This window comes from Eisenbergiella massiliensis, assembly GCF_003435485.1.
Genome location: NZ_QVLV01000006.1, coordinates 230,685 through 288,355, shown reverse-complemented (window position 1 = coordinate 288,355; position 57,671 = coordinate 230,685). Strand labels below are relative to the sequence as shown.

The window sequence follows — 57,671 nt, the reverse complement described above, 5'->3', positions numbered from 1 at the left end:
TCAATAAGTTTGCCAAGTGTTAAATTAGATGTATATGATGATTAAATGATGTATGATGATTTATCTAACTTCATACTACACCCATACAGTTAAAAAAGCAAGTATATTTTTAAATTTTATTACTTTATGTAACTATTTAATAATTGTGAAGTGACAGAACAGCTGCACTTTTTATTGCGGCTCCGGAAATTACAGCCCCGGACCCGGCTCATGCCTGCCGGCGTCCGGGTCCGCGCCTGTTTTCCCGGCGGCTTCATCTGTTTCATTTCATCTGTCTGGCTTCATCTGTTTCACTTCATCTATCTTTATCTGTCTTACTTCTCTTACTTCATCTGCCTGACTTCATCAACCACGCCATGCACGACAAACCGCCCCGTGCCGCCGGCTTTTCCGTGGCAGGTGGACAGCGTAACCATATCCGGCCTTCCCTGCGTGGACGCTTCCTGATATCCTTTAAAAAGCGATTTCCGAAGTATCATATCCAGATAGCTGTCATAATCCTCGTCCGTATAAACGGACTGATAGGTATCGCTGCCGCTTACCGTCGTATAATAGGAAATAATCCGGTATCTGACCGCTTTATCTTCCGTATAGAGATAAAACCAGGGATTCCCGTCGGCCATCCCCTCTTCCTGGATAAACTTCTTCAGGGATCCGAACATGGTGCGGTTCTTCATGTTATGCCCGTAAATCACCGTATTCCTGTCCGACAGATCCGGCGAATTGCCGGCATCCATAAATATGCAGCCTGCGCTGTTCTTCTCACCCTCAAAGGTCTTATAAAGATACGCCTCATTATCCGCCCCCTGGACCACCGGATAATTCAGTTCCAGGGCCGGGATATATAGCCAGTATCTGAAGTCCTGATTTTTATCCTTCAGCGCTTCAAAATCTATCTCCGGCATAAAAAAATCATCCTCAGGCGCATCCGTCACCGTTTCCGCAGCGGCCGCCGCATCCGTATTCACATATTCCTGTAGCTCCTTATATTCCGCCGCTCCCTTGCTGTATTCCACAAAAATACCGCCCAGATTTACGCAGGCCACGATAAGGACAACAACTGCGCACAGGGGAACCAGAATTCTAATCCATTTTTTCATATGTGCCTCTTTCTTTCAGTGCATATTTAAAAATTCATCCCACAGACAAAAGTACCAGCTCAGGTAACCGTGAAAGAACCGAACGGTTACCCTGTTTGACTTTATTATATACCCTGCCGAAATCCTGATCAATGAATTTTCAGCACACCAGCTGCTCCCGCATGCGCAGCAATATTTTTTTCTCCAGCCTGCTCACCTGTACCTGGCTGATTCCCAGGACCCCGGCCACCTCAGTCTGGGTCTTGTCCTGGAAATAGCGCATCTCAATCAGCTCACGCTCCGTCTCGCTCAGGCTGTCCAGCAGCTGGTTGAGAAGCATATGATCCAGAAGCTTTTCCTTTTCTTCGTCCAGGCAGCCTGACTGGCAGTCTCCCGCCGCCACCTTGTCCAGAAGCTGTACCTCATTGCCGTCAGACTGGTAAATGGTCTTATAAATAGATTCCACCTCCACATTGGCCTCCATAGCCATGACGATATCCTCCTTGGCAATGCCCGTTTCCCCTGAAATTTCCTCCAGTGTGGCGTCCCTGCCGTACTGATGGCCCAGCCGCTCCGCGGCCTGCTTTATCTTCCAACCGTTTTCCTTCAGGGTACGGCTCACCTTAACAAGACCGTCATCCCGCAGAAACCGTTTGATTTCACCGCTTATCATGGGGACCGCATAGGTGGAAAAACGGACGTCAAAGGACAGATCAAACTTATCTATTGCCTTGATCAGCCCTATGGTCCCAATCTGGAACAGATCCTCCATATCGTATCCCCGGCCTGAGAAGCGTTTCACGATGTGATGAACGAGTCCCAGGTTTTTCTCTATCAGTACTTCTCTGGCCGAATTATCCCCGGCCTGCGCCTGTGCAATCAGTACTGATATTTCCTCCATGCACTACTCCTCATCTTCCGACCAGGAAAGAGTTCCCAGCTTCTTTTCCATTTTTACAAGAGTTCCTCTTCCCGGCTCGCTTGTCACATCCAAATCGTCCATAAAGGCCTCCATGAAGGCAAAACCCATACCGGAACGGTCCATATCCGGCCTGGTGGTAAACAGCGGCTCCATGGCCTGCTCCACATCCGCAATCCCTCTGCCCTTATCTTCGATTTCGATATGTAAAACATCTCCCCGCAGGCAGCATCTGACCTCCACCTTGCCCGGCTCATCCCCGGACCAGCCCGCATAGCCGTGGATAATGGCGTTAGTGACCGCTTCGGACACTGCGGTTTTTATGTCCGCCACCTCCTCCAGTGTAGGATCAAGCGGTGTGATGAAGGCGGCTACGGCCACTCTGGCAAACCCCTCATTTTCCGAAACCGCGTCAAATTCCAATTTCATTTCGTTGTTCATTTCTCCTCCATTCTGCCGTCTGGCGGCATCTGCAAAATGTAATCCCAAAGCAGCTGCAAAATGCAGGGCAGCCGCCGTTGATTGAATGTTTCATTCCATGATTTCCACAATTCTGTCCAGCCCGGCAAGCTGGAGCATACGCCGGATCTGCCTGCCCGCATGAAGCACAAAAACCTTTCCTCCGAAGCAGGAAATGAGCTTGTATCTTCCAATGAGAATGCCGATTCCTGAGCTGTCCATAAAATGGGTGTCCTCAAAATCAAAGACCACATTGCCCACCTGGGATTCCAGGATATAGTGGTCCGCATTTTTACAGATTTCATCGGAACGGTGGTGATCCACCTCCTCCGGCATCCGGATGCACAGATAGTTATCAATAATTTGATAATCGCCCGCCATCCTTGCAGCGTCCGCCACCTCGGCCTGGCTGGTCACCTTCAGCTGTTCATTCTCCCTGCTATTCATTGACTTAAAATCCTCCTCCATATGTTTCTCCTTTCTCACAGTTACTGCCAGAACCCCGTCTGACCGGCGTTAAAAAAAGAGAACCTCATGCATACGCATCCGGCCAGTGGCCGTGCGTCCATGAAAGTTCTCTTTTGTAAGTGATATTTAATTGGATATCTATTTTTTCATCCTGGAGTTCGGCATCCGCCGTTTCAAAAACGGCTCAGGATTCCAGCTCCTTCAGATAGTCCTTGGCCCGGCGGGCCTTTTCCGTATTCGGGAATTGCTCAATTACCTGGTTGTATATTTTGGCGGCGTTCTTGCTGTCGCCTTTTTTCTTATAGGCGTTGCCCAGGATAAAAAGGGCGTCCCCATTGGTTTCATCGTAGGAAAATGCCTTTTCCAAATCCAGGATGGCGTTCTCGTAATCTCCCGCCTTGTAGGATTTATTCCCGCTGTTCGTGTAAGCCTCGCTAATCTTGGGGCCCACAGTCTCCAGCAGCTTGGCATACAGATTCTTATATGCCTCGGAAATCGTATCGGACTGCATGGCTTCCTTATCGATTCCTTCCAGCGCCTGGGATATCTTCTCCATATCCTCCGGCGTATCCAGGTAGGTATATGCCGCATTCAGCAGATCCTCAACAGTCTGCAGCGTACCGTCCTTACCTGCATAGACCTCCAGCTCCGAATTCAGTTCATCATTCTTTGCAGTCAGGGTATCCAGCTGCTTCTGCATATCCGTAAGCTCTGCATTTTTCTTATCCAGCTGCTCGCCGATACTTCTGCTTTCTTCGTTCAGCTGGGCCTTCAGGCTCTGGAGCCTGCCGGGAAGAATCAGGGTCAGGGAAACAGCCAGGCCGATTGCCACACCGCCAAGCAGATAAAGAAGTCCGGTATAGTTCTTTTTCGGTTCCTTTACGGCAAGAGGCTGGATGATGGTTTCGTTTCCGCTCTGATATTTGATAACATCCTCAGTTTTCGCGGCCTTGTGGACATTTTTCACGCCTTCGTCCACATTCAGGGCGGCGTTGACCTCCTTCATGTAACGAAGCGTCATGGTGTTGCCCACATCAATCCTGCTGCACTTCACAAGCTCCCTTTTCGCCTTGTCCCAATCCTCATTATGCATATGAAGAAGGGCCAGAAGCTGATGGGCGCGCAGGAATTTGGAATTGATGGAGAGCACCTTGCGAAGCTGGATCAACGCCAGATCCAGGCTCCCCTGCCTGCAGTACACCAGGGCCTGGTTGTATTTCTTAATCGCCTGGTTCAGGTTTTCCAGCTGGCTGGGGCTGTTCTGCACAGCTTCGATATAGGCGTCGGCAATGTTCTTCTCCGGCTGGAGATTCTTGCTGATGACCCATTCGCTGAGGGCATCCACGGTTTCACCCATCTCAAAATATACGAGTCCCAGAAGGTTCCTCGCTTCAATATTCATCTTATTCAGTTTCAGACATTCCGTCAGGCTTACAACTGCGCCTGAAAGATCCCGTACGTTCGCTTTCTCCAGACCATCATTATAGTAAAAATTGGATACGCTGACGACCTTCTTATACCGCGCCACATCGGCGCCGCAGTTCGTACAGAAATCGTGTTCCGTAAGCTCTGCGCCACAATTATAACAATTCATAACGGCAATCCTCTATTCCTCTGTGCTCTTTGCTGGTTTCCTGTTCTTTTCGATTTCCACCAGCAGGTCTGTCAGGTCCGTTAAATCATGGTTATATATGGCTTCCTCCACCTCGTCTACTTCAAGGCTGGGATGAAATTTCTTCAGTTCTTCCTCAAAATCTATCATCATAAAAACACCTCATTCTGCCGGCGCATCCGCACCGGATATGGAAAGCTGCTGCAGCCGTGCGCTTTCTTACAGCTGCTGCTTCTGTTTTCTTTTCTCAAGGTATGCTTTCAACTGGCCGGCCAGATACAGGCTCCCTGCGGCATAGACCTCGTCCTCAGGCCGCTTCTTTTCCAGCAGCGCCTCCATGGCCTGCTCCGGGCTGTGATAGAGCCTTACCTGGTTCCTTCCGCTCCAGAGCGAATCCAGCTGTTCCTCCGTCAGGCTTCTTGCGCTGTCCAGCCTTGCAATGGCCACATCCTCAAAAAGCCCGCTGTCCACAATACGCTGTGCCATCGGCTCCACCCGCTTGTCCGCCACAGCGGAAAACAGCAGATGCCTTTTCCCACGGCAGCCGTCCTCCCGGACGCTTTCCAGAAAAGCCTGCATACCATCTTCATTATGGGCGCCGTCAATGAATACACCAGGCAGGACTTCTTCCATCCGGCCTTCCCATTTTGCCTGCGACAGCCCGTTTTCAACCTGCTGCCTGGTAATCGGGCAGCTTCGTGAGAGCACCTCCAGAGCGCAAACGGCCAGCGCGGCGTTCTCCTTCTGGTAAACTGCCCTGGTTGACAGGCTGGCCCTAATATATTCATAATACCCAGAGCGCATGGAAAAATCAACGCTTTTATTCTTAAATTTAAATAAAACAACTTGTTTTTCTGACACAGGAATCACTTCCGCCGACATTTCACGGGCCTTTTTGACAATAACCTCGTTTACCTCTTCTTCCTGCTCCCAAAATACGACAGGGACGCCTTTTTTAATAATTCCGGCCTTTTCCGCGGCGATTTCGGCCTTCGTATTTCCCAGATATTCCGTATGATCAAGGCCGATGCGGGTGATGACCGTAACCAGCGGTTTCTCGATAACATTGGTAGCGTCCAGGCGTCCGCCCATTCCCGTTTCCAGTATAATATAGTCTGCCCGTTTTTCCTGAAACCAAAGCATGGATATGAAAAACAGCATTTCAAAAAAAGTGGGATGGTATTCCTCATGATTTTTTTCACAAAAGGCCTTTACGCTGTCCATCACCTGATTAAAACAGCGGGCAAATTCCTCTTTGGAGATCATTTCCCCGTCGAGCCGGAAGCGCTCCCTCACATCCACCAGATGCGGGGAGGTGAAAAGGCCGGTCCTCCGGCCCGCGCCGCTTAAAACAGCATTAATATAGGAACATACTGATCCTTTTCCGTTTGTTCCCGCCACATGGATCAGGCCCGACCGTTCGCCCGGCCTTCCCAGATATTCATAAAACCTTCGGGTGTCCTCAGGTGTATTTTTCTTCGTAAATTTGGGGATCTGCAGGGCATAAACCACTGCCTCCTCGTAGGTATAGCTCTTTTTTTCCATCATTATCTTCTGCCTCGTGTATTTCTTTAGGACGGCCCGTACTCCGAAACCGCAGCGCCCACACTGCACAGGGCCGCCTGTGCGGCTTCAAGCAAGGGGGCGGAAAACAGCCCTGCGCACTATGCGCACCCTGCTTCCGCCCTGTAAATCCATGATACCCTGCACGGTACCGTCTGCCGCTTATTTTTTCAGGGCGCCCAGACGTTCTTTTACCTGTGCCATCATCTGTGTGTATTTTTCCAGCTTTTCCTTTTCCTCAGCGATTTTGCTTTCCGGCGCCTTGGACAGGAATTTTTCATTGCTCAGCATGCCGTTGACACGCGCCAGCTCACCCTGCAGCTTCTTTTCCTCTTTTTCCAGTCTTTCGATTTCCTGGGCGATATCCACCAGCTCCGCAAAGGGGATGTAGCAGGTGGCCCCTGCGATCACAACGGAAACCGCATCGTCCGCAATGCCTGTCCGGTCCACCTGGACGGTTACCTGGGAGGCATAGGCAAGGGAAGCGAAGAACAGCTTTCCTTCGGTAAATGCCCGGGTGATATCCTCCTTGTCGCTTACTACATAAACATGCGCCTTTTTGCTGGGCGGCACGTTCATATTGCTTCTCACGTTACGGATGCCCCTTACGGCCTCCTTGATGATTTCAATATCCTTCTCCTGCGCCGCATAATTCCAGTCCGCGCGGTATTCGGGCCATTTTGAAATCATGATGGATTCTTCCTCGTCCTGGAGCGTGCAGAAAATCTCTTCCGTCACGAAGGGCATGAAGGGATGCAGCAGCTTCAGCGCGTTAAGAAGCACATTTTTCAGCGTCCACAGGGCCGCTCCCTGGCTGTCCGCATCGTCTGTGTCATACAGCCTGGGCTTCACCATTTCAATATACCAGTCGCAGAACTCATCCCAGATGAAGTCATATACCTTCTGGACAGCGATGCCCAGCTCGAAGTTCTCCATGTTGTCGGTAACTTCCTTCACCACATTGTTCAGCTTGGAAAGTATCCATTTATCCACCGGCTGCAGATGCCTGTCCGCATCCTGAGGGATGGTCTTGCCGTCCATATTCATCATGATGAAACGGGAAGCATTCCATACCTTATTGGCAAAATTACGGCTGGCCTCCACTCTCTCATAGTAGAAGCGCATATCGTTTCCGGGCGCATTTCCCGTAATCAGGGTAAGGCGCAGCGCATCCGCGCCGTACTGGTCGATGATCTCCAGCGGATCGATGCCGTTGCCCAGGGACTTGGACATCTTCCTGCCCTGGGAATCCCTGACAAGGCCGTGGAACAGGACGGTGGAAAAGGGTTTTTCACCCATCTGCTCATAGCCGGAGAAGATCATGCGGATAACCCAGAAGAAAATGATATCGTAGCCGGTAACCAGCACGTCCGTAGGATAAAAATAATCCAGATCCTCCGTTTTATCCGGCCAGCCCAGCGTAGAGAAGGGCCACAGCGCGGAGGAGAACCAGGTATCCAGCGTATCCGGATCCTGGGTCAGGTGGGTGCAGCCGCACTTCGGGCAAACCGAAGGCGCTTCCTTAGCCACCACGATTTCACCGCATTCGTCACAGTAATAAGCCGGTATACGGTGTCCCCACCAGAGCTGTCTGGAAATACACCAGTCGCGGATGTTATCGGTCCAGTTATAATAGGTTTTGTCCATGCGTTCCGGAATCAGCCGGATATCGCCGTTTTTCACGCCCTCCACAGCGGGCTTGATCAGCTCGTCCATTTTTACGAACCACTGCTTTTTAATCAGCGGCTCCACCGTGGTCTTGCAGCGGTCATGGGTGCCTACATTATGGGAATAGTCTTCGATTCCCACCAGGAGTCCCATTTCGTCAAGCTCCTTCACGATGGCGGCTCTCGCTTCATAACGATCCATGCCCGCGAATTTGCCTCCGTTTTCATTGATGGTGGCATCATCGTTCAAAATATTGATTTCAGGCAGGTTATGGCGCTTTCCTACTTCAAAGTCGTTAGGGTCATGAGCCGGGGTGATCTTAACCACGCCGGTACCGAATTCCATATCCACATAGGAATCCGCCACGATGGGGATTTCCCGGTTCATCAGGGGCAGCAGCACCTTCCTGCCGATGAGGGACGTATATCTTTCATCCTCAGGATTGACCGCCACAGCAGTATCACCCAGCATGGTTTCCGGACGGGTGGTTGCGAACTCCAGGAACTCCGTAGTGCTGGGCGCGCCGTTTTCATCTATGAGCGGGTATTTGATGTGCCAGAAGTGGCCCGCCTGCTCCTCGTAAACCACCTCCGCATCGGAAATGGAGGTATTGCATACCGGGCACCAGTTTACGATACGGCTGCCTTTATAGATCCAGCCCTTTTCATGCATTTTGCAGAACACTTCGGTTACGGCTTTATTGCAGCCTTCGTCCATGGTGAAGCGCTCTCTGTCCCAGTCACAGGAGGAGCCAAGCTTACGGAGCTGGCTTGTGATCCTGCCGCCGTATTCCTTTTTCCATTCCCAGGCGCGCTCCAGGAATTTTTCCCTTCCCAGGTCGTGCTTGTCAATGCCTTCTTCCTTTAATTTTTCAATGATCTTCACTTCCGTTGCGATGCTGGCATGATCCGTTCCCGGCTGCCACAGCGCATTATAGCCCTGCATCCTCTTAAAACGGATCAGGATATCCTGCATGGTATTGTCCAAGGCGTGTCCCATATGCAGCTGTCCCGTGATATTCGGGGGCGGCATTACAATGGTAAAGGGCTTTTTGCTTCTGTCCACCTCTGCATGGAAATATTTCTTTGCTATCCACTTTTCATAAAGTCTGTCCTCAATGCCATGAGGATCGTAGGTTTTCGCCAGTTCCTTACTCATAATTACTCCTATCCGCCCGCTCCTGCGGGCCTTTATTTTGTGTGGGGGGACGGGCTTTCCCGCAGTCCTGCCCGGCGTCCTGGTTTCCTGCGGGGTGCGGGCGGGGGGTGCGTGTTCGCTTTCAAAAATGGGGTATTTCTAACCGTTTCCTTTTCCCATTCTGCTCCCAACATGGCGCAGAACTCCTCACCCAGGGCAACTTTCGCTGCAGGCAGCTTCAGTTGTCTGGGTTCGTCAGACAGCGCCATTAGGGGCGGGATCAGAATGGGAAAAGGAAGCGGTAAGAAATAACTCCATTTTTTCAAAGCTCACAGGCACTCCCCCGTCCGCACCCCGCAGGGAACCAGGACACCGGGCAGGACTGCGGGAAAGCCCTAGGGTAGTGGCCGCGGAGGTTAAGGGCAGAATCGTGTGAATATGCCTTAAGGTACATAAAAAAGCCCTCTGCCGGGTTAGTTCGGCAAAGGGCGTTGTTAACGCGGTACCACCTTTGTTCACCGGGAAACTTGGGGCGTCTGGTGTAGGGAATGAGACGCTCAGGGGGGCAGGGGGATTTTTGCTGTTGCGGTAAAAATCCTGGGTTCCGGCCTGCGTTTGGTTTCCTGGCCTTTGGCATCTTTTAACGGGGATGAGGCGGGAGGCCTTAATGGGCAGAATTTATGGGGTCTGCTTTTGGGGGTCCGATTCCAAAGCTACCTTCGGCATTCCTTTCTTCTGAACGTCTTCCAGCCTGGCTTGGATTTTGTATGTCGTTGATTAATATTTAATCAGCGGGGATTGCGCCAGGACGTTCTTCTCTGTGAAGGGGGGATGCTTACTCCTCTTTTTCATTATCTTTGATATTATGGCGGCTGAACCCTGTAATTTCGGGGTGGCCAATTTATTTTTTACTATAATGAATGAATGGGCTTTTGTCAAGTCCATACCCGTATTGTTTTATGGGTTATGTGAGCGTTCTTAAAGGAGTCTGGGGGCGCACATTTATAAATTCGGCCTGTCGGCAGGGGCTCGTACTTTATATTGGGCAGGAGATTTCTGTAAAGTTCTTCATAGGTGTCATAGATTCTGTTCATCGCGCCGGTATGTTCTGCCACCAGGTATTGGTGGGGCTGGATTTCTTTCAGAATAAAGCCATCCGGTAAGCTGGATTTCCTGTCCAATGACTGAAAATGCTTCCAGTTCACGTATTTCATATTTCATTTTATGCCTCTTTTTTCCGCAGGCAGGCCTGCAATACCGCTTCCTTAAGCCGTTGAACGGGCTTTATATCGTGAGCAGGCAGGATAAACGCATCAACGCAGGCAACGTCCTTCCCGCCGTCCGGGCTGCGGCTGCCGGCCTTCTTTTTTCCGGGCAGGATGGGGGTGTGGGCCGAGCCATAAGAAAAAACGGCGGATATTTCTTACTGTCCCGGGAGGCCGGAATTTTGCCGTCCCTAGCGGCCTGTCTGACGAACGCAGCAGACGCTAGTCGCTGCGTGAGGAGTTCCGGCCGCGTTGGCAGAATTCTGGTTTCCCGGAACAGTTAGAAATACCCCGTTTTTGAAACTGACTCAGACCACACCCCCATCCTGCCGGGAAAAAAGAAGGCCGGCAGCCGCAGCCCGGACGGCGGGAAGGACGTTGCCTGCGCTGATGCGTTTATCCTGCCTGTTCAGGCCGTTTCTTTCACTGCAATCCAAATCTCGACAAGGCCGTCCTTTCCATAGTATTCGATATCCGGCGCTCCTGATTTCATTCTGCCTGTAAGGTAGCCTTTATTTAAGGGCCGGTATTTGGATTTGGGCAGCCATTTTGTGATTGCCATGGCTTCCGTTTTTCCGATGGTTTCCAGCGTGCAGGGGAAAATTGCCCATGTCATGGCCGGTATGGCGTATTCTGTGATATCGTTTCGCGTATCTTTGTCACTTGATACTGCGATCAGATACTCAAATTTACGGGGATCTGTTTCGTCCGTATTATAAATATTTATTCCGAGCAGGCCCTGCTGCTTTTGATTTGACAGCGCCTGTAACGGTTTGTCAAGGTTTTCTGTTTTAAACCAGGTCCAGAGGGCCGGGATGGCTTTTCTCCCTTCGCCTCTCCTGTTCGTTGTCTGAATTTTGTAACCTACGGTGCGGAAGCTTTCTTTTTTCTCAATCCGAAAAGGTAAATCCATTGTAACCCTCCTGTTTAGCTATTTGCTTTTTTCTTTCGGGTCCGGGCAGCCGCCGTGGCGGAACGGATGTTTTCTTCAGCGGCCCCTTTGCCTGTGCATCCATAATTGTACTTTAAATCAGGCGGCGCTTCCTCTCTTTTACAGTACCAAATAGATAAGTATCCGTCATATTCAGGCTACGGGATTTACTGCGGCGCCAATAAAGTCAGGGCAGCCGCATTTACTCCGCCTGACGGTATTGTTCCGCCAGCTCCCCGGTAATGGGCATCAACCGGCCGCCTTCAATGGAATATACCTGATCGCACAGCTGTTCAATGTCTTTATAGCGGTGGGACGTGAGGAAAATCGTTTTGCCCTCCGCTTTCAGCATACGGATAATTGTCCTGACATCCTCATACGTCTTATAGTCCAGGGCATTAAACGGTTCATCCAGGATCAAAATATCCTGTCCCTCCATAATGGCCTGTGCCAGTCCCAGTTTCTGTTTCATGCCAAGGGAATAGTGATCAACCTTTGTCTTATCCGATGGATCAAGCCCCACCTTGTCCATGGCTTCTGCAATTTCCTCTTCGCCTATCCTGCCCTGAATATCAGCCAGGAATTTCAGGTTCTGGAAACCGCTGTAAATGCCGATAAAACCGGGCGAGTTAATGAATACCCCCATATTGTCCGGGAAATCCCGGCCATTCTTTCCAAGCTGCCTGCCGCGCACATAGATGTCTCCCTTATCCGGTTTTTCGAAGCCGCACAATATTTTGAACAGCACTGATTTTCCGCTGCCGTTGGCGCCCACAAAGCCAACCGTTTTTCCGCGCTCCACAGCCAACGATACCTCCCGGAGAATCCTCCTGTGTCCGAAGCTTTTTGATACCTTCCTTAATTCAATATATGAGCTCATAACGGTTCCTCCTAAACCAATATTTTCTTACTGCCGAATGTCAAGAGCCACCCAAGCGTCAGCATGATAACAATAGCCTCCGTCCCCAGTGCCGCTGCGGCAGGGAGCCCGGCACCGGAATTTAATTCCGCAATCCGTGTCAGGCCTGAAAGGCCGAAGGGCAGATAAGATACCCATTGTCCGGGCACAACACAGAGCAGATTTCCCGCAGCCAAAACCAGAAAACCGATTGTAACCTGTCTTGAAACGGCATAAACACACATCATGACAAGATACTGTCCCATAGTATCAAGGAATTTCATAATAACAGCATACAGCAGCATTTTCCACGCCGTAATCCCGTCTGCATATCCAAAGAAAAATATTCCAAAAAGCCCCGCAGCAAACCAAAGAAGCGCATAGGCAACGAGAAAACCTGTGCCGGCCCACAGAATTCCACTCAGCAGCTTCCTTCGGCTTTCCGCCCGGACGGAAATAAAATAGGACTGGCCGCTTGCCGTCCATTCCAGGAATGCCGCCAGAAGATACAGCGGCGCACCGTTTACAATCAGCATTTCAAGGAATGGGAACACCCGGAAACAGCCTGTCCCATGCCCGGCAAACAGAGAATATACCCATTCCTGCCCGGATTGTAACCGAAAGCCTGCCCCGGCCTTGTACAGCGTTATTACCAGGACAACCGCAAAAAGAGCCAGTAACTTCTGCCGCGCCGCCAATTCGCGGAGATAACAGGCTGTCATGCCTGATATCCGCGGCCGCGGGAGGGATATACGCCCCCGCCATCCAAACCGCACCGTTACAGTAATGATGATGGCAAACAGCAATAATGTAATTCCTGTGACAGCAAAACGGTGATGCGTCCCCAAATTATGGTGCAGTATCAGCAAATGATTAAAGCCCGTCAGCGGCAGGCTGCGGACAGCCGGAATCTTCATCCACAGAACCGAGAGAATGTAAAGGGCAAGAATCACCCTGACTGACCATTTCCGCCCCCCGAAATGCCCAATCCACATGCAAAACCCGATTATCATCCAGCCTCCGAAAAACTGACAGGCAGAGAATGCCGCAAATGCCTGGACCGGGGTGGAAAAATACTGCCGCAGCACAAAAAACAGCTCTGCACCCGCCGCTCCTTCGGGTAATTCCCACCCATTTCCCCCGGGAAGCCCCATGCCGGATAAAAGAACCGCCGCGCTTTGGACAGCGATCAGCAAAAGGACAATCCCCCCTGTTCCCAGCCATTTTCTATAAAAATAGGAATGATAGCTTTGAAAACGCAAAATCACATTTTCCCCGTCATCCTCCAAAAAGGAAAAACAGCTTAACAGTAAAACCGGAAGCAAAAAACAGGTCAAATAATAGTGATCGGATACCGCCGATAAAATATGCTGTTCAAAATAAATCCCTTCGTTTAACCGGCCGCTGACGGAAAAGAGCAGGCATCCGGCAAACAACACAAACACCTTCCCATATCCCCACAGGCGGAAATTCTTTTTGCTAAGCGCCGCCATAACAAGCCCCCTAAACGTTCACCACAGTATTTTTCCTGATTTTTGCAAGGAAAAACGCTGTAAAACCGATGACACAAAGCAGCAGAACCGGTCCCGTGAAAAACGAAAGCCACGTCACCGCATGGAAACTGATACACGTTGGGTCAAAAGCGACAACTAACCGGTATTTCTCCAAACTCAGAATTGCCATAATAAAATTCTCAAGTATGGAATAGATAAACGGCCCGGTGAGTATTACAAAAATATTTTTACAATACATGGCGAGTACAAAACCAAAGGTCATGGCTAAAATACCTATCACACCTCTCCAGCAGGAAAAAGCAGCCGCATAAAGCAAAGGCTTTTCTACAAATGCTGTTTGGAAAACATGCGAAAAGGTATTGGTTTCAGGCGGAACCACCGGCGCTTTAATATCAATGGCATATACTGCAGACAACAGATAAGGGACCGCCATAATGCAAAATGCTCCCAGTGCATAGGCTGTCCATTTTGCCGTCAGGTATTTTTTAACCGGGACGCGCGGGGCGATATACAGGAGAAAATTATTTTTACGCTCATAATACAGATTCCAGCAGAGCGGAATCACAACAAACAGCGGATAAAGCAGGGAAAACCCTCCTGTTCCCACCTCCCACGCCTCCAAATCATAATGCAGTGTATAGCTTAAATAGAGCTTTTCAATCAGCACACACATGATAATTGTCAAAGCGGCAGTTGTTAAAAGCACCGGCAGAAACATTTTTTTACATTCGTTTTTTATCAATTGGGGCATATCTTCCATTCCTTTCCGTTTTTCATAACTGTTCAATTTCCTTCACAGTTACTCTTTTTCTTCAATATATCGGAGTATCCTGCGCACTTCAACCTCCCGGAACCAAACGAGGGTTTTAAGGGAACAAAATAATTTTCATTCCTTTAAAACCCTCGTTCATACCCGTTAATTATGGAAGAAGGACGCCAAATACAACATAATTTTCTTCCGAAACGGCTTCGTTGCGCGTAACAATCTTTCCATGATACCGTTCAGTAATACGCAGTATGTTATACAAGCCGTAGCCGCGCCCCTCACTGCTGCTTTTTGTTGTAAACCCTTTCCTGAACAGCCCCATGAACTCCGTATTCGACATGGCCGGGGCCGGATTGGAAACAAGCAGCTCCAGATACGTCCCTTTTTTCCTGACGGCAATATAAACCGTGCTTCCTTTCGGGGAGGCCTCGATTGCATTATCCAGCAAAATCCCGATTGCTTCAATCCACTCTGTTTCCGGTACCGCAGACTTTTTAAAAAGCCCATGCAGCTGCAATTCCATATGAATCCCCGCCGCCTCCGCCTGTTTTATTTTTCCAAACAACATTCCTGCAATGACCTTGCTGTCACAGGAGAGCAATTCCCGGTCGTTGGAATTAATGACAATGCCGCCTGTCAGCGCCGCCACCTCTCTTTGCGCCTCCTCCAAAGTGCCGGCAGAAGCCACGGCCGCCTCAATTGCCAGCATACGGTTCTGAAATTCATGCTGCCTTGCCCTCACCTGGGAAATCAGCTCCTCCACAATGGGCACATACTGTTCAATCATATGGATTCGCTTTTGCTCCTGCAGCCTGCGCCGATGAAAAAACAGCAGGATGCTGTTAAACAAAAGGACCGCCAGCACCAGTACCGTAAGAAGCCCTGAATAAGAAAGGAACCTCTCCGCCTGGAAAGAAACTACAGTAAGCTCCACCATCAGCAAAACCGCAATATCCGACGACACAATCCAGACCGCAATCCCTCCCGTCAGCACCAACTGCTGGAGCACGCCATAAAACGGCGTACAAAACAGCAATGAAACAAGGAGCAGCGTCAATACACGGCCGCCAAAAAGCAGCCAGCCTCCCCAAGCCCCGAAAGCGGCCAATACAGCGACACAAACACACCTGACAAGCAGATACAACGAAAACACCGCCATTGTCCCACTAAGAACGTCACCGTTATTTTCCCATTTGAAATAAATACTGTGAAGCAGCAGCACAGAAAAAACCAGAAACAGCCATCCCGCAATACTGTTAACCGGCACAATCTCATATCCGTATGCGGAAAGCGCGGCGCGCACCCCTTCATTCGCTACAAAATTCACCCGCGGGACAACACACAAAACAAGCAAAACAGGAAAAAGCAGAATATCCTTCCCCCTTGCCTCCGACCTTTTCTGAAAAACACCTTCACAGCAAACTGCCAATGCGCCCGCATCCAGCCCTGACTGCGCCAAAATACACAAAACATTCATGCTTCCCCCCACAGCCCGGCCTGATACTTATTGCCCACAGGCACCACCTCCGTAAACCCCTTTAAATAAATTTTCCGCCCGGCCTTATCAATCCTGTCAATATAATCCCTATTCACAATATAACTCTTATGACACTGTACAAAAGGACCGCCCTCCAGCAGCGCCAGCATTCCGGCTAACGTATACCCGGAAACAGTATCCTCTTTTCTCCCGGACAAACGGTTATCCGTATGAATAACCAGTTTCTTCCCAAAGGCCTCAATATACACAATATCCTCCGCCGCATACTCCAGAATAAACTGCTTTTGCTCAAGCTGGATTCTACTCCGCTCCCGCCTGATCTGCCCGGAAAGTCCCAACGCATCGCGAAACGCCTCAGCAAATTCCTTCTCCCCAAACGGTTTTACAAGGAAACTGTAACACTTCACGTCACGATAAGCCGAAAGCTCCTCCCCCGCCAGCCCCGTTTCAAATATAATCGGCGTATACCTATACTCCGGCAGCCCGCGCAATTGCTTCGCCAAATCAGTCCCCTTATAATCCTCCAACTGAATATCAATAATAAAAAGCGCAATCTCATTCTCCCTTGCATACCGCAGCGCCTCCCCCGCCCCGGCAAAAGAAATCACTTCCAGCTCTCCTGATATTTTCCCAATATACTCAACAATCCGCCTTACCGCGCCCCGATTGTCCTCCGCCAATAAGATTTTACCTTTACCCATCATTATGCCACCTCATCCTGCGCCTGTTTTTCAGCCATATTTTCAATCCTGTTACCTTCCAGCATATTATAATTCTTCCACACAGACAATACAACTTTCAAAGAAAAAGGCCTGCCTGCCCAACAGTTACAATTATTTGTATCCGCTTCTTTACAAAACTTACATATAGCGTTATTATATATCTATTAGATATATTTAAATGGAGGATTTATGTTAGAATCTATTATTTTAGGCATGGTATCAGACAATGATTTCACCGGCTACGACATCAAAAAGCTGATAGAAAACGGCATCGGAGTTTTTTATAAAGCGAGCTATGGAAGCCTGTATCCGGCCTTAAAACGATTAACAGACAAAGGCTGCTTAACAACCTACGAAAAACCCCAGGGCGGCAGGAAAAAAATTTTCTACCACATCACAGAAGAGGGACAAAAACAGTTTTTCGACTGGCTGGTTTCACCCACTGATATAACCGAAGGCACGAATACCCATCTGGCAAAAATTTATTTCTTTGATAACCTGTCCCCCGAAATCCGTGAGCAACAGCTATTGGAATATGAAATTAACAACAGAAATTATCTGAGAAAACTGAATGATTTAGAAAATAAGTATAATAAAATGGAAAACAAAGAATGTTTTTACTATAAGCTATCAACCCTTTACTACGGCATCTGCATTACCCAAAAAACAATTCAATGGTGCCAGCACATCCGCATGCAAAAACCACTCTCCGACTTAATACAGGATAAAAAATCATAAACCAGCGAAAGGATGGCTTTATCAACAGCCAAAGGTAAAAATTATGATAACAAAATCCCCCAGCGGCGCCCTCAGCCCATACTACTACAAAGGCGGCTATTTCCATGGAATCCATTATGGCAGCTACTTTGACGATTCAGACGCATTACTTTCCATGATGAAAAAAGAAGAAGAGTTCATTCTAAAATCACCGGAAAAACGCAGAATCCTAATTGATCTCTACGAAACGACTCTAACCAAAACACTTACCGAAAAAATTACAGAACATATCAACCACCTGCGCCCCAACATCGTAAAACTAGCAATCACCGCCACCCCCAAAAACCTTCACAAACTCCACAAAGCCCTTACCAGAAAAACCTCACTCCCACAATCACAACTATATTTTTCCACCGACATGGAAGAAGCCAAAACATGGCTTGTAAGCGACACATGCCATACGCACATCTATTCAAAATAAATATTGCCACTTCCAAATTCCAGAATATCAGCTAAAATGATAACACACTACTCTACCCTAATTTTATTATCACGCACCATTATTCTATCCTAAGTATTCAATACTCCAACACATTTATATATTTTCACTACTATTCCTCTTTATCTACCTGTTTGCCAAGGCCAGGAGAACCGCATCCGCCCCCCCCCTAGCGCGCACTGAAATTTTTCATTTGTTTATAGAGTTCCCCCGCCGAAACCGGCTTGCTGATATGTGCATTCATTCCCGCCCTGCGGCTTTTCTCCACATCCTCCGCAAAGGCATTGGCAGTCATTGCAAAAACAGGAACCGTCCCGGCGTCACTGCGGTCCAGAGATCTGATTTTCTTCGTGGCCTCGTAACCATCCATTTCCGGCATGAGAATATCCATCAGAATATAATCATAGAAGCCCTCCGGGGAAGCGGCAAATTTCTCCACGGCAATTTTTCCGTTCTCAGCCATATCTGTCCATGCGCCGGCTGCCTGAACTATTTCGGCGGTAATTTCCCGGTTCAGTTCGTTATCTTCCACGATCAGGACGCGTTTACCTGCAAACTGCTTCTGTTCCAGGCAGATTTCTTCGTTTTCTTCATTTTCAGGCTGTCCGCCACAATCGGCTGAATCCGCTTCGCCGGCCCCGTCGGCTTCGGGAAAAGGAATATCCAGAAGAAATAAACTGCCTCTGCCAGGCTCACTTCTGACGGCTATGCTGCCGCCCATCAGCTCAACGAAGCGCCTGGTAATCGCAAGGCCAAGGCCTGTCCCGCCATACTTGCGGGCCACATTGCTGCCCTCCTGCTCAAAGGGGCTGAAAATTTTATCTAGGTTTTCCGGCGCGATGCCGCAGCCGGTATCCTCCACTTCAAAATGCAGCCAGTGTCTGCCGTCCTGCACTTTTTCTTCCCGGATCCGGAACCAGACCTGTCCGCCCGCTTCCGTGAATTTAAAGGCATTGGAAAAAAGATTGCTGATAATCTGGCTGATACGCAGCGAATCACCCAGCACAACAAGGCTGTCGTCAACGGATGACTCCACATGAAATGCGATATTCTTATCCGCGGCCTGGGAGGAAGCTATGACCATCATCTGCTCCAGTATCATTTTCATGCTTATTTTTTCCGGGCACAGCTCAATTTTGCCGCTTTCCACCTTTGACATATCCAGCACGTCATTGAGCAGGGCAAGAAGATGCCTGGAAGACATGTCGATCTTATTCAGGCAGTCGGATACCCGCTCCGGATCCTCCAGATGATGCATGGCGATATGGTTCATCCCAATAATGCCATTAAGCGGCGTGCGAATTTCATGGGACATACGGGAGAGGAATTCACTTTTCGCCATGCTGGCGCTTTCTGCCAGCTTCAGAGCCTGTTCCGTTGATTCTTTTTCCCGGGCCAGGAGACGGTTCTTCTGCCAGATGACCATGGAATACAGAAGCGCTATCCCAAGAATACTTACCGCAGTGAGCAGTATAACCGTCATGGCAACCCTTGTCATGCTGCTACTCAGTTCCCCTATCCTTTCATCCAGCTTACCATAAGGCATACTCACGCAGATGTACCAGTCATTGACGGACAGCGGTATATAATAAAGATATTTATGGATACCCTCCAGCGTAAATGCAGTGACGCCTGTTCCGCCCTGTCCCACATTGTCCCGCAGCATCGAAGAAGCATATCCTTCATCAAATTCCGCCTGTTCCTCCAGGTAATCGAACAGGTTCCTGCCCACTGCACCATCATCCCCGTCATGTCTGATGATATAATTCCCGTTTGTGTCAATAATGTTCCCATAAGCGTTGGCGCCTTCTCTGTAAAGCGACAGCCTTTCCCCCAGATACGAAGGAGTCATTCCCACCACTGCCGCAATCAGACGGTGCTCACCAAACATGACAGAAGGAATTTCCGAGGACAGCAAAATCATCGTATTTCCAGTGAGCACACTGTTTACCTCAAGATATTTATCCTGTCCTTCAAGCAACGCCTTTGCGCCTTCTATACGTCCATCTGCAGAAAAATGCCCTTCCGACGTATAATAATCCCCATTATCCTCCAGAAAAGCTACAAAGGCATAAGCGTTCTTCACAGTCCTGTCCCGGATAAAAGCCTGAAGCATTTCCATGCTTTCCAGATCCGCCTCCGTTATGTTCGCCGTAATGCTGCTGACCCGGATAAACTGGCTGTTCATTGTAGTATCAAAATGTCCCGCCATCTGATCTGCCATCTCCGCCAGATAAATGTCGCTGATATCCAGAATCGTTCGCCTTGTTTCCTGTCTGTCCGCCCGTACCATCCAGACCAGAAGCGAAAAAATGAGCAGTCCCAACACTGCCGCCGCTGCCATCACACTGGTCTGCTTTTTATTCGAAAATGAAAACTTGCCTTCCTTCATTACCGGTTCCGCCTGATTATATTTTATCGTCCAGCCGTAAAGCTTTATTTTTTATCATCATAGCATCCCGAAGAATGAAAAACAAGACTTTATTACAGTGTTTTCGGATCCGGTTTTTCCGGGTTATATATTACGGTTCAGCCTGGTCTGAACCGCCGCTTCCCAGACCTGCCCGGACTGTAACGGTTATGTTCCAATGTCCCCGGTAATCCTGTATTTTCCCGGCGGCAGTCCCTTTTTCTGCCGGAATATGTTGGCAAAATAGTGCTCATCCGAAAACTGCAGCCGGTAAGCAACCTCCTTCACTGTCATCCCCGTGTTTCTCAAAAGCAGGCAGGCCGTGTCTATTTTCCGGGACAGCACATATTCATAGGGTGTCTGGCCATATGCCTTCCGGAAAACCCGTGTCAGCTGGGAAGGGGAAAGGCTGGCTTCCTTTGCCAGCTGTTCAATACTCAGGCGTTCATAAATATGCTCATCCACATATTTCCTAACTGCAACTGCAGTCTCCGGAAGCCGTATTTCCGGCTCCGCTCCCGCCGCCGCATGGGCGGCCAGCTGAAGAAGGATTTCATGGAAAAGGAGGGAGGTCCTGCGGGCCACCTCGGTTCCGCTGCCCTCCTTTTTTTCACAGACATGAAGGAACTCCCGGAATAAAGGATAGACCGGGCAGTCCCGGAAAAGAACCGTCTCCCCCAGGCCGAAGCCTTCCACCAGGGTGTCGCACAGGCTTCCTTTTACATTCATCCATATTTTTTTCCATGGATTGGCCGCATCGGCCTGGTAAAAATGGCTTTTTCCCCGGGGAAGCAGATAAACGTCCCCCTTGGCCGGACGGTAGGTTTCCTCCCCGATCCTAAGCAGGCCTTCCCCTTCCATAATATACTCAAGGATATAGATGGAGGAATTCTCCCTTTCTATATGATAATGGCTGTCAGGATAGGTAATTCCCGTCATCTCAATCTGAAAAACCGGCTCTCCCGGGAGCTGGCCCGGGAGGAATGTAATGATTTGTTCCATAATGCGTGTTTTCCTCAATATTTTGCGTGTAATTTCCATTTATCAACCTATATTATAGCTGTATACTTCAAGTAACGCAAGATGAGCCGGGGCATCCGGCAGAATGGAGGAAATTATGGGGAATATACCTAGACCGGAACATCCTTTTCCGCAGTTTGTGCGCGAGGACTGGGTGAACCTGAACGGAACATGGGATTTTGAACTTGATTTGAACAACAGCGGGCTGGAAAGAGGCTTTGGAAAAAGGACGGATTTTAAGGACAAGATCCTGGTGCCCTTCTGCCCTGAAAGTGAATTGAGCGGCGTGGGTTACACGGACTTTATCGCAGCCGTATGGTATCACCGCACCGTTACCATCAGCGCAGAACAGCTGCAGGGAAAGGTTTACCTGCATTTCGGCGCCGTGGATTATGACTGCCGTGTATTTGTTAATGGCACGGAGGCGGGAAGGCACAAGGGAGGCTATGTGTCCTTTGCCCTGGAAATTTCCGCGCTTCTGAAGGAAGGGGAGAATCATCTGGTGGTATGTGCACAGGATGATACCAGAAGCCCTATGCAGCCCATCGGCAAGCAGAGCGACCGCTTCTATTCACATGACTGCTCCTATACCAGAACGACAGGTATCTGGCAGACCGTATGGATGGAATTCACGCCTGCCGCACATATCTGCAGCGTCCAGTATTATCCGAATGTAGCGGAAGGCTCCGTAACCATCAAGGCAGTAGTGGAAGGGGAAGGCATCTTCAGCGCCGCCGCTTCTTATGAGGGAACCGCCTGCGGAAGCGCATCCGCCAGGACGGATTCCGGCAACGTAATCGTCACCATCCCCCTGAGCGAAATCCATCTCTGGGAAGCAGGGGCAGGACGCCTTTATGATCTGCAGCTTTCCTTCGGCGATGACAAGGTGAGCAGCTACTTCGGCCTCCGTGAAGTGAAGCTGGACGGCTACCGCTTCCTGATTAACGGCAAGTCCGTATTCCAGCGTCTGATCCTGGATCAGGGATTCTATCCCGACGGCATTTATACGGCGCCCTCCGATGAGGCTCTGGTAAATGATATCCGCCTTTCCATGGCGGCAGGCTTCAACGGAGCCAGGCTGCACCAGAAGGTATTTGAACCCCGCTTCCTCTATCACTGCGACAGGCTGGGTTATCTGGCCTGGGGCGAAATGGCAAACTGGGGCTTTGATCATTCCTCCTATTCCGGCTATGAGGCATTTATCCCGGAATGGATCCAGTCGATTGAAAGAGATTTCAACCATCCCGCCATCGTAGGCTGGTGTCCTTTCAATGAAACCTGGGATTTTGAGGGACGCAGACAGATTGACAGCCTTCTTGCCCTCACATGGAAGATCACCAAGCAGTATGACACCACCCGTCCCTGCATCGATACCAGCGGCAACTACCACGTTGTTACGGATATCTTTGACGTGCATGACTATGAGCAGGATCCCGAAGCATTTGCCGCCACTTATGAGCCGTTTAAAAATGGTACGGGCGTATTCCACGACCGTCTGGGCGACAGGCAGCAGTATAAAGAAGGGCAGGCGATGTTCGTCAGCGAATACGGCGGAATCAAATGGGCTCCCGGCAGCACGGACGAAAAGGCCTGGGGATATGGAAACGGCCCCAGGACCGAGGAAGAGTACATATCCAGATATAAAGGACTTACCGATGCGCTTCTTGACAATCCCAGGATGTTCGGCTTCTGCTATACACAGCTGACAGACGTGGAACAGGAACAGAACGGCATCTATTACTATGACAGGACACCTAAGATCGATGTGAATATCTTTAAGGAAATCAACAGCCGGAAGGCTGCTATCGAAGACTGATACGAATAGATGCCCTGGCTTAATATCATGACATTTATCTCCCACAGCTGCGGACCAACCCCTTACATATCCTATGTGTTCCGCAGCTACGGGAATAAATTAAGCCCGAAAGGAAAATGGCAGTTACCCATGAAGTATGTATGCCATCTGCCTTTCGGGCCTGTTATTCTTATTTTGAAGCACAGACATAACTGCCTGGCAAAGCTATATCCTACCTTCCATAATAATATTCTGAGGACACATTCCCAGCGCTTTATAAAAGCCCATGGCCGATTCATTGAAGGCCCATACCTTCAGCTCCACCCTGTTGATTCCCATCGGCCTGATTATGTCCGCCAACGCCTCATAGAGCGCTTTTCCCACACCCATATGCCTGAAATCTTCAAGGATACAGATATCGTCAATGTAGGCATAGCGTCTGGGCACCACCACCGGGTGGGCCGGAGCCTGCTTCAGCTTGACATTACATATGCCCGCAGCCCTGCCGTCTGCCTCGGCCACCAGGAAGAAGGAATTTTCCTCCTCCATCAGCTTTTCAAAATCTTCCCTGCCAAACGGGCTGTCCTCCAGGTCGGCAAAAATATCCGGCCGTTTTACCGCATGGATATGCTGTTCTTCCCGTATGGCCGCTCTCAACAGCTCATAATCTCCCCAGCCGCCTTTTCTTACGGTAATTTTCTTTTTCTCCTGCATCAAATTTACCTCTTCTCTTATATGCCTTCTATGCCAAATCTGCTGCGTTTTCTCCGATTTTGCTGATAATCTTTTTATTAATTCTCGCATAGAAGAACAGGGTGACAGCCAGCGACATAAGTTCCGCAATCGGGAATGACCACCATACGTTTTCCACCTTACCGGTCAGGGAAAGCAGATAGGCTGCGGGAAGCAGCACTAAAAGCTGTCTTGCCACAGATACCGCCAGACTGTAAACACCGTTGCCCAAAGCCTGGAATACACTGCCGATAACAATACAGAAGCCGGCAAACATAAAGCTCAGGCTGATGATTCTAAGGGCAGGCACGCCGATTGTCAGCATATGTTCCGAAGCGTTGAACATAGCCAGCAGCTTGTCCGGGAAAATCTGGAAAACAAGGAGCCCCACCATCATGATGGACACCGCATAAATGATACTCAGTTTTGCCACATGCTTCACACGTTTCCGGTTGCCCGCGCCGTAATTATAGGCCACAATGGGAACCATTCCGTTATTCAGGCCGAATACCGGCATGAACACAAAGCTCTGCACCTTGAAATAAACGCCGAAGACCGCCGTGGCAGTTGAAGTAAACTGAATCAGAATCAGGTTCATGCCATAGGTCATGACAGAGCCGATTGCCTGCATGATAATAGACGGGATGCCTACGGCATAAATCCTGCCGATCATTTTTTTCTCAGGACGGAATTTTCTGAAATTCAGATGGATATCCTTGTTCACCTTCAGGTTAAAGATAATTGCCAGCCCTGCCGCAACAATCTGTCCGAATACCGTAGCCGCCGCTGCGCCCGCAACACCCATTTTGGGAAAGCCAAAGAGGCCGAAAATCAAAATAGGGTCGAAAATAATATTAATCACTGCGCCCAGACTCTGGGTAATCATGGTATACATGGTCCGTCCGGTGGACTGCAGCAGCTTTTCAAAGGTCATCTGGGTAAACATACCGATAGAACAGATACATACAATCGTCAGATAGGTTACGCCGTAGGATACGATTTCCTGATCCTTTGTCTGGCTTAAATAAAACGGCTTCGCAATCAGTACCCCGACTATCAGAAATACCACGTAGGACATAATCGCAAGGAAAACGCCGTTTTCCGCCGCTTTATTAACATTCTCCTGATCCCGCTCTCCCAGGCTTCTGGAAAGGACCGCATTGACGCCGACGCCGGTTCCCGTGCTGAGGGCGATCATCAGCGACTGGATAGGGAACGCCAGGGAAACAGCGGTCAGTGCATTTTCATTGATCATGGATACGAACACACTGTCCACAATGTTGTAAAGGGCCTGCACCAGCATGGAAACCATCATGGGAAGGGCCATGGACAGAAGAAGCCTGTTCATGGGCATGGTTCCCATCTTATTAGTCATAACGCGTTCCGGCTGCTTTCCCTCTCCCGCCGCCTGGGACACCGCGCCATTTACAGCTACATTTTTCTTTTGTTTTTCACTCATTTTAACACCACTTTCTAACTCTTAACTAGCTAACCATTCCAGTATAATAGAAAAAACAGCAGCCCGCAAGTAAAACAATCTGCTGTTCCTTCCTATTTATATAAGCAATTTAACTAAAGTTTTTGCAAAACTGTCCTGTGCCATCACAGTTACTTGCAAAATTCCATTCAAAACCACCTGCGAAATTAATATTTTGTACTTCCGGATGACTTTCAGCCGGTCAGCACTGTAAACGCACCGGCCGGCTGAACTGCTGATTTTTCCTTATGCATGGGGAATATTGGTAAATTCCGATATTTCCCGGCTGATGGTGCATAAATCCTCAACGCTTAAATCATGCAGTCTCTCATGCCCTGTGATACGGGCAAAGGTTTTCAGTTCCTCCAGGGAGCAGTTGAGATAGTTTGCCACTCTCGCTGCCGCCGCATCCATCTTAAGGCGTGCTCTCAGTGTCTCATCCTGTGTGGCGATTCCTACCGGACATTTGCCGCTGCCGCAAATCCGGTACTGTTGGCAGGCCGCTGCCATCAGCGCCGCCGAAGCCACCGCCACCGCGTCAGCTCCCATGGCAATCGCCTTTGCAAAATCCGAGGATACCCGCAGCCCTCCCGTAATCACCAGGGAAATATCGGATTTCACACTGTCCAGATATTTCCTTGCCCGGTAAAGTGCAAATACAGTGGGAACACTTGTGGAATCACGCACCAGACGCGGGCTGGCCCCTGTTGCGCCGCCTCTTCCGTCGATAGTAATAAAATCCGGACCGGCAAAGACACAGTATTCCAGATCCCGTTCAATTCTTCCCGCTGCGATCTTGATCCCGATCGGCCTGCCGTCCGATTCACAGCGCAGTTTATCAACCAGCGCCCGCAAATCCTCTCTGGTATTGATTCCCGGGAATCTGGACGGGCTGATAACGTCCTGTCCCAGAGGCTTATTACGGATGGCTGCGATTTCCGGAGTCACCTTGCCTCCCGGAAGATGTCCTCCCATGCCGGGCTTGGTACCCTGGCCGATCTTGATCTCTATGGCATCAGCGCGCCGCAGGTTCTCCGGCGTCACACTGTACAGATTGGGCACATATTCAAAAATATATTTGGCCGCCGCTTCCCTTTCCTCCGGCAGAATTCCGCCTTCGCCGCTGCACATGGCCGAATGCGCCAGAGCGCTTCCCCTAGCCAGGGATATCTTGGCTTCCTTTGAAAGCGCGCCGAAGGACATGTGGGATATGTATACCGGATTGTCCAGTATAAGCGGCTTCTTGGCATTCGGGCCGATAACGGTGGTCGTATCCACATGGGCATGCTCATCCAGCGGCGGCGGATTCAGCTGCGCCCCCAGAATAAGTATGTCATCCCAGCAGGGCATGGGCATCTGTGTCCCCATGGCCTCAATAAGGGGCTTTCCTGAAACCGCCATTTCGTGAATCTGAGCCATGTACCGGATATTTTCATCCTGCCTTCTCCATTTCTCCGGATAGGCAAGAGTCTGGGGTTCACTATTTTCATCTGTGCATGCAGCGCCGGCCGGCGCTTCCGTTTCCCCGGCAGCTTTCAGGCCTGTCTGCGTGCCAGCTTCTGCAGTTTCCGTTTCCGGCACAGCCGCAGGCTGCTCCTCCAGCAAACGTAAGTTATCCGGGGAATGCCCGCACACCGGACATTTTTCCAGCTCTGAAAAGAGCTTCCCTTCCTTTTCCTCGTCAAAAATGTAACCACAGATTCCACATTGGTATCTTGCCATACCTTTTACCCCCTTATTATTTATAATACGGCCGCCTGTTTCCGGCAAAGCCGTTCGTTCCCCTTTTTACAACTGCCCCTGGCTTTATTCCTTTCTGTTTTTTACCTGATCCCTTACCTCCTTCAGCCCCTGATCCTTGTTTTCCAGCGGATGGATCCACATATGGCTGTCCGGGTTCTGTACATCCTGGCAAATCGGCACCCTGCCTTCCAGATCCCTTCCTTCAAAGGTCTTAAACACACCTTCCTTCGCTTCACCGCGCCATTCCTGCACGTTGCCGTCGGCATTCAGCGTGTTGATATACATATTTCCATGGTACAGCCCGTCCTTGAAATTGCCGATCACATTCTGAAAATACCGGCTCTCCGGGGCGGCCCTGTTGATATCCAGATCATAGTGCTCCTGGCCTTCACCGTTGGGCAGATTGTCCAGCCAGGCACCCTCATAGCTATGGGTAACCAGAACCGGATCAAAGGAAGCGGCAGCATTGTCCTGACAGTACATTTTCAGCCACATTCCCTTCCCGCTGCGCAGGCCGTCCTTCCATTCTCCGTAGTAATACTGATCCTCTCCGTAAACGGCAATGCCCGTTCCCTCCGGGCGGCCCTGCTCATTCCTGTCCCCGTAGTAATAAAAATAAGCTGAACTTTTCAGGGAGGCCGACATGGCACGGTAATGTGCCAGCCCGCTCAGATCCTCTACAGCTTCCACATTATCCTTCTGCCAGTAATCCATCATTTCTGCGAGCATCTGGGTATTCGTTTTCTTTACAATGACCATCGCCGTATTTGCGCTTACCTGCGCCGTGCCCGGCACATTGGAGCCGGATACGGCAGGAGGCGCGTCCTTCACAGCATCCGGCGCGCTTTCCGTTTCCACAGGTTCCTCGGCATCCAGCTCAATCGTCTCCTGAACCTCCACAGGATCCTCTTTGCCGGTATTTTCTCCCGTTTCACCTGAGGCTTCCTCCGTGCTTTCCGCCGTTTCGCCGCCGCTTTCCGTTTCGCTTTCCGTTTCCTGCACCGCCTCTGTATCCGGCCCCGTACCGGACTGCCCCTTTTTCTGCCTGGCACTGACTGCGCACATTACCAACACTACAATGATAAAAAGAAGCAGGGCGGCTATGGGGACCAGCTCCTTCATTAATTTACTGTTTTTCATTCCTATTCTCTCCGGTTCTTTCTTTTCAGGGCGGCAGCTGCCGCCTTCGTTTATAACTGTCCATCACTTCAGCAGTTACTTTTATTCTACCATACTTGACCGCAACGTCACAGAAAAGATTTTCTTAATTAATTGGGCTTCATTGCCTGCGTCTGACATATACCTCTGCCCACGCCGGGAAAAAGCCGGCGTTTATGGCAACGCTCCTGGAAAGCCCATGGGATTCCGCGGTGCCGTAGAAGGGGATTTTTCCTCTGGCAAGGATCTCCTGTTTCAGCAGGGCAACCAGACCGGAGGCCAGGCCACGGCCCGCAAATTCGGGCAGCACGTCAATTCCAATCTGCCACATCAGCGGACTGTCCTCACTGGCCCCGGCCACAGCAGCAACTTTTCCGTCAATAATCGCAGCAACAGCCAGCATATCCGGCATCAGCTCAGAACCGCAGATGGCATGGCGGAACTGCCGTCCCTCCTTCCAGTCGGGCAGCTCCCCTTCCTCCAGCCATCTGACCTCAAAATCCGGTTTTACCGCCGTTTCCTGCATTCCAGGGAGAAAATAAATATGGGTATCCGCAATCTCCCTGCGCTGGCCGCGAAGGCAGTCATCCAGCCTGCGCAGGTTTGAAAAACGGCAGAACCATTCCGGCTCCGGTCCCTGTTCCCCGTATTCATGGCAGCACCAGTCATAAATTGCCTCATCCGCCATAAGATACCCTTTCCCGCAGAACAGAATCGCCCTGAAAAACAGATCCATCCCTTCATATACCCTTGCCCTGGAATCAATTCCATAGTCAATGCCTGCCGCCGCTTTTTCCATACGCTCTCTCATAAGCCAGCCATAGGCCGTATCAGTCATAAAGGTCTGATCCGGCATTTTCGGTCTTCTTCCTATTAAATAACCGCGTTTTCCTGCTTCGCCGGACGGATCCAGCGCGCAGTCCATTTTAAACTGGGCCTCCACCTTTTTTATAATATCCTCAGCTATATGCATTTTTGTTAATCCTCCCTGCAGATTGTGCTGCTGCCGCAAATGCGCTTACCTGCCCTGCAGCTGCCGGTTTTTTCATATTACAATTACGTATTTCTTCTGTCAACCGGCGCTGCCCGATTTTCTCGTTCTGTATTTCGTATTTCCGTGTTCGGTATAATTATTTTTTCTTTCCAAATTATGAATTCTTCGCCGCTTCTCTTGACAGTCACCATATCGCTGACTAGAATGTAACAAGAATCATGGGGTATTCTGATCCGTATGGGAAAACAAGGCTTCCAAGCCGAAGCTAAACGGCACATGCGGCTCTGACAATATTGATTTTCAAATGCGCCAATGCGCATAGATGGGAGTAAGCTGAAAAAAGGACGCTTTCAGCCTTCCTGATTTTAAAATGCGCCAATGCGCATAGATGGGAGTAAAAATGAAATTTCTAAAGAAAATAAAGGAAAGCAGGCTGAACCTGATTTTGCTGCTGCTTTACCCAATCGTAACCTTTTATCTGCTGGAATGGTTTACCCATAATCCCTGGAAAACCATGAAGGCAACTCCGCAGGTGCTCAATATCGTAATGTTTGAGCTGGTTGCCCTGCTGCTTTTCGCCCTGTTCGGCCGGCTGCATGCGGCGCTGATGACGGAAACGCTTTTCTTTTTCCTGTATGGGCTGGTGAATTATTTCGTGCTGAATTTCCGTTCCGTGCCGATTCAGCCCTGGGATCTGTTCTCCATCAGCACCGCCGCAAGCGTTGCGGACAACTATGAATATACGCTGGACAAACAGGCGCTTCTTGTGGTTATCGGCTTTCTGGTTCTGCTGATACTGGAATTTTTCTGCAGGTATACACTGAAAAAAGGAACCTGGAAATTCCGCATACCCACGGCTGCCGTTGTATGCGCCCTGCTGGTGGCCTTCGGCGGCATGTTCCATTCCGACGAAATCGTCCAGCAGAAGCTGCGACTGTATGACAAGCTTTTTACCCCGACCACCATCAGCTTCAAGAACGGCACGGCGCTGGCCTTTGTCATGGAGCTGCGTTATATCTCCGTAGACAAACCGGCCGGCTACAACGCGGATGCCGCCCGGGAGGAGCTGGCCGCCTATGCACATCCTTCGGAGGAACCGGAGAAAAAACCGAACATTATTGTCATCATGGATGAAGCCTTTTCCGATCCGGCCGTGCTTGCGGATTTTCAGACCAATGAAGATTATATGCCTTTTATGCACAGCATGATGGACGGCGCGGACAACACGGTTTCCGGATGGCTGAATGTTTCAGTCCTGGGGGGAAATACTGCAAATACCGAGTTTGAATACCTGACGGGGAATACCATGGCCTTTCTTCCCACCGGCAGTATCCCCTACCAGCAGTACATCAAGGCAGAAACGCCTTCCATGGCCTCCCACCTGGCTTCCCTTGGCTATAAAACGGTAGCCATGCACCCTTACAAGGCAACCGGCTGGGATCGGGATAAGGTTTATCCGGACCTGGGCTTTCAGGAAATGCATTTCCTGCCCGATTATAAAAATCCGCTTCTTGTGAGAGAGTATGTAAGTGATAAATCGGATTTTGAGAAAATTATTGAAACCTACGAAAAGAAAGAACCCGGAGAACCGCTGTTCGTATTCAACGTAACGATGCAGAACCATTCTTCTTATACGGAAAGCTTCGATAATTTCCAGCCGGATATTACCGTGGAGGGCGCCAATTCCACAGCCCTGAACAATTATTTATCCCTGATGAAGCTTTCGGACGAGGCGCTGCAGGAGCTGATTGCCTATTTTGAAGGGCAGGAGGAAGAAACCATCATTGTTTTCTTCGGTGATCATCAGCCTACCAACTCCGTTGTGGAGCCGGTATGGAAGCTCAATGGGAAGCGTAATGCAACGTTGACTGAGGAAGAACTGTCACGGCGTTACAAGGTTCCTTTCATCATCTGGGCCAATTATGATATTGAGGAAACCACAGGCGTGGAAACCAGCGCCAATTATCTGGGCTTTCAGACGCTTCAGGCCGCAGGCCTTCCCCTTCCCGATTATTTCAGCTACCTGGCTGCTTTTTCCGGGGAGGCGCCCGTAATCTCCGCCAACCATGTGGAGCTTAAAGATGGTACCTTTACGAATGCGGACGATCAGAAGGATTTGCTTTCCGGCTACAGAGGCTATCAGTATTACCAGATCTTTGATGCATCAAAGCGTAACGGCGGTTAATTTCCTACGCCGGAAAAACCGCACGGCCACATAAGCGTAACCCAATTACAGCTCCGGAGGTACAACGACAAAAATGAAATTTATGAATACAATGACGGCGGGCCGCGCGGCCCGCAACAACCCATCCAAAACGGCAGCCTCAGAACCTCCTTCCCCTGGCAGATGGATAAGAAGCAACTGGGCCTGCCTGCTTTCCTTTGCCATTCCCTTTCTGATCATGCTGGCGATTTTCATTATCAACGGCATTTTCCCGTTTGGCGATGAAAGCTTCATGCACTCGGACATGTACCACCAGTACGTCCCCTTTCTTTCTGAAATGCTCAGTAAAATCCGAAGCGGGAACAGCCTTTCCTATTCCTGGAATGTGGGCGTGGGCTCTAATTTTCTTGCGCTTTACGCCTATTATATGGCAAGTCCCTTCAACTGGCTTGTGGCACTTTTCCCGGATAAATACCTGATCGAATTCATGTCCTACCTGGTCATCCTGAAAATCGGCTTCAGCGGTTTTACCTTTTCCTGGTATCTTACCCGGCATTTTAAAACCAGAAGCGCGGCCGTGGTTCCCTTTGCCGTTTTTTATGCCATGTCCGGCTATCTGGCGGCCTATAACTGGAACGTGATGTGGCTGGATTGTATTTTCCTGTTCCCCCTGATAGCCCTGGGGCTTGAAAAGCTGGTGACTGAAGGGAAATACAGGCTGTACTGCATCAGCCTTGCGCTGTGCATCCTGTCCAATTACTATATTTCCATCATGGTATGTATTTTCCTGGTGCTGTATTTCCTGGTGCTGCTGGTATCCCACTGCAGCTCCCTTCGCCGGATGGGCGGCGCTGTACTGCGTTTTGCGCTTTTTTCCGTATTGACGGGAGGCATGGCGGCCATACTGTTAATACCGGAATATTCAGCGCTGCATCTGACGAAATTCAGCGACTTTAACTTTCCCTCCAAGCTGACCTTCTATTTCTCCACCATCGACATGCTGGCGAGGCACTGCATGGATGTGGCGGTGGAAACGGGGCTGGATCACTGGCCGAACATTTACTGCGGCGTTGCGGTTTTCCTGCTGGTTCCGCTGTATGTTTCCAATGCGAAAATTTCCCTCCGGGAAAAGGCTGCAAGACTGGGCCTCCTGGCGTTTCTGTTGGTAAGCTTTTCCACCAATGTGCTGAATTTCATGTGGCATGGCATGAACTACCCGGATTCCCTTCCCTGCCGCCAGTCCTTTATGTATATATTCCTGCTGCTCACCCTGTGCTGCGAGGCGGTGCTGCGCATCCGGGAGTGTTCCTTCAAGTCCCTGGGCGTCAGCTTCTGCCTGTCCCTGGGCTTTGTGCTGCTGTGTGAAAAGCTGCTGAAGGACGATGAAGCATTTGCCGTGGAAACCTTCCTGCTGACTGCCGTATTTTTATGTCTGTATGGAATTTTTGCTTATTATTATAAAAAGAAGAACTTCAACCTGAAGCTGCTGGCCGTCCTCACCCTGGTTGTGGTGACCGCGGAAGCCTCCATCAATATGTATCAGACAAGCGTTTCCGTGACCAGCAGGAGCAAATATCTGGAAAACCATGATAATTACCAGCTTCTGGTGGATCGCATCAGGGAACAGGACCCGGATTTCTACCGGTTCGAAAAGTTCAGCCGGGTGACGAAAAACGACGGCACCATGATAGGCTATCCCACCGCTTCCCTGTTTTCTTCCACGGCCAACGGGCAGGTGGAGGAGTTCTACGAAAAGCTGGGGATGAGCCACAGCAAGGTATTTTACTGCTTTGACGGCGCAACGCCGTTAACCTCCTCGCTGCTCTCCGTCCGTTACATGTTCTCCAAATCCTCCAAGGAGGATCCGAACCTGTATACGCTCATTGACAGCGAAGGGGATATTTATCTGTATGAATGTAAATATACGCTTCCTCTGGGCTTTATGGTGAGTGAGCATCCGGGCTTTGATATCACCGATCCTCCGGACGCGCCTGCTGACGGAGCTTCCTCCTCCGGAGCGGCCGGGACGGAGGAAGGGACAGAAAATCCGGACGCCCTGGATGAATTTCTCGGCAATGTGGAGGATACACAGACGGATGTGCTGGAAGCCGTCCTGGACAGAGAAGGCTCCAATCCGTTGGAAACACAGAACCTGATGGTACGCGCCCTCGGTCTGCAAAGCTCCCTGTTTGAAAGCGTGCCCTCCCAGGAGGAAGGAAACGGAACCATCGTCACGGCGCAGCAGAGCGGCCATTATTACGCTTATGTGGGAAATTCCAAGGTGGATACCCTGAAAATGGAATCCGAATCGCTGTCCAAGTCCTTTACCAAGCTGAAATACCATTACATCTGCGACCTGGGCTGGCATGATGAAGGGGACGTAATCTCCCTGCATTCCGAAGACAGCAGCTCCCTCAGCCTTTCTGCGTACCGGCTGGATGAAGATATCCTGGCGCAGGCCATTGATATCCTGGGCAGTGAAATCATGACAGTGGATTCCTTTGATTCCACCCATATCCGGGGACATATCCAGGTTTCCAAAGCCGGTGAACTGGTGCTGAGCGTGCCTTATGAACCGGGCTGGAAGGTGCTTGTGGACGGTGAAGAGGTGCAGCCGGGACTGTTTGACGATACCTTCATCAGCCTTTCCCTGGAGGCCGGTGAGCATACGGTTGAAATGCATTATTATCCTGCGGGGCTGACGCTGGGCATCGTGATAACCCTGATCTGCCTGGCCGCTTTTGTTTTGATTCTAATCCTGGAAAAACGAATTTCCCGCAATGGATACGGAAATAGTAAGAAGCTGACAACAGCAGAAGGGAGCAATGACTGATTCATGGAAAATACCCGTCCCCGTTATTCTTTACTGGATATGACAAGAGGGATTACTCTGCTCAGCATGATTGCCTATCATGCGGCCTATGATCTGACATATCTTTACCATGTCAGAATGCCCTGGTTCCGGGACGACCCGGGCCAGATATGGCAGCAGAGCATCTGCTGGACTTTCATTTTCCTCTCCGGCATGTGCTTCTGTCTGGGACGGCGTCCGGTAAAGAGGGGACTGCTTCTGACCGGCTGCGGGATCATTATCACGCTGGCTACGGCTTTTGTGATGCCTGACGCCATTGTAATTATGGGAATCCTCAGCTTTTTCGGCCTGGCCACGCTGATTACGGCCCTGCTGAATCCGCTGCTTTCACGGATTCCGGCTTTTGCCGGGCTTCCCGTAAGCTTCCTGCTGTTTCTGCTTACAAAGGAAGCCCCCTACGGCTATCTGGGGTTTGAAAGCTTCCGCCTTCTGGAGCTTCCCCGTTTTCTATATCATGGAAAAATCATGATGGTGCTGGGCTTCCCTTACGATGGATTTTATTCTACCGATTATTTTCCGCTGATACCCTGGATTTTCCTGTTTTTCAGCGGCTATTTTACCTGGCAGCTGATTCTGTGGGCGGCGCTTCTGCGTCAAAAGGCCGCTGAGCGGTATGCTTTTTTGCGGAACGCTTCCGCGGGCCGCGGCATTCCCGCCTCTTCTGTACGCCTGCCGCTTCTGGAGAAGCCGAAATGCCAGCCGCTGGAGTTCCTGGGAAAAAATACGCTTCCGGTTTATATGCTGCATCAGCCGGTGCTTATGGCAATATTTACGCTGATTGATCTGATTGGCGTCCTGTAGGCGGCCGGAATTTTACTTTGTCCGGAACAGGGAGGGCTGTTTCAGTTTTCCTTCAGATATTGCAGCAGCGGCTTCAGGTACTCCTTTGAAGATATATCATAGGAGGCGCTGACGGCGCGGTATGCTTCGCTGTCCTCCCCTTCTTTTTTCTTCATAAGACTGCGGAACATGGCCATCATGGCCCGATCAACGGCTCCCATTTTTTCATAATTCAGGCCGGAAGGAAGATAAAACACTTTCAGCTTCTGCCATTCTTCCTCTGAAAAATTCTGTTTCAGCGCCTTTTCCGGCTCCGGCGATTCCGGCGGCATAGCCCCTGTGGCAAATACCGCAAGCCTTTTTCCCGACAGCTCCGTCATTTTCTTCCTGAACCATTTGATTCCATTGATGGCGCCCGCATGGACGCCGCCGCCATATACTATGGTATCATATGCCGTAAAATCTGCCGTATCTCTGCGGCTGTAGGGCAGAAGCTCACAGTTTGTCTCTTCCCTGACCCACTGAGCGTATCTTTCCGTAAAACCCGTTTTCGTGTAATAGATGATCAGAATTTTATTCATTGTTTTTTCTCCTCATTTCTGCCAGAAAGGCATCGCAGGCTGTTTCCAGCTGCGTCATAAGCTCTTCCTCCGGAATGTGGGAGCAAGAGGTCGCCAAAATTGACGCGATTCCCATTGTGTAGATTATCATATGCAGATGCAGCTGTTCCGCCTGCGCCATGGTAAGCTGCAGCGTATCGGATATAAATTTTGCAACCTCGCGGCTGCTTTCTTTGGAATACAGATCCTGCAGGGAATGGATGTCACTGCGGCGTCTGAGAAAATACAGCTGAAACAGCTGAGGCTCCTCTCTGGCAAAACGCAGCTGCGCCCGGCCCATGCTCCTGAAATAATCTTTTTTTTCGATATGAGCCGCCAGATATTCCTTCATAAATGTGCCCGTGCGTTCTGTCAGGGCCGCCTTCAGCCCTTCCATATTGGAACAATAGCTGTAAATCGGCTGTACGGAACAGCCCAGCTTATCCGCAATATTCTTAACGATTACCTTTTCCATCCCCTCCCGGCGCGCGATATCGAAAGCGGCTTCTATTACCATTTCCCGGGTGATTTTCTGTTTTGGCATTTTCCCTCCTGTCCCTATTCATGCAAAATAATGCAAAAACGATGTTTTATGCAGATATGGTTTACAATATATAACTATTTTATATAAATAGTTTATATAACTAATTTATATTCTTTGCCCGGTTCTGTCAACTGCTAATTTATTACAGTTTCTGCGGGAGTTAATGTGGGAAGCGGGAAAACGCCTTTTTTGTACCGCAACTGGGGAATATATGCGGGAAGCTACAATCACAATATTTATTCTTCTTTTCCATCTTATTCTTCCGGGAGTCTCCACCTTCTGTTCCCGTTCTTTCCCCTCCTTTTCCCCTCCTTTTCCCCTCCTTTTACCCTTCTTTTACATTTGAAAATGTCACTGCGCAATGCTATAATAAATCTCAGGACAGACACCAGAAAGCTTGCTTTTTTCTCCTTCTTTTCCCATATTTGTCCATGGCCTCTGTCTTTTTTTGTCCGGTTGAACAAATGGCGCGTTTTTCCGGATCTGTTACTCTATTTTTGCGTGCTGCGCAGCGCGCGGATTGGTTATAACACAGCATGAAAAAAGCGACACTTCAGGAAATCGCCTCTTCTCTGGGCGTTTCACGTACTACAGTCTGGAAGGTATTCAGCGGCCAGGAGGGTGTATCCGGCAATCTCAGAGAAAAAATACTCGCCAAAGCCAGAGAACTCGATTATAAATTTCCGGAAGAGCTTGACCGGAACACAGTCCCCGAAAAAAAGGACGTCAACATTGCGGTAGCGGTCTGCCGTCCGGAGACTTCCATTTTCTGGATGAACATTATCCACCAGATCGCAAAGGAATTCTCCTTTCACGATGTCAATCTGGTTTATACCTATCTTCCTTCGGTTATCGAGGAGGATTATACGCTTCCGTCCCAGCTGCTTGGAGGAAGCATACACGGTATCATTGTCATGAATGTTTACAATGAGCGGCTGATACGTCTGCTGTCCCGGGCTGATACGCCCAAGGTTTTTCTGGATACGGCCACAGCCATTGACCCATCCTCCTTAAACGGGGATCTCCTGCTGATGGAAAGCGGCGTCAGCACCGCCCGGATAACGGAGCACCTGATAAAGCAGGGCCGGAAAACCTTCGGTTTTATCGGGGACATCAACTATGCCAAATCCAACTATGAACGGTATGAAGGCTTTACCAAAACACTGGAACGTTTTGGGCTGGCTTTGTCAAAGGAATGTATGCTCACCGGATCCATCGGCGCTTTTACCTATAAAGAGGAAATTGATGCCTTCCTTGATACGCTTCCTGCAATGCCTGAGGCTTTTGTGTGCGTCAGCGACTATGTGGCCTGCATCCTGATGCAGCTGCTTTTAAAACGGGGCTTCAGGATTCCTGAGGACGTGGCTGTTTCCGGTTTTGACGGGAATATGGAAAGCCCGCTGGCGGAGGAGCTGACCACGGTCCAGGTCTTCAATAAGGATATCGGCAACCGGCTTGCCTCTCAGATTCTGTACCGGATACAGCATCCCGACAGCCAGTTTGAGACCACCTATATCTCTTCCCAGGTGATTTTCCGCGCTTCCACCGGAGACTGACGGATAAGGCCTGAAAAAAAGAAATACTGTCAGGCAAAAAGGCGTCGCCGCCGCACTGAATGCTCAGTGCGGCAGCGACGCTTCTTTCATCAGATAATATAAGGTTGTCACCCCGGCTCCGGTAGCTCCTTTGCTCTCATAAGCATAGGTGGGAGAACCGCACCAGGCCGTTCCGGCGATGTCCAGGTGAAGCCAGGGCCTTCCTTCACAGAAGCTGCGGATAAACAGCCCTGCCGTGATGGTGCCGCAGCAGCCTCCCCCCACATTTTTCACATCCGCCACATCGCTTTTTATCATCTTCTCATGCTCCCGGCCGAAGGGCAGGCGCAGGTAGCGTTCTCCCGAATGCTCCAGCGCCCGTTCAAAGAGCGCATAAAACCCATCGTCATCCGACATGGCTCCCGCTATGGTATTGCCCAGCATATTCGCCACCGCGCCTGTGAGCGTGGCAATATCCAGAACTTTTGTGATTCCTTCCCTGCGGACTGCGTAGCTCACGGCATCAGACAGCACAAGACGTCCCTCCGCGTCCGTATTGAGCACCTCTATTGTCCTGCCGCCAAAGCCTGTGATCACGTCTCCCGGAAGCAGCGCTGACTGGGATATCCTGTTTTCACTCAAAGGCAGGCAGGCCGTCACGTTCACCTTAAGCCGCTGCGCGGCTGCCGCGTGCATCGCAGCCGCCACTGCCGCCGCGCCCGCCATATCGGATTTGATGCCTCCCATGGAATCACTGCTTTTCAGACAGTAGCCGCCGGTGTCACAGGTGATTCCCTTTCCGATCAGTCCGTAGATTTCATCGCTGTCCGGGTTTCCCCGATACCGCAGAATCAGCAGGCAGGGAGGATATTCACTGCTCTGCCCCACACTGTAAAGCGCTTCCATTTTCAGCGCCCGCAGCTGGCCGTAGACCAGGGTTTCCGCCTCGATCTCCACATCCTTTTCATAAGCGGTGATAATCCTGTCAAAATCCATGGGCCGCAGGTGGTTTCCCGGCGTATTCACCATATTTCTGGCAAAGCAAATCCCCGCCAGAAGCTCCCTCGCTTCCTTCAGCCTGTCCGCATACGCTTCCCCGTTTTCCAGCTGGAAATCGCAGTCCCATGCCTCCTCATTTTCCAAAGGCTGATAACGGTAGCGGTAGCAGCCAAGCCCCAGCCCCAGAACGGCCGCGGTAAATGCCTCCGGCCCGAGGAGCTGCGTAAAGCAGCTCACATCCATGGAGCAGGCCCGGATATTGAAATCCCTGCATTTTGCCGCCGTTGCCGCCAGCACCTCCTTTACCGCGGTAAGCCCCGGAGCGAAGTCCTCCTTTTTCCCGCAGCCGATGAGCAGGACGGCCTGGTCCGTAAAAGGCACAAGCATCGTTTCCAGGTACCTGCCGTGAAAAAGCTGCTCAAGACCCAGCCGGTAGCTTCTGATACGGACGTCCCCTTCCCAGACAAATTCGGCAAAACAGGCGTCATTCCGCTTTCCGGTTAAAGTTATCATCATTTTCCTCTTTTCTGCCCTTTTTTCTCAAAAGCAAAATCTGTAAAATCAAATCCACACTGCCCACGTGATAGCCCGCACAGGAATAAATCCCGCGGCGCCCCTCTTCCGTGAGCACAAGCAGAGGTAGTTTCTCCGGATCAGCGCCCATCACGGCCGCAGTCTTTTCCGAAGCTTCCTCTCTGTCAAAATAAATACGCACTGAAGACAGACGTGCCAGCGCCCTTTGCAGCGTGGCATTCTTTAGTTCCTCCGGCCTTCGAAGCACCGCGATTATTTCAGCGCCGCTGCCATTCCACTGCTCCGCGTAGTCATTCAGCTCATTTAACACATGCTCGGTCGGTTCCTCTCCCGCGCCCAGGAAAGCCACCAGCGCCGTCCCGCGTCCTGTGATATGGGCAAGGGACTGTCTTTCCCCTGATACATCCCAGAGAAAAAGCTCCGGCAGCTCCCTGGCTGGGTAATCGGAAAGCATGGTTTTTTCATCGTTTTCCCCGGACAAAAGCTCCACTGCCCTGCATTCTCCCGACTTTAATCCAAATACGCTGAAAGCCGCCAGCTGATTGCCGTCCGGCAGACGCCGTGAGGTGACAAGCCGGTACACTCCGGCTTCCAGCTCCAGGGTGAGCGAATCCCCTGAAAAGCAAATCCCCTCATAACCAAGTGTGCAGAAGCCCGTCCCTTCCAGCTTCCCGATAGTCCAGTTCTGTCCATAATTCCATTTCTCCCCGCTTTGTGCTTCGGGCGCTTCAAGGGTAAGCAATGCCGGCGCCGGCAGACAGCCCGGGCTGTCTTTTCCGTGCAGTCCGGCGGGCGCCCGGAATTCTCCGTTTTCCAGATATTCCGGCTGTATGGTGCTGCGCCGGAGCCGGGCGGGGATGCCCAGGCTGCGGCAGATTGCCACAAACAGTATTTTCCGGGTCAGCAGGCTGCCCCATTTTAACTTCAGGCAGCCAATGGGCGTCCCGCAGACGGCGCTGTAATCCAGCCGGGCATCATACCGGATATTTTTCTCTATATAATCCCATACCAGTTCCGGCCGCCGGGTAAAAGCGTACTTTTCCTCCTCTGAAAAACAGCTGCAGATGAAGCTGCGCCAGGGCGTCAGCTCCTCCAGGTAAATCCTGGGGCAAAGCAGATATGGGACATAGATGTCCTCCGGCAGCTCTCCCTGCGTGCAGCTGAGATGATCCTCCAGCACACCTGCAGGCGCATCCTTGTAATCCTTCCGGGCCAGGCTGTGCAGCAGACGCTTTCTGTCAGGGTTTCCGTCCTTTTTCAGGAAGGCGTACAGCTGCGCCGCATTTTCCCCGGCGATTTGCAACATTTCCTTCTCTTCAGGGAATTCCCCTGCGGGCAGCTGCCCCAGGAGGGCGCGGAAACGTTCCTCCCGCAGATGGACAGCTTCTTCCAGCCGCCGCTGCCTGCGTCCTTTCTGTTCCTCCGACTGACGGGCGCAGGAGACAGGGGCTTGCGCAGGCGCCGTCAGCAATATCTGTTCCCAGGTATTGCTTCCTCCGGCCAGCCGTCCCTTCACGTCTTCCTCCTGAATAAAAGGATATCCGCTTTTCAGCACCAGCTCCGTCCTGATTTCCCCCGCCCGGTTTTCCTTAAGCCCGCTGTCCCGGGCTCCGGCTTCCTGCGCCGGAAATACCATTTTCTCACATACACAGCCGCCGCTCCAGGCTCTCAGCCTGACATCGCCGATTCCCATGGTGATGCCTGCCTCGCCGTTTTCATCCGTAACCAGGGCTGCCGCCGGGAAAAATTCCGCCATATTCAGTATCTCCACAGCGACCCGCGCCCCCCTCACCGGCCTTCCCGACGCGTCCTTTACCGTAACTGTAAGCCGGCAGGTCTTCGCATAGGAGGCGGTTTCATTCAAATAGTACACCCCGTCTTCCCTGCCGATCCATTCCTCCTGCATGCCGCCGCAGTCATAATCGCAGAAGCATCGGCTGTGTATCAGGATTGCCCGTCCCGCCGGGCCGGAAAACCATCCCCGATCCAGCTCCTCCTCCGGCTCACAGGCGCCAAGGAAATGCCACCTGCCGTGAATATAAACCTCCACCCAGGCATGATTATCATCACAGTGCGCCCACCTGGGCGCATAGACCTGCCTGGCGGCAATTCCCACGCTGCGGCAGGCAGCCGCCGCAAAGGCGGATTCCTCGCCGCACCTTCCTTTTCCGCAGCGGTACATGGTCATGGGGGAAGCGGTTCTGCCATCCGTAGACTCATAAGCTGCATGCTCCGCGCACCAGTAATTGATTTCCCTGACTGCTTCCTCGAGGGAAAGCCCGGCAATCCTGTCCTTCAGCCGCTCATAAAAAAACGGTCTGCAGTCGCTGATATCCTCGGTATTAATGCGGTAATAAAGCACGTAATGGACGAAAATATCCTCGGGCAGCCGTCTGCACCACTCCACATTGTCACGCAGCCACAGCGCATGCCGTACATAGGATAAAAATACCTCAAACCCGTATTCCCCCGCATCCCGCACCGGCATCGTTCCGTAAAGGAAACGCATCAGCACCGCTTCCTCTTGCGCACAGCAGGAAAGCCCGCTTTCGATTTCAGAAAATATGGGGGCATAGATTTCGGCCCGTTCCCGGAACCTACGTTCTGCATAGTCCTGTAGGGCAGGGGACAGCACAGCTGCCGTTTCAGTCGCTTTCATGCGCCGCCTCCCCACCCCGGTTTACCTCCGGTTCCTGAACTGCTCCAGGGCACAGTCCCCCGCCTGGTTCCTGTTCCACCCCAGGGCATGGCCTCCTGCCCGGTTCCTGTTTTCCCCCAGGGCACAGCCCCCTGTCCAGTTCCCGCCGCAGGAATCCGGTCAGCGCCCCGGTCCCGTCACAGCGGTATTCCCAGTACATGATGCCGCCCAGGCCATTTTCTTCCACGTAGCTCACCTTAAGCGCCATGGACTCCTCGTCCTCATAGCTGATAAAGGTGCTTCCATCAAACAGGTAGGGCGATGACGCTTCTTCGTCCCAGTAACGGATAAATCCGTTTTTGTTGATATAATCCGCTGTCAGGCTGCCGTAATCCGGCCCGTAGCCGCCCACGGTCTCGGCCTCCTGGCCCAGTCCCGGGCCGCCTCCCTTCACACCTTCCCATTTCCGGGAATAAAAGGGAACGCCAACCACCAGCTTTTCCGCCGGGACCCCCGCCTCCAGAAAGGCGTTTACCGCCTTGTCAACACAGGCGTCAAACAGGCTGCAGTTTCCGGGACGCAGCGCCGCATGGTGACCGGTCACTTTCTGGAAGCCGCCCTGCAGATCATAGGTCATCAGCTGGACATAGTCCAGAAAAACAGCCGCTTCTTTCATGTTGGTCTGCCTGGTAAAATAGGAATCCCCGCCAGCCGCAATGGTCAGCATATATCCTCCGCCGACAGCGTCCAGCCCTTCTCTCACCGCCTGCAAAAGCAGTGTAAAATTTTCCTTATCCTTCACATGGGAGCCGATTCCCGCCAGGGCCATTCCCGGATACTCCCAGTCAATATCTATACCGTCCAGCCCGTATTCCGTCACCAGCGCAGCAGCGCTCGCCGCCATGCTTTCCCTGCCCTGTGCCGTCAGCGCCGCCTGGGAAAAACCATCCGCGCCCCAGCCGCCTGCGGAAAGCAGGATTTTAATACCGGGTTTTATCTTCCGTATACGCTCCAGCGCAGGCCTGCAGGCCTGCCCGTCCCAAACCATGCAAGCGTCCCGTACCTGCCCAAAGGCAATATTGATTACATCCAGGCACCGGATATCTTCCTCCGTTATGACGGAAAGATCCCTTGCGCCCACATAGCCGATTAACCTCATCATCTTCTTTCTTCTCCTGTCCGCGCGCTCCTGCGCTTTCTTTCTATCCTGTATACTCTGGCGATCGGCGCCGTATCCAAAGGCCTGCGGGGCGGTTTTACCAGAATCCCGCTTTTCTGCCGGGTAAAGGGAATGCTCTCACCGCTGTCAGTCATCGTCACCTTTACGATACTTTCGATCACATCCTCCGTAAAAGGCAGCAGCACCACCTCCGGAACCACCGTTTTTTCATCGGGGAACAGCTCCAGCGCATAAAGAATATCCTCATCCTTTTTCCGGGTAAAGGCGATATTCCCCTTTTTATAAGGCTCGCAGACACGAGTGCCGTATATGGCCTCACCGTATACCTTCAGCCATTCGCCCATTCCCTTCAGGGATGCAACCGCACCTTTGGGGAGCCTGCCGTCCGGCTGAGGCCCCACATTAATTGCCAGATTACCTCCCTTGGCCACGATGTCAACAAGCAGGCAGATTACCTCCCGCGGCGTTTTATAGGTATCCTCATAGGCAAAGGAGAAGGAGGTTCCCAGTGTAATGCAGCTCTCCCATGGCACTCCCAGCGGTTCCTCCGGCACGCACTGCTCCGGCGTAATATAATTTTCATAAGGGCCGCCCACCGTGCGGTCCGCGCACAGCATGCCCGGCTGCCACCTTCTGATTTCCTCGATCACCTCGCCCAGACGGATATCCTGGCCTGCCTGGGGGCAGACCCACCCGGCGTCAAACCACATGATATCCAGCTTTCCATAATTTGCCGCCAGCTCCCGGATCTGGTTCTGGGTAAAGGCCACAAAACGTTCCCATTCCTCCGGATGCTCCGCCGGAACATAGGAAGGGCCTCTCCACATATATTCCCCTCTGGGAAACCCCTTCGCCCAATAGCTGTCCGTATGCCAGTCCGCCTTGGAAAAATAGGCGGCAATCCCTATCCCCTTTTTCCGGAAGGCTTCGAACAGATGCCCGCAGATATCCGCATATCTGTGGGTATGGAAAGGGCAGTCCTCTCCGGTAATTTTGTAATCGGAATACTTGCTGTCCCACATGCAGAAGCCATCGTGATGCTTCGTCGTAAATACCAGATAACGGATTCCTGCTTCGGCAGCGGTTTCCGCCCACTTTTCCGGATCGAAACGGATGGGATTAAAGGTTTTGTTCAGCCCGAAATACTGTTCTTTAAAGCTTCTGCCGTCAGCCTCCCAGTCGATGCCGGTTCTTGACCACCCGGCATCCGCGTCGGAAAGCGCCCAGGACTCCACCACTCCCAGCTGGGAATATGGTCCCCAGTGCATCATCAGCGCAAGCTTCTGATCCTGGAACCATTCCAGCTTCTCCAGCACCTTGGGATCCGTGGGCCGGACATAGCCCTCCGCGGCGCTGTAATTATGTACTCCCTGTACAATTTTCTCCTCCGGCGCTTCTTCATTTTCCCCTGCCGCGCTGTCAGGGATTTCCTCTGTCATTTCATCTGCTGTCTGCAATTTTTCCATCATATCCTCAGTCATTATTCGTCACCACTTCTCCATGTCCCAGATTATAAGTAATTTTTCCTTCCAGCTCCACCTTCAGCACCGTGGCAAAGGGATGGGTCTGCAAATCCTGCGCCCAAATCCACAGTGTCCCCGGGATGCCGCTCCACGGCAGCGAGCCGGTATAGGAAAAATGAAGCTCCTGGCCGCTGTGCAGCGCCGTCACTCTTTTTACAGGTGTCTTCACCCCTTTGACGCATACGCTTTCCAGCGGTTTGTCATACAGGAAAAGGTAAAGGACCTGCTGATCCGCGGACAGCGTGCTGCCTCCCAGAAACTGATGGTAGCTTAAGCCCTTTCCCGTAGGATACACTGCTTCCTCATGATCATGGATCCAGCTTCCCAGATCCAGCAGCACCTTTTCCTGCCGCTCATCCAGCGTGCCGTCCTCCTTTGGCCCCACATCCAAAAGAAGCCTTCCGCCCAGCGTGATGCAGTCGCAGAACATGCGGATAATCTGCCCGCTGGTCTTATAATCGTTATCGCTGGGCCGATAGCCCCAGGAATCATTGATGGTGGTACAGAACTCCCATTCCCCTTCCGGGCCGTAAAGGGGGATGCCCTGCTCCGGCGTCCCATAGTCGCCATAGCCCTGCATCCGGGAATTCAGCACCACATTGGGATTCAGGCTGTGAAGATATTCCCGGAACTGAGGCATTTTCCACTGTGCCGCGCTCCGTTCCCAGTCCCCGTCAAACCAGAGCAAATCCACAGTTCCGTAATTTGTCATTAATTCCCTGAGCTGATTATTGTTGAATTCCAGGAACTCCTCCCATTTTCCATAGTCCTCCTCCCCGCCGGCCGGGGAACCATAAATATCCTTCAGGCAGTCCTCCCGCTTCGCCCCTTCCGGATAAATACTGCGATAGCGGGGATCCGACCAGTCAATCAGCGAAAAATAAATCCCGGTCTTCAGTCCCGCGGCATTCATCGCCTCCACATATTCCTTTACCAGATCCCTGCCTGCCGGCGTTTTCTTCACCACGTTCAAATCACTGTATTTCGTATCAAAAAGAGCCACGCCGTCGTGATGCTTGGACGTCATGACCACATACTGCGCGCCTGCTTTTTTAAAAAGCTCCGCCCAGGCCGCCGGATCATATCGGGAGGCGGTAAAGCCCCCGCATTGCTTCATATAATTTTCATAGGAAATATTCCCATTATGAAAGGACCAGGACTCCGATACATCCCCCACCGCATAAATGCCATAGTGTATAAAAATCCCAAGCCTGGCCTTTCTGAACCATTCCTGCATCATAAAATTCCCCTCCGCTTCCAAACTCCAAAAATCCCCTGCCGCCAAATGGCAAGGCGGCAGGGATTTGTCTGTTCAACTGTTTATAAAGCTTCTTTCCAGCTTACCGCCATCCTGGCGGTTTTACGCTGGCGTGTATACGCTGCCTGCCCGCGAAGGCGCAGCTTTTATTCCACTACTTTTTCAATACCGCGGACATCCATCCAGTCTTCCAGTCCCAGCGCATACAGGCCGTCAACATAGCTCTGCCACTGTGTGTCATCGTCAATATCCATTTCGCCGGAAATGAACATTGCCTGTCTTTGGTTGAAGTAATCGGTGAGCGCGCTTGCGATGTCAGAATATCTGTCGATTTTGTCAAGCGGGATCCAGAAAGAAGGAATGGTAGTCTTGGTCAGATAAGGCTCATAGGTGTCTTCCATAACCTTCTTTTCATTATAGGTGGGATGATCCTCGATGTATTTAAAGCCGGAAGGCATATATTTGGGCAGAGACTGCGGCCACAGGTTTCCCCAGCTGAATTTTTCCTGATCCTCCTCTGAAAGAGTCTTTACATCAATGGCACGGTAGCCGTCGTCTTCCTTGAATACAACTGTTCCTACAGGGCCTCTGTTACATCCGATACCGTTTTCCAGCTGGAATGCATTGTCAAACCAGCGGCAGATCACTTCGGGATGCTCTGCGTTATCGGTAATAACCGCCTGTGTCCTGTACACACTGAAGCCGTTGGTATCTCTCATCCACATGCCGCCTTTATCCGTATTCAGTACGGGGAGCACATCGAACTCACTCTTTTCTCCGCCCTCCAGAACAATACCGGAGAACTCACCGCTGCCGTATGCGATGGAAACCCCGTAAAGATCACGGTTTCCTTTACCTTCCCAGGTGGAGCTGTCCTGTGTGAAAATCTCCAGGTCAATCAACCCCTGCTCATACAGGCTGTTAAACCAGCTTAAAAATTCCCGGTAAGTGCTGCTTGCGCCTGCAAATACCACCTCGTCATCCAGGATTCCTATGCCTGATTTTCCCATGGGCAGTCCGAACCAGCCGGTCATCGATTCAATATGCTTATTGTTGGGGTCTGCGGAAAACGGGATTTCATCGTTAGGATCTCCGTTCCCGTTCGCGTCCTGTTCCTTGAACGCCTTTAACACGGCTTCGAACTCTTCCGTTGTTGTGGGCATGTCCATCCCCACATTTTTCAGCCATCTGCCATTGATATAAGGAGAATAGCCTACCTTGGTATCGTCACAGACATAGGGAATGGCATAGATATGTCCGTCCGGAGCCGTCATTTCCTCCCTTACGCCGGGCAGATCCAGGATCTCCGTAATTCTGGGGCAGTACTCGGCAAAATAATCCTCCAGGGGAATAAATACCCCCTGATTCACGCCATAGGTCAGGATCATACTGTCGCTTAATGTCCATCCGCCGACAACATCCGCGTAATCTCCCGAGTTCAAATCCAGATTCAGTCTCTCGGTAGCCGTTTCATAAGGGAAGATACGCATTTCAACATCCACGTTGGTCTGCTTCTTGAACTCATCAAGCATATAGTACTCAGGTTTTTCCTTGGAATCGTCGCAGAAAATGGAAAAGCCGTAGGTTCCCTCGTCCACCAGCGGCAGCCCCACCTTATACATGACGCCGTCCACCTTGCCGCTTTCATCCACGACAGCCTCCGATACCTCCCCCGATGCATTTTCCGTTGTACTTGCAGTGCTGCTGCCGCAGCCTGCCAGGGACGTCACACACATTGCCGCCGCCAGCACTAACGCAACCGCTTTCTTTTTCATTCTTTTTCCTCCTGTTTTATATATTGGCAGCCGCCCTTTGGCTGCAGCTGCCTGTATTCATCCGGCCCTCTGCCGGTAAACACCGCAATGCGTCAGCCCTTCAGGGAACCAATCATTACTCCCTTGACAAAATACTTCTGGATAAAAGGGTATAAAAGCAGAACCGGGATACTGCTGATAATAATCAGGGAATATTTCATAACGTCAATCAGCTGCTGTTTTTCCCGGAGCGCAGCCCTGGCCGCTTCTGTCGTGGCGGTCTGCGCCAGCGCCGTTTCATTGGTAATCAGGATATTACGCAGCACCAGCTGCAGCGGATATTTTTCGGAATCGGAAATATAAACCAACGCGGAAAAATAGGAATTCCAATGCCCTACGCCGTAATAAAGAACCAAAATCGCCGTAATGGCTGCAGAAAGCGGAAGGGCAATCCTGAAGAAAAACTGTCCCTGGGTACAGCCATCGATTTCCGCCGCCTCATACAGCTCTTCAGAAATATTGGATTTGAAAAAGGTTCTTGCCACAATCATGTTGTATACGCTCAGGCAGCCGGGCAGGACCAGCGCCCACATGGTATTGAGCATGTGCAGGTTGCGGATAACCAGGTAAGTGGGGATCAGGCCGCCACCGAAAAACATGGTGACCATATAAAAAAGCGTTACAATTTTCTTTCCCCCGAACCTGTCCCTGGAAAGCGCATAAGCGGTGGGCAGGGTTACCACCAGATTGATGCACACGCCGCAGACCGTGTAAATAATGGAGTTTAAAAAGCCTTTCATAACAGCGCTGTTTTTAAACACCTCCGCATAGCCGTTCAATGTGAATCCAATCGGCCTTAAGATTACCTTGCCGCCGGACACCGCGCTGGGATCGCTGATGGAAGAAATCACCACCCAGTAAAGCGGATATGCCACAATCAGCAGAATCAGAGTCAGTACAATAAAAACAACCGTATCGAAGATCACGTCCTCTTTGCAGCGTTTCATCTTCTTTTTCCTGGGAGCTATTTTAGGTTCTGTCATCTCGTTGTTCCTCCTACCAAAGGCTGTTGCCTGAAAGTTTATCCGCGGCTTTGTTAACAATCAGCAGCATTACCAGATTGACCAGTGTATTAAAAAGCCCGATCGCCGTGGAATAGGACATGTCGTTATTAATAAGGCCGACCTTGTATACATATGTGGAAATGATTTCCGATACGTTCAGGTTCAGGTCGTTCTGCAGCAGATACGCCTTCTCGAAGCCTATGGAAAGGATACTGCCGCAGTTCATAATCAGCAGGACCGTTGCCGTAGGCATAATGGAGGGCAGGTCAATATGCCTGATAAGCTGCAGCTTTGTGGCGCCGTCACATTTGGCCGCCTCATGCAGCTCAGGGCTGATTCCGGAAAGAGCCGCAAAATAAATGACCGAACTCCAGCCCATTCCCTGCCAGATACCAGTCCATACGTAAATGTGTCTCCAATATTCTTTTTTCGCCATAAAGTTGACAGGATCTCCCCCGAAAAACTGTACAATATTATTGATAACACCAACCGAAGGGGATAAAAACAGGATGATCATACCGCACATGACCACCGTGGAAATAAAGTTCGGTGCATAGGTAACCGTCTGAATCAGCTTCCTGTATTTTTTGTGCCGGAATGAATTCAGCAGCAACGCCAGGATAATGGGGATCGGAAAGGACACGATCAGGCCGTACAGGCTCAGAACAAGCGTATTCTTAATTGTTGATGAAAAATAGGGGGATTCAAAAAACCTTTTGAAATAATACAGTCCCACCCACGGGCTTCCCCAAATCCCCGCTTTCGCATTGTACCTGCGGAACGCCAGCTGTACGCCGTACATCGGAATATAGCTGAAAATGAAAGTCAGCACGACGCCCGGTATGCAGAAAAGCCAGAGCGATATATCACGCCGCAATGCCCTCATTGTTGATCCTTTCTTTCTCTTTTTTTTCGTTTTCATGCACTTCTCCCTTCTTGAGCTGTTATTTTAGATGTTTCTGCGGTACGTTTTTTTCTCGTCACGCTTAACATTTTTAACATATGTTCATTATGTTTACAAGAAAACTACAAGCACGCTTTTTATCGTAATTTTCCATTAAATTCTTTTCGTTTATATGTCGTTTTTGTTAGGTAAATAATAACTTTGCACATGCACTTTGTCAATCTGTTTCATACATATTTGTTCATTTTTTACCATTTTTACAAAACATATAAAATTATTAGTGTTAAATTTTGTTCATTATGTATCTTTTGCATTTTTCTAAAATAACCTTTTTATGAGTGTTGGTTTTGGTCATATTTTCGCTTATTTCGTATATTATTATTTTCCTTTCAGTGACAATCGACCGTATTTTTTGTTCTTTCTTTACTATAGTGTTCATTTTTGTTGAATATTTATGAACACAGTGATACAATATCAAAAAAAGCGGGAGAAAGGATGTCCGGATAAACCGGTATCCGTTTCTTCCCGCGGAAAAGAGGTTCTTATGGACAATATCCGCATTCCTGTCCCGGCCGTTGATTTTCACCCGCCTGTGTATTACTGCCGCAGGGCACGGACGGCTCTGCAGCCGGACGGAAATCTGGACAAGGATTTCTGGGATGACGCTCCTTATACGGATGAATTCATCGACATCCAGGGAGCGCATATGCCCGCCCCACGTTTCGGGACACGGGTTAAGATGCTCTGGGATGATGAAAACCTATATATCGGGGCGCAGCTTTACGGAGATGAGATCTGGGGAAATGTAACAGGACGTGATGAGGTCATTTTCCAGGATAACGATTTTGAAATCTTCATTGACCCTGACTCCGACACCCAGCAGTATTATGAATTTGAAATGAATGTGTTGAATACGGTATGGGATTTGTTCCTTCCGGCCGCCTACCGTGACGGGGGAAATGCGGTTAACGGCTATGACATCCACGGCCTGCGCACTGCTGTTGCAGTTAAAGGGAGCATCAACCGGCCGGATGGGGAAAATACAGGCTGGTCCGCGGAGGTGGTGATTCCCTTTCGGGCGATCACCGAAGGCCTGCCGGGGAAAAGGGCGCCGAAGGCCGGGGAGTATTACCGCATGAATTTTTCCAGGGTGCAGTGGACTGTGGACAAGGAAGACGGATGTTACAGAAAACGCACCGACCCTGTAACCGGCAATCCCCTGCCCGAGGACAACTGGGTATGGGCGCCAACCGGCGTCATCAATATTCATTATCCTGAGCTGTGGGGATTTGTCTTTTTCACGGACGGGCAGGAAGAAGGGGGCCGCGCAGGCTCCATTCCGGAGGATGAACGGCGCAAATGGGAGCTGAGAAAGCTTTATTATGCCCAGCAGCTTTACCGGGATGAGAATGGTCATTATACGGACGATTTTACGGCGCTGACGGAGATTCTGCACATACATGCGGCTCTTCCGGAAAATAGAAGAGTTCTGCCGCTTGCCTACAAAATCTCCGTGACGCCGCATACGTTTGAGCTTTCCTGTCCTTCCGCCGACGGAAAACATATAGTGGTGCTTTATTCTTCCGGGAAGGCGGAGGTAATTACGGCCTGAGGGTACGGCTGACAGCAATGGTTCGTTTTACAATCTCCTCCACAGGGATCCTTGTATAGCTGTTTACGCTGGAGCAGATGATCTGCTGCACAGGCGTTTTCCATTTGTCCGGAATTTTGTCAGCGCCGCAGGCGATCCCTGCGATGGAACCGACCGTCGCCCCATTGCAGTCCGTATCAAAGCCGGTAAGCACCGCATGAATTACCGCTTCGCTGTAATCCTGGCCGAAGCACAGCACGCAGGCCGTCACTATCAGCGCATTGGGAATGGCCAGGCACCAGTCAAAGTGATCCTCTTCCCTGTACTTTCCGTGGATCGCCTCCTCCATTGCTTCCCAGGACGCGCCGTCCCTCCACTGGCTTAATAGCAGGGAAAGCTCATGGTAAAGCCGGGATTTTAACGGAATCTGCTTCATGGCTTCCTCCACCCACTCACAGGGCCGGGGGAGAACCGCGGCGGAGGCGATGAGGGCGGCCGTATACATGGCGGCGTAAACGCCGTTTTTTGACTGGGCCACCACTGCGTCGCGGCAGGCCATATCCGCAGCCAGCGCAGGATTGCCTGCCGCGATATATCCATAGAAATCCACCCGGATCTGCGCGCCGATCCACTCACGGAAGGGATTGGCAAGACGCCCGGATTCCGGCGGCAGTACGCCATGCATCAGATTCCTGTAGGCAACGCGTTCCGCCGTGCAGGTATGAAAGGCAGGCAGTCCGAACAGCCAGGATTCCGCCACATCCTCCGAGGTAAAGCCGCTGCCCGCCCGCTCAAGGACGCGCAGGGCGAGCACGGTATAATTCATATCATCATCCACCGGATAGGTATCCATGTTATTGATCCAACAGATTTTCTGACGGTCATAGGCGGTGCCTGGATCCCTGTCCGTCACCCCGTATTTTTCCCGGATTTCTACATCAGTTTCGGAATGCATATAGCTTCGCAGGGGATACTGTCCGCTTTCCTCCAGAAAGCCGCGGATTTTATCCCGGCTCCAGCCCTCTACCGGAATTCCCAGCAGGCAGCCAGATGCCCTGCCTATCCAGGCGCCCTTCAGGCGATTCTCCAGTTCCTCTTCCGGCACCGGACGGCACAGGCTGCTGCCCTGCGCGGCCTTTCGGATATCCTCACAGGCCTCAGGTTCTTCATATGGAAACATGGCTTTAACAGGGCAATTCTCCATTTCCAACAGAAGCTCCCTGGCCTGTTTTTCCTTTTCCTCCCCGTCTTCCATAGCGGCAATTTTCTCCGCCCGGGGAAGAAGCGCCTCAATCTGCCGGCCTTCGTCCCTGCACTGTCTGATTTCATCCCCGATGTTGCCGCTGTCCTTCATCCACAGCATTTTTTCCTTTAACATGGCGTCCCCTCCTGAATGTGTTTATGCATGTGATTATGCATGTATTTCGGCATGCATTTATGCATGTGTTTCTGAAAATGTTTCTGAATTTGCCCCTGAATATATCTTCTAATATGTTTTTGAGCAGAATTTTACTGCTGCTATTCTTTCACTATAGTTGAACTCAGGAGAGGACGCAATATAAAATACATGCTTTCCATGTAAAACATTCTACTTTATATAAAAGTCCCGATAACCAATCCGTTACCCTGCTTTCCCATAAGGGAGCAGGTAAATACATTTGCCTGAGACAGAGCTGAATACGGCTAGTGTCAATGTGACAAGACACCAGGCACTCCGGCCGAGGCCAAATCAGTTTTCTCCGCCAGATGGCAAAGACTGCATGAGGGCAAAGAAATATTCAGGTCTGCCGGTGCTGAAATATCCATACCACGCTTCCAATGTATCCGCCTGAAAAACGCCCAAATACTCAATAATTTGTTTCGTCCATAGCAAAGCGCCTGCACTGCCCGCCGTAATCAGGTTGTTATCCGCCGCTGAAGGCATATCCACATAAAAGCCCTGCCCCTTATATTCAGGAACAAACATTTCAAGAAATCCCGGTCCATTACTGGTGTGAAGGCGATTATCCAGCAGCCCGTATCCGGCAAGCGCAGCGGTGGCTCCGCAGATCGCACAGACCGCAGCTCCAACGGAAAGAAGCCTGTCCGCCTTTTCGAGAACCGCTCTGTGCCTTGGATCATTCCAGGCATCTGCGCCCGGCAACAGCAGCACGCTTGCTTCACTCTCTTCAATATCATCGGTGATACAATCAGGCACAATTTTCATCCCTCCCATGGTAATGACCGGCTCCCTGGAACAGCTCACCGTTTTGAGGGGCACGCGCGGCGCATTCTTCTTGAAAAAGCGGCCTGAGTTCAGCTCTGAGGCAACATGGCCCAGTTCCCAGTCGGCTAAAGTATCAAGAACATAAACATAGATTGTATACATAATTCTCCTCCATTTGTGACAGTTCAGACGGAACGCAACCGCTATCTCCATTTTCATTGCAGCTTCGCCCAAAAGGCAGATTGATTTGTAAGCTTTTTTATTGTACCATGTGATTACTGCCAGCATTATGGCAGCAATTAAAATAAAATCCGGAAAGGCGGCTGCAAATGAAAATAGACAGGCTTGTGAGTATTATAATGGTACTTCTTGACAAAAATCGTATCGGCGCGCAGGAGCTGGCAGATATGTTCGAAGTTTCACTGCGCACAATATACCGGGACATAGACGCGATCAACATGGCGGGGATTCCTGTCCGCGGGACCTCGGGAGTGAACGGCGGCTTTGAAATCATGCCGGAATACAAGCTTGATAAAAAGGTTTTCTCAGCTGCGGATCTCTCCGCTATCCTGATGGGGCTTTCCAGTCTTTCCAACATGATTCACGGTGATGAGCTGATAAACGCCCTGGCAAAGGTCAAAAGCTTTATCCCTGCCGACAGAGCCAAAGACATTGCATTGAAAGCAAATCAGATATTTATAGATTTAAGCCCGTGGATGGGCAACAGGAACATGCAGCCGTATCTGGAGAAAATCAAAGCTGCCCTGCAGGAAAGCCGGCTGCTTTCTTTTGAATATGCAGACCGTTACGGCAATAAAACAACCCGCACAGCCGAACCGTATCAGCTTGTATTGAAAAGTAATCACTGGTATCTGCAGGGCTTTTGCCGCAAAAGAAATGACTTTCGTTTATTCAGGCTTTCCCGCATGTCAAAGCTGCAGTTACAGGAGGAAGCTTTTACACCCCGGGATTTTCAAAAGCCCCAGCTGGAATTTGCGGATATCCTGGACTCCATGCAGTCGGAAATTAAAATCCGCATCCATGAAACCATCCGGGAAAAGGTCCTTGATTACTGCACTGAGGATAACTTTTCTCCGGACGGTGACGGATATTACCTTGTCAGTTTCCCTTTCATAGAAAACGATTACTACTACAATATTCTTTTCAGCTTCGGAAATCAATGCGAATGCCTAGAGCCGCCGCATGTACGTGCGGAAATGAAGCGCAGAATCCATGAAATAGCTGCTTTGTATGAAAACCAGGCATAGGCTCTATTCCGCTCCCACGTTACAGCGCATGGATAGTGTCTACGATATCCATGTCCCTGATTTTCCTGGCAGGCCCTCTTACCGCCAACAGGGTGGCTGCGACGGTCACTCCCACTACAACTGCCAATTGCAGGAATGGCACCTGCCAGGCCGTTCCCCAATGGCTCGTGACCATCATTTTAAATACGAAATGGTGTGCCGGAATACCCATGGCAATCCCCAGTATGGAACCTAACGCCGCGTATACAACAGCCTCCGCCCTTACCATGCGAAGCAACTGGCCGCCCTCCATGCCGATGGCCCTCATCACGCCGCACTGATTCATACGGCTTGTAACACTCATGTTAATGCTGTTAATAATATGCAGTACGGCTATCATCAGAATAACCGCCAGGAAACCGTAAACAAACACCGAAAAGGAAATCATAACAGCCTGGCTTTCCGCCTTGCTCTGCCTGGCATCGGAAAAGGTAAGCCCAAGCCCGGCGGCCTGTTCCCTCAGCTGCGTTACCATTTCCTCCGATGCCCCCCTTTTCAGCTGTATATCCAGTATGGTAAAGGCATTTTCCCCGGTAAGCTGACGGAAGCTGTCTTCAGAACAGATGAAAATGCTCTCGCCATTTTCACTGTCAAAAGGGCTGCTGCCAAGCACTCCGGCAATCTGCACCTGCCTGAGTTCCCCGTTCAGCTCCAGTTCCAGTCTCTCCCCCGTATGCCAGTCCCTGCCTTCTCCCGCGACTGCAAGCACCTTTCCAGGTGTTCCCCGCACTTCCTCAATGCTGCCCTCCTGCAGGAAGTCCTCCGCCCAGCCGAACTGGTGCTCCTCATAGGAGACCAAATAGGACATTTCCTGAGTCTCCGACTGTTCCCCGGAGAAAGGGACATCAAATGCAAACATTCTGCCGTATACCTTATTTATCTCCGGATTCTTTTCCAGTTCCTCGTATATTTTATTTTCAATGGAGCAGGTATTGTCGGCACTCACCAGGGAAAGATCAGGACTCCAGGGACGCAGCGGCCGCACCGCATGATGCATGAAATCAACGATTCCTGAGAAGCTCATAAACATCAGGATGCTCAGGGCAAAGGACACGGTCATAAGCAGCAGGTTCTTCCGGTTTTCCAGGGCATGATAGATTCCCAGATTCCTGTCCACCTTACCGGCCCTGAAAAAACGCATATTTTTCATCTGTCCGGGCAGCCGGGCATTGCCGCTCACCGCTGTAAGCGGGGATACGGAGGATGCCTTTTTGGCCGGGGAAAGGGAGGCGAGCAGACAGGCGGCCAGGCCAACCGCAGCCCCCGCAGCCAAGGCCGGGATGCTAATGCCAAACAGTGGGATATCTGCAAAATATTCCGGATTCATCACCCGCAGGAAACCGCACAGCATCCAGATCACCAGCACGCCCACGGCAAGCCCCGCCGGAATTGCCTTCCGGCAGTAACACATTCCTTCCTTTATGACAAAACGTTTCACCTGTTTTCTGGTTGCCCCCAGGCAACGGAGCATGCCGAAAAAACGGATCCGATCCGTAACACTGGTCTGAAAGCTGCTGGTTATCATCAGCACCGCAGCAGTGAGGACGAAAAGGAAAAGAACCGCGGCCGTTCCGTAAATTCCTACGAAAAAGGGATCATCGCTCTGCCCCATCGCCGCCAGAAGATAGGCATTTTCTCCTATCGAATCGGGAGTAATGCCAAGACTCTCCGCAATTTTCAGTTTCTCGGCCTGGATGTTGGTAAAGGGCCGGAATTTGATATAATAGGCACTGCTGTATTCCTCCGGGGAAAACAGTCTGCGCAGCGTTTCCACCGACATCAGGATTCCTGCCTGATCCGCCTTTAATATGGACGCCGTATCCCCGGCGACAGCTGTAATCAGAAGCTGCATATCATCGCCGTCAGGCCGCTCCAGGGTGATGCTGTCCCCCGGCTCTATTCCAAAGGTCCGGGCCATTGTCCCGGTAATCAGGGCTTCGTTTCCTTTATCCGGCCAGGTTCCCGCCTCCAGCCGGATTCCCAGTTCCTTTGCCAGCGCCTCATCAACGCCTGAAATATTGGCGGCCTTGCCAAAAAGCGTGTATCCGGAACGGGAGCCAACGCTTTCCAGATAACCTGAGACGGCAATCTGCGGGCGCAGGGCCACTATCTGCTCCTGTTTCTTTGCCATATCCTTTATCCCAATGTGCCAGCTGCCGTATTGTTTTTTCATTGAGATCTGCTGTGTCTGCAGCTCCATATCCGCCATGCCGAAAATCGTTGCTACCAGCGCCACCGCCAGAAGAATAACGAAAAGGCTCATGCGGTTTTTCCGTTTATGCTTTTCGGCATACTCCTTTACCAGATCGAGATAACTATTCATATATAGCCTCCCTTCCGGCATTCACTTCCTTCAGGCAGCCGTCCGTCACCTGAAATACCCGGTCCGCATCCGCCGCAATGTTCATGTTATGTGTGATCATAAGCACTGTCTGGCGGTATTTGCGGGACAGGCTGTGCAGCAGGGAAATGACCTCGCGGCTCGTCCTGGAATCCAGGTTGCCTGTTGGTTCATCCGCCAGAATCAGCGCCGGATGATTCATCAGCGCCCTTCCAATCGCCACTCTCTGCTGCTGTCCCCCGGAAAGCTGGCTGGGCAGGTGCTTCCTTCTTTCCTTCAGCCCCAGATTTCCCATCAGCTCCTCCACGTATGCCATGTCCGGCTTCTGGTAATCCAGAAGCACCGGGAACACCAGGTTCTGTTCCACGGTAAGCTCCGGTATCAGATGGAAGCCCTGGAAAATAAACCCGATGTTCCGCCGCCGGAATACGGTCCTTTCTTTTTCCTTCATGGAAAAAAGATCCCTGCCCTCCACCAGTATTTTGCCTGCGCCCGGTGTATCCAGTCCGCCCACCAGATTTAACAGCGTGCTTTTCCCGGAACCGGATTCTCCCACCACTGCCGCAAATTCTCCTTTTTGCAGCGTGAAGGATACGTTTTTCAGCGCCTCCACCTTCGCATCTCCTGTGCCGTAGGTTTTGCCAAGATTTTCTACTTTTAAGATTTCCATCCTGAACTTCCTTTCTTAATGTTTATAGAATTGATGCTTTCCCGGCTGTTCATTCCTGGAAAGCTTTATTTATTTGTTGAAAGTAAGTATAATGGATGCGCCTTACGCCAAGGTGTATGGCAGCTTGCAAATTTGTAAGATTACCGGTTTACTTCTTTGTAAGG

At 50.8% G+C, this 57,671-nt stretch carries 47 protein-coding genes and 1 riboswitch (2 of these 48 cut by a window edge); of the genes, 9 read left to right on the top strand and 38 right to left on the bottom strand.

Features of this window, described 5'->3' with window-relative positions; genetic code table 11:
* A riboswitch (cyclic di-GMP riboswitch) is annotated at positions 1 to 24 on the bottom strand; it reaches 62 nt to the left of the window's first position.
* Positions 25 to 323: 299 nt separating this feature from the next.
* The 16 genes from srtB to DXC51_RS11240 all read right to left on the bottom strand — a co-directional run bounded on the left by srtB (position 324) and on the right by DXC51_RS11240 (position 16,481).
* Positions 324 to 1,100 carry a class B sortase gene (gene srtB / locus DXC51_RS11310; RefSeq protein WP_021639378.1) on the bottom strand — a complete coding sequence of 259 codons (777 nt, stop codon included), beginning with the start codon at positions 1,098 to 1,100 and terminating at the stop codon, positions 324 to 326.
* 139 nt (positions 1,101 to 1,239) lie between these two features.
* Entirely contained in the window at positions 1,240 to 1,980 is a 741-nt protein-coding gene (locus tag DXC51_RS11305) for a SigF/SigG family RNA polymerase sporulation sigma factor (RefSeq protein ID WP_021639377.1), read from the bottom strand.
* A gap of 3 nt (positions 1,981 to 1,983) precedes the next feature.
* The gene (spoIIAB, locus tag DXC51_RS11300; RefSeq protein WP_021639376.1) at positions 1,984 to 2,439 is read right to left on the bottom strand and encodes an anti-sigma F factor; all 456 of its coding nucleotides are present in this window, start codon (positions 2,437 to 2,439) and stop codon (positions 1,984 to 1,986) included.
* Positions 2,440 to 2,529: 90 nt separating this feature from the next.
* Positions 2,530 to 2,925 carry an STAS domain-containing protein gene (locus DXC51_RS11295; protein WP_243003184.1) on the bottom strand — a complete coding sequence of 132 codons (396 nt, stop codon included), beginning with the start codon at positions 2,923 to 2,925 and terminating at the stop codon, positions 2,530 to 2,532.
* A gap of 184 nt (positions 2,926 to 3,109) precedes the next feature.
* On the bottom strand, positions 3,110 to 4,519 hold the full coding sequence (locus DXC51_RS11290; RefSeq protein ID WP_025490663.1) for a tetratricopeptide repeat protein: 1,410 nt from the start codon (positions 4,517 to 4,519) through the stop codon (positions 3,110 to 3,112).
* Between the two features lie 12 nt (positions 4,520 to 4,531).
* Complete coding sequence (locus DXC51_RS29510) at positions 4,532 to 4,690, bottom strand: hypothetical protein (protein ID WP_021639373.1); 159 nt, start codon at positions 4,688 to 4,690, stop codon at positions 4,532 to 4,534.
* Positions 4,691 to 4,756: 66 nt separating this feature from the next.
* Positions 4,757 to 6,085 carry a bifunctional folylpolyglutamate synthase/dihydrofolate synthase gene (locus DXC51_RS11285; RefSeq protein WP_117544576.1) on the bottom strand — a complete coding sequence of 443 codons (1,329 nt, stop codon included), beginning with the start codon at positions 6,083 to 6,085 and terminating at the stop codon, positions 4,757 to 4,759.
* Between the two features lie 177 nt (positions 6,086 to 6,262).
* Positions 6,263 to 8,926: a valine--tRNA ligase gene (locus DXC51_RS11280; protein WP_025490661.1), complete on the bottom strand. Its 2,664-nt coding sequence runs from the start codon at positions 8,924 to 8,926 to the stop codon at positions 6,263 to 6,265.
* A gap of 914 nt (positions 8,927 to 9,840) precedes the next feature.
* Positions 9,841 to 10,023 (bottom strand): hypothetical protein, encoded by a 183-nt coding sequence (locus tag DXC51_RS30745; protein WP_408608858.1) that lies wholly within the window; start codon positions 10,021 to 10,023, stop codon positions 9,841 to 9,843.
* Positions 9,983 to 10,126, bottom strand: coding sequence for a hypothetical protein (locus DXC51_RS30005; protein WP_243003183.1), 144 nt, complete (start codon positions 10,124 to 10,126; stop codon positions 9,983 to 9,985). Before DXC51_RS30005 ends, DXC51_RS30745 begins: the two co-directional genes overlap by 41 nt.
* A 453-nt stretch (positions 10,127 to 10,579) precedes the next feature.
* Entirely contained in the window at positions 10,580 to 11,083 is a 504-nt protein-coding gene (locus tag DXC51_RS11265) for a GyrI-like domain-containing protein (RefSeq protein ID WP_025490659.1), read from the bottom strand.
* 220 nt (positions 11,084 to 11,303) lie between these two features.
* Entirely contained in the window at positions 11,304 to 11,981 is a 678-nt protein-coding gene (locus DXC51_RS11260) for an ABC transporter ATP-binding protein (RefSeq protein ID WP_025490658.1), read from the bottom strand.
* Positions 11,982 to 11,992: 11 nt separating this feature from the next.
* The gene (locus tag DXC51_RS11255; RefSeq protein WP_025490657.1) at positions 11,993 to 13,492 is read right to left on the bottom strand and encodes a hypothetical protein; all 1,500 of its coding nucleotides are present in this window, start codon (positions 13,490 to 13,492) and stop codon (positions 11,993 to 11,995) included.
* A gap of 10 nt (positions 13,493 to 13,502) precedes the next feature.
* Positions 13,503 to 14,264: a hypothetical protein gene (locus DXC51_RS11250; RefSeq protein ID WP_025490656.1), complete on the bottom strand. Its 762-nt coding sequence runs from the start codon at positions 14,262 to 14,264 to the stop codon at positions 13,503 to 13,505.
* 169 nt (positions 14,265 to 14,433) lie between these two features.
* Positions 14,434 to 15,756: a sensor histidine kinase gene (locus tag DXC51_RS11245; RefSeq protein WP_025490655.1), complete on the bottom strand. Its 1,323-nt coding sequence runs from the start codon at positions 15,754 to 15,756 to the stop codon at positions 14,434 to 14,436.
* A complete protein-coding gene (locus DXC51_RS11240; RefSeq protein WP_243003182.1) occupies positions 15,753 to 16,481 on the bottom strand; it encodes a LytR/AlgR family response regulator transcription factor in 729 nt (242 codons plus the stop codon). The genes DXC51_RS11245 and DXC51_RS11240 overlap by 4 nt, the downstream gene beginning before the upstream one ends.
* Positions 16,482 to 16,688: 207 nt before the next feature.
* Between DXC51_RS11240 and DXC51_RS11235 the strand changes: the two genes are divergently transcribed.
* Both DXC51_RS11235 and DXC51_RS11230 read left to right on the top strand, forming a co-directional pair.
* Positions 16,689 to 17,237 (top strand): PadR family transcriptional regulator, encoded by a 549-nt coding sequence (locus tag DXC51_RS11235; RefSeq protein WP_102286915.1) that lies wholly within the window; start codon positions 16,689 to 16,691, stop codon positions 17,235 to 17,237.
* 43 nt (positions 17,238 to 17,280) lie between these two features.
* The gene (locus DXC51_RS11230) at positions 17,281 to 17,697 is read left to right on the top strand and encodes a hypothetical protein (RefSeq protein WP_021639353.1); all 417 of its coding nucleotides are present in this window, start codon (positions 17,281 to 17,283) and stop codon (positions 17,695 to 17,697) included.
* Positions 17,698 to 17,884: 187 nt separating this feature from the next.
* On the opposite strand, the gene DXC51_RS11225 is transcribed toward DXC51_RS11230, so the two are convergent.
* On the bottom strand, positions 17,885 to 20,107 hold the full coding sequence (locus DXC51_RS11225) for a hybrid sensor histidine kinase/response regulator (protein ID WP_117530590.1): 2,223 nt from the start codon (positions 20,105 to 20,107) through the stop codon (positions 17,885 to 17,887).
* Positions 20,108 to 20,293: 186 nt separating this feature from the next.
* Entirely contained in the window at positions 20,294 to 21,127 is an 834-nt protein-coding gene (locus tag DXC51_RS11220) for an AraC family transcriptional regulator (RefSeq protein ID WP_025490648.1), read from the bottom strand.
* A 115-nt stretch (positions 21,128 to 21,242) separates the two neighbouring features.
* Here DXC51_RS11220 and DXC51_RS11215 point away from each other — a divergent pair, with 115 nt between their 5' ends.
* Positions 21,243 to 22,961 (top strand): glycoside hydrolase family 2 protein, encoded by a 1,719-nt coding sequence (locus DXC51_RS11215; RefSeq protein WP_181970086.1) that lies wholly within the window; start codon positions 21,243 to 21,245, stop codon positions 22,959 to 22,961.
* Positions 22,962 to 23,165: 204 nt separating this feature from the next.
* Here the strand turns inward: DXC51_RS11215 and DXC51_RS11210 are convergent, their stop codons facing one another.
* From DXC51_RS11210 to DXC51_RS11190, 5 genes are all read right to left on the bottom strand, one after another.
* The gene (locus DXC51_RS11210) at positions 23,166 to 23,654 is read right to left on the bottom strand and encodes a GNAT family N-acetyltransferase (protein ID WP_181970085.1); all 489 of its coding nucleotides are present in this window, start codon (positions 23,652 to 23,654) and stop codon (positions 23,166 to 23,168) included.
* Positions 23,655 to 23,682: 28 nt separating this feature from the next.
* On the bottom strand, positions 23,683 to 25,131 hold the full coding sequence (locus tag DXC51_RS11205; RefSeq protein WP_117544573.1) for an MATE family efflux transporter: 1,449 nt from the start codon (positions 25,129 to 25,131) through the stop codon (positions 23,683 to 23,685).
* 264 nt (positions 25,132 to 25,395) lie between these two features.
* Positions 25,396 to 26,871: a glutamate synthase-related protein gene (locus tag DXC51_RS11200; protein WP_021639345.1), complete on the bottom strand. Its 1,476-nt coding sequence runs from the start codon at positions 26,869 to 26,871 to the stop codon at positions 25,396 to 25,398.
* Between the two features lie 84 nt (positions 26,872 to 26,955).
* Positions 26,956 to 28,032, bottom strand: coding sequence for an MORN repeat-containing protein (locus tag DXC51_RS11195; protein ID WP_117544572.1), 1,077 nt, complete (start codon positions 28,030 to 28,032; stop codon positions 26,956 to 26,958).
* 139 nt (positions 28,033 to 28,171) lie between these two features.
* A complete protein-coding gene (locus DXC51_RS11190) occupies positions 28,172 to 29,023 on the bottom strand; it encodes a GNAT family N-acetyltransferase (RefSeq protein ID WP_117544571.1) in 852 nt (283 codons plus the stop codon).
* Between the two features lie 421 nt (positions 29,024 to 29,444).
* Here DXC51_RS11190 and DXC51_RS11185 point away from each other — a divergent pair, with 421 nt between their 5' ends.
* From DXC51_RS11185 to DXC51_RS11175, 3 genes are all read left to right on the top strand, one after another.
* The gene (locus DXC51_RS11185; protein WP_117544570.1) at positions 29,445 to 31,229 is read left to right on the top strand and encodes an LTA synthase family protein; all 1,785 of its coding nucleotides are present in this window, start codon (positions 29,445 to 29,447) and stop codon (positions 31,227 to 31,229) included.
* Positions 31,230 to 31,302: 73 nt separating this feature from the next.
* Positions 31,303 to 34,041: a YfhO family protein gene (locus tag DXC51_RS11180; protein WP_117544569.1), complete on the top strand. Its 2,739-nt coding sequence runs from the start codon at positions 31,303 to 31,305 to the stop codon at positions 34,039 to 34,041.
* 3 nt (positions 34,042 to 34,044) lie between these two features.
* Complete coding sequence (locus DXC51_RS11175; RefSeq protein ID WP_025490639.1) at positions 34,045 to 34,881, top strand: heparan-alpha-glucosaminide N-acetyltransferase; 837 nt, start codon at positions 34,045 to 34,047, stop codon at positions 34,879 to 34,881.
* A 41-nt stretch (positions 34,882 to 34,922) separates the two neighbouring features.
* Here DXC51_RS11175 and DXC51_RS11170 read toward each other — a convergent pair whose 3' ends face one another.
* Positions 34,923 to 35,441 carry a flavodoxin domain-containing protein gene (locus DXC51_RS11170; protein ID WP_117544568.1) on the bottom strand — a complete coding sequence of 173 codons (519 nt, stop codon included), beginning with the start codon at positions 35,439 to 35,441 and terminating at the stop codon, positions 34,923 to 34,925.
* Positions 35,434 to 36,003, bottom strand: coding sequence for a TetR/AcrR family transcriptional regulator (locus tag DXC51_RS11165; protein WP_021639336.1), 570 nt, complete (start codon positions 36,001 to 36,003; stop codon positions 35,434 to 35,436). Before DXC51_RS11165 ends, DXC51_RS11170 begins: the two co-directional genes overlap by 8 nt.
* Before the next feature lie 536 nt (positions 36,004 to 36,539).
* Between DXC51_RS11165 and DXC51_RS11155 the strand changes: the two genes are divergently transcribed.
* Positions 36,540 to 37,559, top strand: a complete 1,020-nt coding sequence (locus tag DXC51_RS11155; protein ID WP_117544566.1) for a LacI family DNA-binding transcriptional regulator — start codon at positions 36,540 to 36,542, stop codon at positions 37,557 to 37,559.
* Between the two features lie 63 nt (positions 37,560 to 37,622).
* Here the strand turns inward: DXC51_RS11155 and DXC51_RS11150 are convergent, their stop codons facing one another.
* From DXC51_RS11150 to DXC51_RS11115, 8 genes are all read right to left on the bottom strand, one after another.
* Positions 37,623 to 39,053, bottom strand: coding sequence for a leucyl aminopeptidase family protein (locus DXC51_RS11150; protein WP_243003181.1), 1,431 nt, complete (start codon positions 39,051 to 39,053; stop codon positions 37,623 to 37,625).
* The gene (locus DXC51_RS11145; protein WP_243003180.1) at positions 39,022 to 41,730 is read right to left on the bottom strand and encodes a transglutaminase domain-containing protein; all 2,709 of its coding nucleotides are present in this window, start codon (positions 41,728 to 41,730) and stop codon (positions 39,022 to 39,024) included. The genes DXC51_RS11150 and DXC51_RS11145 overlap by 32 nt, the downstream gene beginning before the upstream one ends.
* Complete coding sequence (locus tag DXC51_RS11140; RefSeq protein WP_117544564.1) at positions 41,717 to 42,871, bottom strand: glycoside hydrolase family 18 protein; 1,155 nt, start codon at positions 42,869 to 42,871, stop codon at positions 41,717 to 41,719. Before DXC51_RS11140 ends, DXC51_RS11145 begins: the two co-directional genes overlap by 14 nt.
* Positions 42,868 to 44,370 carry an alpha-L-fucosidase gene (locus DXC51_RS11135; protein WP_243003179.1) on the bottom strand — a complete coding sequence of 501 codons (1,503 nt, stop codon included), beginning with the start codon at positions 44,368 to 44,370 and terminating at the stop codon, positions 42,868 to 42,870. Before DXC51_RS11135 ends, DXC51_RS11140 begins: the two co-directional genes overlap by 4 nt.
* Positions 44,363 to 45,652, bottom strand: a complete 1,290-nt coding sequence (locus DXC51_RS11130) for an alpha-L-fucosidase (RefSeq protein WP_035323751.1) — start codon at positions 45,650 to 45,652, stop codon at positions 44,363 to 44,365. Before DXC51_RS11130 ends, DXC51_RS11135 begins: the two co-directional genes overlap by 8 nt.
* A 164-nt stretch (positions 45,653 to 45,816) precedes the next feature.
* Positions 45,817 to 47,445, bottom strand: coding sequence for an extracellular solute-binding protein (locus tag DXC51_RS11125; RefSeq protein ID WP_117544563.1), 1,629 nt, complete (start codon positions 47,443 to 47,445; stop codon positions 45,817 to 45,819).
* A gap of 92 nt (positions 47,446 to 47,537) precedes the next feature.
* Entirely contained in the window at positions 47,538 to 48,467 is a 930-nt protein-coding gene (locus DXC51_RS11120; protein ID WP_021639327.1) for a carbohydrate ABC transporter permease, read from the bottom strand.
* A gap of 13 nt (positions 48,468 to 48,480) precedes the next feature.
* Entirely contained in the window at positions 48,481 to 49,410 is a 930-nt protein-coding gene (locus DXC51_RS11115) for an ABC transporter permease (protein WP_021639326.1), read from the bottom strand.
* Positions 49,411 to 49,936: 526 nt separating this feature from the next.
* On the opposite strand from DXC51_RS11115, the gene DXC51_RS11110 reads away from it, so the two are divergent.
* On the top strand, positions 49,937 to 51,004 hold the full coding sequence (locus DXC51_RS11110) for a carbohydrate-binding family 9-like protein (RefSeq protein ID WP_117544562.1): 1,068 nt from the start codon (positions 49,937 to 49,939) through the stop codon (positions 51,002 to 51,004).
* On the opposite strand, the gene DXC51_RS11105 is transcribed toward DXC51_RS11110, so the two are convergent.
* Both DXC51_RS11105 and DXC51_RS11100 read right to left on the bottom strand, forming a co-directional pair.
* Positions 50,994 to 52,361, bottom strand: coding sequence for an ADP-ribosylglycohydrolase family protein (locus DXC51_RS11105; protein WP_117544561.1), 1,368 nt, complete (start codon positions 52,359 to 52,361; stop codon positions 50,994 to 50,996). The genes DXC51_RS11110 and DXC51_RS11105 overlap by 11 nt on opposite strands.
* A 351-nt stretch (positions 52,362 to 52,712) precedes the next feature.
* Complete coding sequence (locus tag DXC51_RS11100; protein ID WP_117544560.1) at positions 52,713 to 53,351, bottom strand: DJ-1/PfpI family protein; 639 nt, start codon at positions 53,349 to 53,351, stop codon at positions 52,713 to 52,715.
* Between the two features lie 167 nt (positions 53,352 to 53,518).
* On the opposite strand from DXC51_RS11100, the gene DXC51_RS11095 reads away from it, so the two are divergent.
* Positions 53,519 to 54,457 carry a helix-turn-helix transcriptional regulator gene (locus DXC51_RS11095; RefSeq protein WP_117544559.1) on the top strand — a complete coding sequence of 313 codons (939 nt, stop codon included), beginning with the start codon at positions 53,519 to 53,521 and terminating at the stop codon, positions 54,455 to 54,457.
* Between the two features lie 19 nt (positions 54,458 to 54,476).
* Here the strand turns inward: DXC51_RS11095 and DXC51_RS11090 are convergent, their stop codons facing one another.
* The 3 genes from DXC51_RS11090 to DXC51_RS11080 all read right to left on the bottom strand — a co-directional run.
* Positions 54,477 to 56,819 carry an ABC transporter permease gene (locus DXC51_RS11090; RefSeq protein ID WP_181970084.1) on the bottom strand — a complete coding sequence of 781 codons (2,343 nt, stop codon included), beginning with the start codon at positions 56,817 to 56,819 and terminating at the stop codon, positions 54,477 to 54,479.
* A complete protein-coding gene (locus tag DXC51_RS11085; protein ID WP_021639318.1) occupies positions 56,812 to 57,507 on the bottom strand; it encodes an ABC transporter ATP-binding protein in 696 nt (231 codons plus the stop codon). Before DXC51_RS11085 ends, DXC51_RS11090 begins: the two co-directional genes overlap by 8 nt.
* A gap of 140 nt (positions 57,508 to 57,647) precedes the next feature.
* On the bottom strand, positions 57,648 to 57,671 hold the 3' portion of the coding sequence (locus DXC51_RS11080) for a HAMP domain-containing sensor histidine kinase (protein WP_117544557.1). The gene runs 1,230 nt beyond the window's last position; the window shows 24 of its 1,254 coding nt (coding positions 1,231-1,254); its start codon lies off the right edge, out of view; it ends in the stop codon at positions 57,648 to 57,650.

Excerpts from the sequence above, each read along its gene's own strand:
- srtB (WP_021639378.1), bottom strand. The coding sequence starts at position 1,100 with ATGAAAAAATGGATTAGAATTCTGGTTCCCCTGTGCGCAGTTGTTGTC.
- DXC51_RS11305 (WP_021639377.1), bottom strand. The coding sequence starts at position 1,980 with ATGGAGGAAATATCAGTACTGATTGCACAGGCGCAGGCCGGGGATAAT.
- spoIIAB (WP_021639376.1), bottom strand. The coding sequence starts at position 2,439 with ATGAACAACGAAATGAAATTGGAATTTGACGCGGTTTCGGAAAATGAG.
- DXC51_RS11295 (WP_243003184.1), bottom strand. The coding sequence starts at position 2,925 with ATGGAGGAGGATTTTAAGTCAATGAATAGCAGGGAGAATGAACAGCTG.
- DXC51_RS11290 (WP_025490663.1), bottom strand. The coding sequence starts at position 4,519 with ATGAATTGTTATAATTGTGGCGCAGAGCTTACGGAACACGATTTCTGT.
- DXC51_RS29510 (WP_021639373.1), bottom strand. The coding sequence starts at position 4,690 with ATGATGATAGATTTTGAGGAAGAACTGAAGAAATTTCATCCCAGCCTT.
- DXC51_RS11285 (WP_117544576.1), bottom strand. The coding sequence starts at position 6,085 with ATGATGGAAAAAAAGAGCTATACCTACGAGGAGGCAGTGGTTTATGCC.
- DXC51_RS11280 (WP_025490661.1), bottom strand. The coding sequence starts at position 8,926 with ATGAGTAAGGAACTGGCGAAAACCTACGATCCTCATGGCATTGAGGAC.
- DXC51_RS30005 (WP_243003183.1), bottom strand. The coding sequence starts at position 10,126 with ATGAAATATGAAATACGTGAACTGGAAGCATTTTCAGTCATTGGACAG.
- DXC51_RS11265 (WP_025490659.1), bottom strand. The coding sequence starts at position 11,083 with ATGGATTTACCTTTTCGGATTGAGAAAAAAGAAAGCTTCCGCACCGTA.
- DXC51_RS11260 (WP_025490658.1), bottom strand. The coding sequence starts at position 11,981 with ATGAGCTCATATATTGAATTAAGGAAGGTATCAAAAAGCTTCGGACAC.
- DXC51_RS11255 (WP_025490657.1), bottom strand. The coding sequence starts at position 13,492 with ATGGCGGCGCTTAGCAAAAAGAATTTCCGCCTGTGGGGATATGGGAAG.
- DXC51_RS11250 (WP_025490656.1), bottom strand. The coding sequence starts at position 14,264 with ATGCCCCAATTGATAAAAAACGAATGTAAAAAAATGTTTCTGCCGGTG.
- DXC51_RS11245 (WP_025490655.1), bottom strand. The coding sequence starts at position 15,756 with ATGAATGTTTTGTGTATTTTGGCGCAGTCAGGGCTGGATGCGGGCGCA.
- DXC51_RS11240 (WP_243003182.1), bottom strand. The coding sequence starts at position 16,481 with ATGATGGGTAAAGGTAAAATCTTATTGGCGGAGGACAATCGGGGCGCG.
- DXC51_RS11235 (WP_102286915.1), top strand. The coding sequence starts at position 16,689 with ATGTTAGAATCTATTATTTTAGGCATGGTATCAGACAATGATTTCACC.
- DXC51_RS11230 (WP_021639353.1), top strand. The coding sequence starts at position 17,281 with ATGATAACAAAATCCCCCAGCGGCGCCCTCAGCCCATACTACTACAAA.
- DXC51_RS11225 (WP_117530590.1), bottom strand. The coding sequence starts at position 20,107 with ATGAAGGAAGGCAAGTTTTCATTTTCGAATAAAAAGCAGACCAGTGTG.
- DXC51_RS11220 (WP_025490648.1), bottom strand. The coding sequence starts at position 21,127 with ATGGAACAAATCATTACATTCCTCCCGGGCCAGCTCCCGGGAGAGCCG.
- DXC51_RS11215 (WP_181970086.1), top strand. The coding sequence starts at position 21,243 with ATGGGGAATATACCTAGACCGGAACATCCTTTTCCGCAGTTTGTGCGC.
- DXC51_RS11210 (WP_181970085.1), bottom strand. The coding sequence starts at position 23,654 with ATGCAGGAGAAAAAGAAAATTACCGTAAGAAAAGGCGGCTGGGGAGAT.
- DXC51_RS11205 (WP_117544573.1), bottom strand. The coding sequence starts at position 25,131 with ATGAGTGAAAAACAAAAGAAAAATGTAGCTGTAAATGGCGCGGTGTCC.
- DXC51_RS11200 (WP_021639345.1), bottom strand. The coding sequence starts at position 26,871 with ATGGCAAGATACCAATGTGGAATCTGTGGTTACATTTTTGACGAGGAA.
- DXC51_RS11195 (WP_117544572.1), bottom strand. The coding sequence starts at position 28,032 with ATGAAAAACAGTAAATTAATGAAGGAGCTGGTCCCCATAGCCGCCCTG.
- DXC51_RS11190 (WP_117544571.1), bottom strand. The coding sequence starts at position 29,023 with ATGCATATAGCTGAGGATATTATAAAAAAGGTGGAGGCCCAGTTTAAA.
- DXC51_RS11185 (WP_117544570.1), top strand. The coding sequence starts at position 29,445 with ATGAAATTTCTAAAGAAAATAAAGGAAAGCAGGCTGAACCTGATTTTG.
- DXC51_RS11180 (WP_117544569.1), top strand. The coding sequence starts at position 31,303 with ATGAAATTTATGAATACAATGACGGCGGGCCGCGCGGCCCGCAACAAC.
- DXC51_RS11175 (WP_025490639.1), top strand. The coding sequence starts at position 34,045 with ATGGAAAATACCCGTCCCCGTTATTCTTTACTGGATATGACAAGAGGG.
- DXC51_RS11170 (WP_117544568.1), bottom strand. The coding sequence starts at position 35,441 with ATGAATAAAATTCTGATCATCTATTACACGAAAACGGGTTTTACGGAA.
- DXC51_RS11165 (WP_021639336.1), bottom strand. The coding sequence starts at position 36,003 with ATGCCAAAACAGAAAATCACCCGGGAAATGGTAATAGAAGCCGCTTTC.
- DXC51_RS11155 (WP_117544566.1), top strand. The coding sequence starts at position 36,540 with ATGAAAAAAGCGACACTTCAGGAAATCGCCTCTTCTCTGGGCGTTTCA.
- DXC51_RS11150 (WP_243003181.1), bottom strand. The coding sequence starts at position 39,053 with ATGATGATAACTTTAACCGGAAAGCGGAATGACGCCTGTTTTGCCGAA.
- DXC51_RS11145 (WP_243003180.1), bottom strand. The coding sequence starts at position 41,730 with ATGAAAGCGACTGAAACGGCAGCTGTGCTGTCCCCTGCCCTACAGGAC.
- DXC51_RS11140 (WP_117544564.1), bottom strand. The coding sequence starts at position 42,871 with ATGATGAGGTTAATCGGCTATGTGGGCGCAAGGGATCTTTCCGTCATA.
- DXC51_RS11135 (WP_243003179.1), bottom strand. The coding sequence starts at position 44,370 with ATGACTGAGGATATGATGGAAAAATTGCAGACAGCAGATGAAATGACA.
- DXC51_RS11130 (WP_035323751.1), bottom strand. The coding sequence starts at position 45,652 with ATGATGCAGGAATGGTTCAGAAAGGCCAGGCTTGGGATTTTTATACAC.
- DXC51_RS11125 (WP_117544563.1), bottom strand. The coding sequence starts at position 47,445 with ATGAAAAAGAAAGCGGTTGCGTTAGTGCTGGCGGCGGCAATGTGTGTG.
- DXC51_RS11120 (WP_021639327.1), bottom strand. The coding sequence starts at position 48,467 with ATGACAGAACCTAAAATAGCTCCCAGGAAAAAGAAGATGAAACGCTGC.
- DXC51_RS11115 (WP_021639326.1), bottom strand. The coding sequence starts at position 49,410 with ATGAAAACGAAAAAAAAGAGAAAGAAAGGATCAACAATGAGGGCATTG.
- DXC51_RS11110 (WP_117544562.1), top strand. The coding sequence starts at position 49,937 with ATGGACAATATCCGCATTCCTGTCCCGGCCGTTGATTTTCACCCGCCT.
- DXC51_RS11105 (WP_117544561.1), bottom strand. The coding sequence starts at position 52,361 with ATGTTAAAGGAAAAAATGCTGTGGATGAAGGACAGCGGCAACATCGGG.
- DXC51_RS11100 (WP_117544560.1), bottom strand. The coding sequence starts at position 53,351 with ATGTATACAATCTATGTTTATGTTCTTGATACTTTAGCCGACTGGGAA.
- DXC51_RS11095 (WP_117544559.1), top strand. The coding sequence starts at position 53,519 with ATGAAAATAGACAGGCTTGTGAGTATTATAATGGTACTTCTTGACAAA.
- DXC51_RS11090 (WP_181970084.1), bottom strand. The coding sequence starts at position 56,819 with ATGAATAGTTATCTCGATCTGGTAAAGGAGTATGCCGAAAAGCATAAA.
- DXC51_RS11085 (WP_021639318.1), bottom strand. The coding sequence starts at position 57,507 with ATGGAAATCTTAAAAGTAGAAAATCTTGGCAAAACCTACGGCACAGGA.